The sequence below is a fragment of the Epilithonimonas mollis genome (genome assembly GCF_900142325.1).
Classification (GTDB): Bacteria; Bacteroidota; Bacteroidia; order Flavobacteriales; family Weeksellaceae; genus Epilithonimonas; species Epilithonimonas mollis.
In genome coordinates this window covers 749730-807400 of record NZ_FRAM01000001.1, presented here as the reverse complement: position 1 = coordinate 807400, position 57671 = coordinate 749730, and the positions used below count along the sequence as shown (strand labels likewise).

The 57671-nt window shown below is 38.8% G+C and carries 49 protein-coding genes (2 of these 49 cut by a window edge); 18 read left to right on the top strand and 31 right to left on the bottom strand.

Going from position 1 to position 57671, the window contains the following annotated elements:
• Positions 1–1188: the 3' portion of a M12 family metallo-peptidase gene (locus BUA97_RS03610; RefSeq protein ID WP_084081242.1), read on the top strand. Its footprint begins 951 nt before the window's first position; the window shows 1188 of its 2139 coding nt (coding positions 952–2139); its start codon lies off the left edge, out of view; the stop codon is at positions 1186–1188.
• Positions 1189–1234: 46 nt separating this feature from the next.
• On the opposite strand, the gene BUA97_RS03605 is transcribed toward BUA97_RS03610, so the two are convergent.
• Positions 1235–2062 carry an SAM hydrolase/SAM-dependent halogenase family protein gene (locus tag BUA97_RS03605; protein WP_072996482.1) on the bottom strand — a complete coding sequence of 276 codons (828 nt, stop codon included), beginning with the start codon at positions 2060–2062 and terminating at the stop codon, positions 1235–1237.
• A 104-nt stretch (positions 2063–2166) separates the two neighbouring features.
• Between BUA97_RS03605 and BUA97_RS03600 the strand changes: the two genes are divergently transcribed.
• The 9 genes from BUA97_RS03600 (at position 2167) to hemL (ending at position 10789) form a co-directional block, all read left to right on the top strand.
• The gene (locus tag BUA97_RS03600) at positions 2167–3114 is read left to right on the top strand and encodes a PhoH family protein (protein ID WP_072996481.1); all 948 of its coding nucleotides are present in this window, start codon (positions 2167–2169) and stop codon (positions 3112–3114) included.
• A 54-nt stretch (positions 3115–3168) separates the two neighbouring features.
• Positions 3169–3660 carry a hypothetical protein gene (locus BUA97_RS03595; RefSeq protein WP_072996480.1) on the top strand — a complete coding sequence of 164 codons (492 nt, stop codon included), beginning with the start codon at positions 3169–3171 and terminating at the stop codon, positions 3658–3660.
• Between the two features lie 200 nt (positions 3661–3860).
• A complete protein-coding gene (locus tag BUA97_RS03590) occupies positions 3861–4418 on the top strand; it encodes a porin family protein (RefSeq protein ID WP_072996479.1) in 558 nt (185 codons plus the stop codon).
• Positions 4419–4541: 123 nt separating this feature from the next.
• Positions 4542–5393 (top strand): transketolase, encoded by an 852-nt coding sequence (locus BUA97_RS03585; RefSeq protein WP_072996478.1) that lies wholly within the window; start codon positions 4542–4544, stop codon positions 5391–5393.
• Positions 5394–5451: 58 nt separating this feature from the next.
• Positions 5452–6405, top strand: a complete 954-nt coding sequence (locus BUA97_RS03580) for a transketolase family protein (RefSeq protein WP_072996477.1) — start codon at positions 5452–5454, stop codon at positions 6403–6405.
• A gap of 301 nt (positions 6406–6706) precedes the next feature.
• Positions 6707–7384 carry a DUF6261 family protein gene (locus tag BUA97_RS03575; RefSeq protein ID WP_072996476.1) on the top strand — a complete coding sequence of 226 codons (678 nt, stop codon included), beginning with the start codon at positions 6707–6709 and terminating at the stop codon, positions 7382–7384.
• Positions 7385–7430: 46 nt separating this feature from the next.
• A complete protein-coding gene (locus BUA97_RS03570) occupies positions 7431–8357 on the top strand; it encodes a 1-aminocyclopropane-1-carboxylate deaminase/D-cysteine desulfhydrase (protein WP_072996475.1) in 927 nt (308 codons plus the stop codon).
• Between the two features lie 10 nt (positions 8358–8367).
• Positions 8368–9432 (top strand): glucosaminidase domain-containing protein, encoded by a 1065-nt coding sequence (locus BUA97_RS03565; RefSeq protein ID WP_072996474.1) that lies wholly within the window; start codon positions 8368–8370, stop codon positions 9430–9432.
• 76 nt (positions 9433–9508) lie between these two features.
• Positions 9509–10789, top strand: a complete 1281-nt coding sequence (gene hemL, locus BUA97_RS03560) for a glutamate-1-semialdehyde 2,1-aminomutase (RefSeq protein ID WP_072996473.1) — start codon at positions 9509–9511, stop codon at positions 10787–10789.
• A 237-nt stretch (positions 10790–11026) separates the two neighbouring features.
• On the opposite strand, the gene BUA97_RS03555 is transcribed toward hemL, so the two are convergent.
• The 11 genes from BUA97_RS03555 to BUA97_RS03500 form a co-directional block, all read right to left on the bottom strand.
• Complete coding sequence (locus tag BUA97_RS03555) at positions 11027–12004, bottom strand: GTP pyrophosphokinase (protein ID WP_072996472.1); 978 nt, start codon at positions 12002–12004, stop codon at positions 11027–11029.
• Positions 12005–12481: 477 nt separating this feature from the next.
• A complete protein-coding gene (locus BUA97_RS03550) occupies positions 12482–14812 on the bottom strand; it encodes a T9SS type A sorting domain-containing protein (protein ID WP_072996471.1) in 2331 nt (776 codons plus the stop codon).
• A gap of 108 nt (positions 14813–14920) precedes the next feature.
• A complete protein-coding gene (locus tag BUA97_RS03545) occupies positions 14921–16549 on the bottom strand; it encodes a tetratricopeptide repeat protein (RefSeq protein ID WP_072996470.1) in 1629 nt (542 codons plus the stop codon).
• A 157-nt stretch (positions 16550–16706) separates the two neighbouring features.
• Positions 16707–17396, bottom strand: coding sequence for a T9SS type A sorting domain-containing protein (locus BUA97_RS03540; RefSeq protein ID WP_072996469.1), 690 nt, complete (start codon positions 17394–17396; stop codon positions 16707–16709).
• Positions 17397–17418: 22 nt separating this feature from the next.
• A complete protein-coding gene (locus BUA97_RS03535) occupies positions 17419–18207 on the bottom strand; it encodes a hypothetical protein (RefSeq protein ID WP_072996468.1) in 789 nt (262 codons plus the stop codon).
• A gap of 323 nt (positions 18208–18530) precedes the next feature.
• Complete coding sequence (locus BUA97_RS03525; RefSeq protein WP_072996466.1) at positions 18531–19163, bottom strand: hypothetical protein; 633 nt, start codon at positions 19161–19163, stop codon at positions 18531–18533.
• A gap of 539 nt (positions 19164–19702) precedes the next feature.
• Entirely contained in the window at positions 19703–20188 is a 486-nt protein-coding gene (locus BUA97_RS03520) for a hypothetical protein (protein ID WP_072997196.1), read from the bottom strand.
• A gap of 222 nt (positions 20189–20410) precedes the next feature.
• The gene (locus BUA97_RS03515) at positions 20411–21313 is read right to left on the bottom strand and encodes an alpha/beta fold hydrolase (protein WP_072996465.1); all 903 of its coding nucleotides are present in this window, start codon (positions 21311–21313) and stop codon (positions 20411–20413) included.
• Positions 21314–21488: 175 nt separating this feature from the next.
• On the bottom strand, positions 21489–22319 hold the full coding sequence (locus tag BUA97_RS03510) for a helix-turn-helix domain-containing protein (protein ID WP_072996464.1): 831 nt from the start codon (positions 22317–22319) through the stop codon (positions 21489–21491).
• A 54-nt stretch (positions 22320–22373) separates the two neighbouring features.
• Positions 22374–22688 carry a nuclear transport factor 2 family protein gene (locus tag BUA97_RS03505; RefSeq protein WP_072996463.1) on the bottom strand — a complete coding sequence of 105 codons (315 nt, stop codon included), beginning with the start codon at positions 22686–22688 and terminating at the stop codon, positions 22374–22376.
• A gap of 21 nt (positions 22689–22709) precedes the next feature.
• The gene (locus BUA97_RS03500; RefSeq protein ID WP_072996462.1) at positions 22710–23504 is read right to left on the bottom strand and encodes an SDR family oxidoreductase; all 795 of its coding nucleotides are present in this window, start codon (positions 23502–23504) and stop codon (positions 22710–22712) included.
• A gap of 125 nt (positions 23505–23629) precedes the next feature.
• Between BUA97_RS03500 and BUA97_RS03495 the strand changes: the two genes are divergently transcribed.
• On the top strand, positions 23630–23992 hold the full coding sequence (locus tag BUA97_RS03495; protein ID WP_072996461.1) for a winged helix-turn-helix transcriptional regulator: 363 nt from the start codon (positions 23630–23632) through the stop codon (positions 23990–23992).
• Positions 23993–24143: 151 nt separating this feature from the next.
• Here the strand turns inward: BUA97_RS03495 and namA are convergent, their stop codons facing one another.
• Positions 24144–25205, bottom strand: a complete 1062-nt coding sequence (gene namA / locus BUA97_RS03490) for an NADPH dehydrogenase NamA (RefSeq protein ID WP_072996460.1) — start codon at positions 25203–25205, stop codon at positions 24144–24146.
• Positions 25202–25675 carry a hypothetical protein gene (locus BUA97_RS03485; RefSeq protein ID WP_072996459.1) on the bottom strand — a complete coding sequence of 158 codons (474 nt, stop codon included), beginning with the start codon at positions 25673–25675 and terminating at the stop codon, positions 25202–25204. Before BUA97_RS03485 ends, namA begins: the two co-directional genes overlap by 4 nt.
• A gap of 18 nt (positions 25676–25693) precedes the next feature.
• On the opposite strand from BUA97_RS03485, the gene BUA97_RS17100 reads away from it, so the two are divergent.
• Entirely contained in the window at positions 25694–25840 is a 147-nt protein-coding gene (locus BUA97_RS17100) for a hypothetical protein (RefSeq protein WP_175546169.1), read from the top strand.
• Positions 25841–25929: 89 nt separating this feature from the next.
• On the opposite strand, the gene BUA97_RS03480 is transcribed toward BUA97_RS17100, so the two are convergent.
• The 3 genes from BUA97_RS03480 to BUA97_RS03470 are packed head-to-tail and all read right to left on the bottom strand — an operon-like array spanning position 25930 to position 29072.
• Positions 25930–26385, bottom strand: a complete 456-nt coding sequence (locus tag BUA97_RS03480) for a DUF1569 domain-containing protein (protein WP_072996458.1) — start codon at positions 26383–26385, stop codon at positions 25930–25932.
• Between the two features lie 3 nt (positions 26386–26388).
• Positions 26389–27510 carry a tetratricopeptide repeat protein gene (locus tag BUA97_RS03475; RefSeq protein WP_072996457.1) on the bottom strand — a complete coding sequence of 374 codons (1122 nt, stop codon included), beginning with the start codon at positions 27508–27510 and terminating at the stop codon, positions 26389–26391.
• Positions 27507–29072 (bottom strand): helix-turn-helix transcriptional regulator, encoded by a 1566-nt coding sequence (locus BUA97_RS03470; RefSeq protein ID WP_072996456.1) that lies wholly within the window; start codon positions 29070–29072, stop codon positions 27507–27509. The genes BUA97_RS03475 and BUA97_RS03470 overlap by 4 nt, the downstream gene beginning before the upstream one ends.
• Before the next feature lie 254 nt (positions 29073–29326).
• On the opposite strand from BUA97_RS03470, the gene BUA97_RS03465 reads away from it, so the two are divergent.
• The 3 genes from BUA97_RS03465 (at position 29327) to yidC (ending at position 35246) form a co-directional block, all read left to right on the top strand.
• Complete coding sequence (locus BUA97_RS03465) at positions 29327–31324, top strand: GEVED domain-containing protein (RefSeq protein WP_072996455.1); 1998 nt, start codon at positions 29327–29329, stop codon at positions 31322–31324.
• A gap of 392 nt (positions 31325–31716) precedes the next feature.
• A complete protein-coding gene (locus BUA97_RS03460) occupies positions 31717–33330 on the top strand; it encodes a CTP synthase (RefSeq protein ID WP_072996454.1) in 1614 nt (537 codons plus the stop codon).
• Between the two features lie 131 nt (positions 33331–33461).
• Positions 33462–35246, top strand: coding sequence for a membrane protein insertase YidC (gene yidC, locus BUA97_RS03455; RefSeq protein ID WP_072996453.1), 1785 nt, complete (start codon positions 33462–33464; stop codon positions 35244–35246).
• A 76-nt stretch (positions 35247–35322) separates the two neighbouring features.
• Here the strand turns inward: yidC and BUA97_RS03450 are convergent, their stop codons facing one another.
• From BUA97_RS03450 to rlmN, 9 genes are all read right to left on the bottom strand, one after another.
• On the bottom strand, positions 35323–36294 hold the full coding sequence (locus tag BUA97_RS03450; RefSeq protein ID WP_072996452.1) for a 2-hydroxyacid dehydrogenase: 972 nt from the start codon (positions 36292–36294) through the stop codon (positions 35323–35325).
• A gap of 220 nt (positions 36295–36514) precedes the next feature.
• Positions 36515–37195 (bottom strand): DedA family protein, encoded by a 681-nt coding sequence (locus BUA97_RS03445; RefSeq protein ID WP_072996451.1) that lies wholly within the window; start codon positions 37193–37195, stop codon positions 36515–36517.
• 97 nt (positions 37196–37292) lie between these two features.
• Positions 37293–38477, bottom strand: coding sequence for a DUF418 domain-containing protein (locus tag BUA97_RS03440; protein ID WP_072996450.1), 1185 nt, complete (start codon positions 38475–38477; stop codon positions 37293–37295).
• A gap of 41 nt (positions 38478–38518) precedes the next feature.
• A complete protein-coding gene (locus BUA97_RS03435) occupies positions 38519–39802 on the bottom strand; it encodes a replication-associated recombination protein A (protein WP_139258215.1) in 1284 nt (427 codons plus the stop codon).
• A 77-nt stretch (positions 39803–39879) separates the two neighbouring features.
• Positions 39880–40857 carry a polyprenyl synthetase family protein gene (locus tag BUA97_RS03430; RefSeq protein ID WP_072996448.1) on the bottom strand — a complete coding sequence of 326 codons (978 nt, stop codon included), beginning with the start codon at positions 40855–40857 and terminating at the stop codon, positions 39880–39882.
• A 175-nt stretch (positions 40858–41032) separates the two neighbouring features.
• The gene (locus tag BUA97_RS03425) at positions 41033–41911 is read right to left on the bottom strand and encodes a hypothetical protein (protein ID WP_072996447.1); all 879 of its coding nucleotides are present in this window, start codon (positions 41909–41911) and stop codon (positions 41033–41035) included.
• Positions 41912–41954: 43 nt separating this feature from the next.
• Positions 41955–42878 (bottom strand): sterol desaturase family protein, encoded by a 924-nt coding sequence (locus BUA97_RS03420; protein WP_072996446.1) that lies wholly within the window; start codon positions 42876–42878, stop codon positions 41955–41957.
• Between the two features lie 43 nt (positions 42879–42921).
• The gene (locus BUA97_RS03415; protein WP_072996445.1) at positions 42922–43641 is read right to left on the bottom strand and encodes a YoaK family protein; all 720 of its coding nucleotides are present in this window, start codon (positions 43639–43641) and stop codon (positions 42922–42924) included.
• Between the two features lie 7 nt (positions 43642–43648).
• Positions 43649–44680 (bottom strand): 23S rRNA (adenine(2503)-C(2))-methyltransferase RlmN, encoded by a 1032-nt coding sequence (gene rlmN / locus BUA97_RS03410; RefSeq protein ID WP_072996444.1) that lies wholly within the window; start codon positions 44678–44680, stop codon positions 43649–43651.
• Positions 44681–44998: 318 nt separating this feature from the next.
• Here rlmN and BUA97_RS03405 point away from each other — a divergent pair, with 318 nt between their 5' ends.
• Positions 44999–47257, top strand: coding sequence for a GAF domain-containing protein (locus BUA97_RS03405; RefSeq protein ID WP_139258213.1), 2259 nt, complete (start codon positions 44999–45001; stop codon positions 47255–47257).
• Here BUA97_RS03405 and BUA97_RS03400 read toward each other — a convergent pair.
• Complete coding sequence (locus BUA97_RS03400; protein WP_072996442.1) at positions 47254–47643, bottom strand: DoxX family protein; 390 nt, start codon at positions 47641–47643, stop codon at positions 47254–47256. The genes BUA97_RS03405 and BUA97_RS03400 overlap by 4 nt on opposite strands.
• Positions 47644–47966: 323 nt before the next feature.
• On the opposite strand from BUA97_RS03400, the gene BUA97_RS03395 reads away from it, so the two are divergent.
• Complete coding sequence (locus tag BUA97_RS03395) at positions 47967–49436, top strand: DUF3644 domain-containing protein (protein ID WP_072996441.1); 1470 nt, start codon at positions 47967–47969, stop codon at positions 49434–49436.
• Positions 49437–49627: 191 nt separating this feature from the next.
• Here the strand turns inward: BUA97_RS03395 and BUA97_RS03390 are convergent, their stop codons facing one another.
• Entirely contained in the window at positions 49628–50386 is a 759-nt protein-coding gene (locus BUA97_RS03390; protein WP_072996440.1) for a Rossmann-fold NAD(P)-binding domain-containing protein, read from the bottom strand.
• A gap of 40 nt (positions 50387–50426) precedes the next feature.
• A complete protein-coding gene (locus BUA97_RS03385; RefSeq protein WP_072996439.1) occupies positions 50427–51107 on the bottom strand; it encodes a peptidoglycan DD-metalloendopeptidase family protein in 681 nt (226 codons plus the stop codon).
• Between the two features lie 317 nt (positions 51108–51424).
• Between BUA97_RS03385 and BUA97_RS03380 the strand changes: the two genes are divergently transcribed.
• Positions 51425–51844 (top strand): endonuclease domain-containing protein, encoded by a 420-nt coding sequence (locus BUA97_RS03380; RefSeq protein WP_084081241.1) that lies wholly within the window; start codon positions 51425–51427, stop codon positions 51842–51844.
• Positions 51845–51933: 89 nt separating this feature from the next.
• Here the strand turns inward: BUA97_RS03380 and BUA97_RS03375 are convergent, their stop codons facing one another.
• Together BUA97_RS03375 and BUA97_RS03365 are read right to left on the bottom strand one after the other, a co-directional pair.
• Entirely contained in the window at positions 51934–53922 is a 1989-nt protein-coding gene (locus tag BUA97_RS03375) for a urocanate hydratase (protein ID WP_072996438.1), read from the bottom strand.
• A gap of 512 nt (positions 53923–54434) precedes the next feature.
• A protein-coding gene (locus BUA97_RS03365) for a T9SS type B sorting domain-containing protein (RefSeq protein ID WP_072996436.1) crosses the window boundary here: on the bottom strand, positions 54435–57671 show its 3' portion. 960 nt of this gene lie beyond the right edge of the window; only the last 3237 of its 4197 coding nucleotides appear in the window; the start codon falls outside the window, past its right edge; it ends in the stop codon at positions 54435–54437.

The window sequence follows — 57671 nt, the reverse complement described above, 5'->3', positions numbered from 1 at the left end:
AAATACTCTTACTGTGGTGTTAATAACCAGAACATATCCGTTCCGACTTATTCCTGGAATATTGAGGCGATGACGCATGAACTGGGTCATAATCTCGGGTCTCCGCATACCCATGCCTGTGCATGGAATGGCAACAATACAGCTATCGATGGCTGTGGGCCGGCATCAGGAAATGATGAGGGTTGTAACGGACCATTGCCTACTTCTACAAAAGGAACTATTATGAGCTATTGTCATCTGGTTTCTTCAGTGGGCATTAGCTTCGCTAATGGATTTGGACCGCAGCCTGGAGATCTTATCAGGCAGACTATAGACTCAAAGGCGTGTATGAGTGGTGATTGTTCAAAATCGTGTGCTGTGACTGTAACAGGAATGACTATAAGTAATCTCGGAGAGAATACGGCAACAGTTACTATCACAGACAATACATCTTCCTCGTGGAAGTATAGAGTTTCTGCAATGGATGGTACAGTTATAAAATCAGGAATTTCTGATACCAAAGTAATCAACATTACCGGGCTTTCTTCCAATGTATTCTACAAAGTGGAAGTTGGCACAGATTGTTCTCCCCTTTACCAAAGATCTCAGGTTATCCTGACAGGAGACAGCTGGTGCGGCAAAACAATAACAGATACAGGTGGCGATAATGGTAATTATTCAAATAACGAAAACTGGACAAAAACATTTTATCCGAATGATCCAAGCCAGAAACTGAAAATCACATTCTCAGAATTTGATATAAGCGATGGTGATTACATTATTGTTAGAGATGGATTGTCAACAGGTATCCCTTTCCAGGGAACGATCAGTGGCAATACAATTCCACCTTCTTTTGAATCTACACATGCATCCGGGGCTCTTACCATAACTTTCAGATCTTCAACAGGCATGACCAAGCCTGGTTTCAAAGCCAGCTTCAGCTGTTCCGCACTTGCTGTCGATGATGTGGTGAATTCCAGGGATGTTGCATTATCCCCAAATCCTGTGAAAAACCAATTCACATTGAAGGGAATCAATAAAGTAGAATCTGTCGAGGTTTATGATATTTCCGGAAAACTTGTAAAACAGTTTGATAAGGAAAGTCTTGGTAAAAATACTTTTGAAGTTTCCAGATTGAAAACAGGAAATTATGTGGTCAAAGTCAAAACTGAGAACGAAAGTTTTACCAAAAAATTAATCAAAGAATAACTTATTCTCAATCTATAAAAACCGGTAAATAAAATTACCGGTTTTTTTATGAAAATTCTACATAGATCTTCTCGCCCGCGTTCATTCCGAACAGGGTAGAGGCGCCATTCAGTACACTACCTTTGTAGATGGTGATTTCCAGCAGGTCTGCATCGTTAAAAATTACTGAAGATTTACCGTGAAACTCCTGTTCTCTGTTCCAGTCGGTCACCACGTCCGTATATTGATCAAAAATTTTGGACAAAACAATATTTCTGAATTTTACCGTGAAATCATTATTAACAGAAGCGTGCTTTTCAAAAAATTTCCGGCTGATGTTAGACACCACGTTGCCAAAATTGTCCGTGTACATTACTTCTCCTACAATCATTTTCTCAGTCTCATTATATATAGCTTTTGGAAAAGAAATATCTTTTATTGTTTTGATTTTTCTGCCGATTACTTCCGGGAGTCCGCCTTTGTAAAGATGCATCGCAGCAGGAACAAAAATATCGGTGGAAGGAAAAGAAACTGTATCGTCAAACCGGTTGTTAAGTGTGATCTCGTAGATGGCCTCAGGTTTTATATCAAAGAACATCAGATTGATGATACCGTTGTCTGCCGAAATGAAATAATGGCCATCGATTTTCGTGATGATATTCTTCCTTGATTTATGATGAAAGCTGTCCACAGAGATGATATGAATGCTTCCTTCCGGGAAGAATTTGTAAGCGTTGCGAACGATGTAGGCGGTTTGCAGCAGGTTGTAAGCCATGATGTTGTGTGTGATGTCCACAACCTTTACTTCCTCGCTCCAGCTGAGTATTTTTCCTTTGATGCTTGCAACCCTGTGATCCACAAGTCCATAATCTGAAGTAAGCGTGATGACTGACATGTTCCTTTGATTTAGTTGCAAATTTAATATAATTCAATTTTTAAAACGGTCATATCATATCAAATCTATTCATATATTTGTTAGACTAACTCCTAATATTATATATGTTCGAAATAAATTATGAACTCGAAGGCATCGACACCAAAACGTTTTATGGTGTCCAGAATCAAAATTTCAACCTCATAAAATCCAGCTTCCCAACGCTGAAGATCACAGGCAGAGATAACTTTATCTTCGCAATGGGCAACCGCGAAACGCTTGATCTCCTCAAGCAAAAACTGGATGATATCTCAGCCTACATATCCAAACATAATTCAATTGACGTTAAACATCTGGAATCTTTATTAAAACTCAAAGATGATTCTGAAAAACAGCTGGTATTCGATCAGGATATCATCGTCAAAGGCGTCAATGGAAAAGCCATCAAAGCTAAGACCACCAATCTGAAAAAATTGGTAAAGGTTTCTGAAAAGAAAGATATGGTATTCGCAATCGGTCCCGCAGGAACCGGGAAAACCTACACCAGTGTTGCTTTGGCAGTCAGAGCTTTGCGCGATAAGGAAGTAAAAAGGATTATTCTGACGAGACCTGCGGTAGAAGCAGGAGAAAGCCTCGGTTTTCTTCCCGGCGATCTTAAGGAAAAGCTTGATCCGTATTTGCAGCCCTTATATGACGCATTGCGTGATATGATTCCGCATGAGAAGCTGGAAGGATTCATGGAGAAAAAAATCATTGAAGTGGCACCATTGGCATTTATGCGTGGAAGAACTCTGGATGAAGCTTTCGTGATCCTGGATGAAGCTCAGAATACCACACATTCCCAAATGAAAATGTTTCTCACCAGAATGGGGATGAATGCCAAATTCATTATTACAGGTGATCCCAGCCAGGTTGACCTGCCGCCGAAACAACAGTCCGGGCTCAAAGAATCTATGCAAATTCTAAAAGACATCGATGAGATCGGTTTTGTCCACCTGACGGAAGAAGATGTGGTGAGACATCCTGTGGTTAAGAAAATTATTGTGGCTTATAATACAAGCGAGAAAAAATAAATACATTTGGTACGAAACTTGGTAACACTTTTTTCTGAATTAAATTTTTAAACTATGAAAAAGTTACTTATGATCGCAGCTATGGCTGTATTCGGGTTTTCAAACGCCCAGGAAGGTTTCAAAATAGGAGCTCACATAGGTATTCCTGTAGGTGATGCCGGCGATGTTTCTTCTTTTACATTAGGTTTGGATGGTGCTTATATGTGGAATGTTGCACCAAGCTTTGATCTGGGTGTAGCTACTGGATACTCCCACTTTTTTGGTAAAAGTTTTGATGTTCCCGGAGGCTCCATAAAAGCTGATGATTTTGGATTTATCCCTTTAGCAGTTGCAGGTAAATACAGATTTTCCGGTTCTCCTGTTTCACTTGGTCTTGACTTGGGTTATGGATTTGCAACCAAAAATAATATGGATGGTGGTTTTTATTTCCAGCCAAAAGTTGCCTATAATTTTTCTCAGGGAGAACTATACTTGGGTTACCAGGGTGTAAGCAATGATTATTCGGTAGGTGCTGTCAGCTTAGGTTATAATTTCTTTCTGAAATAAAGAAAATTAATTATAAAAATATTTAATATCTCCGGTACTTTTGTATCGGAGACTTTTTTTTATTAAATAAGACAGGCAATGTTAAATAATTGATACCTTTTCAGTCATAAAACCAAAATTTATTTGGCAGTTTAAAAATTATTATTAATTTAGCAATGTTTTAAGTTAATTTAACAATAAATAACATTTAAATTATAACTATGAAGAAATTAATTTTATTAGCTGCTGTTGCAGTATTTGGATTGTCTAATGCACAAACTTTTGGTTTGAAAGCGGGCGCAAACGTTTCGAGTGTTTCTAACCTTGATGATAGCAAATCTAAATTCGGATTTTATGCAGGTGCTTTTGTTAATGTTCCATTGTCAGAAAGCTTCAACCTTCAGCCAGAAGTCCTTTACAATGCGAAGGGAGCAAAGAGTGATGGCCCAGGAGATGTTAAATTGAATTTAGATTACATTTCTGTTCCTGTTATGTTTCAGTACAAGGCAACACCTCAGTTTTATCTGGAAGCAGGACCTGAGTTTGCCTTTTTAGTAAGTGCAAAATATAAGTTTGATGGTGAATCAGAAGATGCAAAAGACTTTATAAAAGGATTTGATTTAGGTATCGGTCTAGGTGCTGGATATGATTTCACATCAAACTTTGGGGCTAATATCAGATATGTAGCCGGTGTTACGGATATTGCTAAAGAAAATGAAGGTGATGCTGCCAGAAATGGTGTTTTCCAATTCGGCCTTACTTACAAGTTCGGAAAATAATTCTTACTGTAATGAATATTTAAAACCGCCAATCGGCGGTTTTTTTTATGATGTTTTTTAAATTCAGAATTTTCAGACCTCATCAAAAAATCGTATTTTCGCAAGAAAGCAAATCTAAGTATAATGAGCAAATCAATAGAAGAGCTGAAAAGCCTTTCAACGCAGATCAGAAGAGATATTCTGAGAATGGTTCACGATGTAAACAGTGGTCATCCCGGAGGTTCTCTTGGTTGTACAGAATATTTCGTAGCACTTTACGGAGAAATCCTGAATTACAAGTTACCTTTCACCATGGAAGGCAAAAATGAAGACCTTTTCTTCCTGTCAAACGGACACATTTCTCCTGTGTTTTACAGCACATTGGCAAGATTCGGATTCTTTCCGGTAGCAGAACTGGCAACTTTCAGAAAACTGAACTCAAGATTACAGGGTCACCCGACCACGCACGAAGGTTTACCGGGAATCCGAGTGGCTTCTGGTTCGCTGGGTCAGGGTCTTTCTGTGGCTTTGGGCGCTGCTCAGGGTAAAAAATTAGACGGAGACAATTCCTTAGTTTACACCCTGCACGGTGATGGAGAACTCCAGGAGGGACAAAACTGGGAAGCATTCATGTATGCCTCTGCGAAGAAAGTGGATAACATTATTTCTACTATAGATTATAACGGAAGACAGATTGATGGCGATACAGACGATGTATTGTCTTTGGGTGATCTGCATGCCAAATTAGAAGCATTTGGATGGTTGGTTCTTGAAGAGAAAAAAGGAAATGACCTGGAGTCAGTTATCGCGATTCTTAACAAAGCAAAATCCGAGACAGGAAAAGGAAAACCAGTAGTTATTCTTCTTCATACAGAGATGGGAAGCGGTGTAGATTTTATGGTTGGCAGCCACGCTTGGCACGGAAAAGCTCCGAATGATGACCAGTTGGCCACAGCTTTCAAACAATTATATCTAGAAGCACCAGCGGATTATTAATGATAAATTATCGACTATCATTTATCAATTATAATATTCACCCATCAATTATAACAAAATGAAATATACATACACAGAAAAAAAAGATACACGTTCCGGTTTTGGAGCCGGTCTGGCAGAGTTAGCGGACACCAATCCAAATGTGGTAGCACTTTGCGCCGATTTAATCGGATCACTTAAAATGGAGAAATTCATAGAAAAAGCACCCGAAAGATTTTTCCAGACAGGGATAGCCGAAGCTAATATGATGGGCTTGGCGGCAGGTCTTACCATCAACGGGAAAATCCCTTTTGCAGGGACTTTCGCCAACTTTGCAACATCCAGAGTCTATGACCAGATTCGTCAGTCGATTGCTTATTCCAACAAAAATGTAAAAATCGCAGCTTCCCACGCAGGGGTAACTTTGGGAGAGGATGGCGCAACGCATCAGGTTTTGGAAGACATAGGAATGATGAAAATGTTACCGGGAATGACAGTGATCAATCCTTGCGATTATAACCAGACCAAAGCGGCAACTTTAGCAGCCGCAGCACACGAAGGTCCTGTTTACCTGAGATTCGGGCGTCCTGTGGTGCCTGTTTTCATCCCGGAAGATATGCCTTTCGAGATTGGAAAAGGAATTCTTTTGCAGGAAGGAACTGATGTTACGATCGTAGCAACCGGACATTTGGTTTGGGAATCCTTATTAGCAGCAGACGAGCTGGAGAAAGAAGGTATTTCTGTAGAGATCATCAACATCCATACGATCAAACCTTTGGACGAAGAGATTATCCTGAAATCTGTTGAGAAAACTGGCAAAATAGTTTCTGCTGAAGAGCACAATTATCTTGGAGGTCTTGGCGAATCAGTTGCGGGAATGCTTTCCAGAAGAAGACCAACACCTCAGGAATTTGTAGCCGTTCACGATACATTCGGGGAATCGGGAACGCCGGCAGAACTGATGAAAAAATATGAAATCGATGCCGATGCTGTGGTAAAAGCAGTGAAAAGAATCATCGAGAGAACAAAATGATTTTAATCAATTATATTGTAAAGAATCCACCATTATTGGTGGATTTTTTGGTTTAATGACTCATTCTAAATGTAATCTGACCTGCTGGACTAAAACAGCATTCTGCGAAGGTCAAAACTGACCTGAGGAACTTAAACAGAAATCTGTGAAGGTCTAATTTCATCTGCTGAACTCAAACGGAGATCTGTGAAGGTCTGATCTGACTTGGCAAATCAAAACAGACTGGTGTATCAATGAAAAATAGATGGTTTTAAATCATCTGTTTTTTTTATTTTTAATGAATTAATAAAAAACACATTCAATGAAAATCACATTATCAGAATTGTCGACCAAAGATTTGGCAACACTAACACAGAGAATCATCAGCACAGCAGATTCAGGTAAATATCCGGTGATCGTTTTGCATCCGCTTTTAGCAGAAATCAAAGCAGAATATGCTGATTACGATAAGGCTTATGGGAAAGCAACTTTCAATGGAAAAGGAAAAATGGTTGCTGATGCGGATGCTGAGAGAGATACTGCATTCCGAAACCTCAAAAAATTTCTGGATGGCTACAAAGATATGCCGCGATTACCCAATCATCAGATGGCGAATGAGCTTTTTCAGATTATCAGAAAGTACGGTCTGTCGCTGGATAAGATGAGTTATTCTTCACAGACCGCCCAAATGAAAAAGCTGCTGGAAGAACTGGAGCAGCCCGAGAATCAGCAGAAAATCCTCGCACTTTTTCTCAAGACTACAATCGATGATATGAAGGCACAACAGAGCATTTTTGAGGAATTATTCGCTGCCCAGGCAACTGCCAATGCAGAACTCAGGCTCACGAAAAGTGCCTCCGCTACACGAAGAGCATTGGAAAAAGTGCTGAAGTCTTTTCTGAATCTCCTCACTGCGATGAATAATGTGGCAGAATGGCAGCTGCTTTATGCGGAGATGAATAGGCTGGTAATAGCAGCGAAGAATTCTGAGCTTAATTAATCGTTATAAAAGACGGTTATTCGTTCTCAATTTTTTATTTTTGATGATGCTCCAGATTCCCGACCATAAAATCCCAATCACAGAATTGAAATCCGGTTTCGATGTCCGGATTTTCATCAAAAGAGAAGATTTGATTCATCCAGCCATTTCGGGAAACAAGTTCTGGAAACTCTTCCTCAATGTCAATCAATATCTGGGAACAGAACCCCAAAAGCCTTTATTAATCACTTTTGGCGGTGCATTTTCCAATCATATTGCATCGGTTGCTGCATTTGGGAAACAATTTAATATCCCGACAATTGGAATTATCCGGGGCAATGAACTGGAAAATAATTGGCAGGACAATCCCACACTTTCCGAAGCTTCCCAAAACGGTATGCAATTCTTCTTTGTTTCAAGGGAAGATTATCAAAACAAGGAAAAATTAACACAGGAATTTTCTGTAAAATTTCCCAATTCATTGATAATTCCGGAAGGCGGAAGTAATGAATCGGCAGTTGAAGGTGTCCGGTATATGCTGGGAAATGACACCAAAGATTTTGATTATCTTTGCACAGCTGTTGGAACAGGCGGAACAATTGCCGGGATTTCCAGGTTTGCGGAAGAACATCAAAACGTGATCGGAATCAAAGTTGTTAAGGATGATTCGCTGGAAAAAATAGTCCAGGAATGGAGCAGACGGAGCAATTTTGAACTGATAGACTCCAGTGAAAACCGATACGGAAAAATATCTGATGAGAATGTCCGTTTTATAAATTGGTTTCATCAGGAATATCAGATCCCGCTGGATCCAATCTATACAGGAAAAATGATGCAGAGAGTTTTTGATTTGGCGGAGAAAGGTTACTTTCCGGAAGGTTCAAAAATCCTGACATTCCACACCGGCGGATTACAGGGAATCAAGGGTGCGAACCAGTTTTTGAAAAATAAGAACAGAGTTTTGGTGGATGAAAAAATAGGATCAAAATTTTAAAATATAAAAAATGAAAAAATTATTGGGGATTGGCTTTGTTTGTATTTTAGGATTTGCAAAAGCACAGACCTGGAAGACAGAAGACCAATACATCCAGAAGTTTGCACCGTATGCGGTGGAAGAAATGGAGAAATATAAAATCCCGGCGAGCATCACACTTGCTCAGGGACTTTTGGAAACCGGCGGCGGACAAAGCCGATTGGCGCTGGAAGGAAAAAATCATTTCGGGATCAAATGTAAGGAAGACTGGACGGGCAGAACAATGAAGCATACGGACGACGCACCAAACGAATGCTTCCGTGTTTACGAAGACCCGAAGCAATCTTATGAAGACCATTCGGTTTTTTTGGCAACGCGTAAATATTACACCAAACTTTTTGACCTCGACCCAAAAGATTACAAAGCCTGGGCACACGGTCTTAAAAAAGCAGGTTATGCAACCAACCCGAGGTATGCCTATATCCTGATTGACAAAATCGAGCGTTATAAGCTGTATGAATTTGATAATACTTCTAAAGATGAAGTTTATTACGCCATATTGAAATTGTACCCAAGCCTGAATAGCGATGCGGTTTTTATGGCGCAGCTGAGCCAGGAAAAACAAAACGAAAAAGTGTCGCCGCCAACCATTAAGGTGGATTATACGCAAGGTTCCTACGCTAAACAACAAAGCAAAGTTTCCGAATTGGTGGATGCTAAAAGTAAGGCTGAGCTACTGAAAAATATCCTCGTAAAAAATCATCCGAACGGCGATCTGAAATTCTTTGTGATGCCTGTGGATGCGGATATGTCTGATATTGCGAAGAAATTTGGAATCAGTGAAAAACGTCTGATGAAATACAACGAACTGGAGGACTCCAAACTGGCGAAGAATGAGATCATTTTCCTGGAAGGCAAAAATTCATCAGGAAATAAGGAAACTTACAAAGCCGGAATCGGCGAAACAATGCACGATATTGCCCAAAAATTCGGAATCAAAATGAAGAAACTCTATTCCAAAAACAGAATGGAATCGGGCGAAGAACCGAGAGCGGGACAAACGATTTATCTGCAAAGTAAGAAACCGAGAAGCTAATTAGTTTATAGTTTATGGTGTTTTGTTTTTAGCTTATCTAAACACAAAATACTAAATACCAAATACAAAACAAAAAATGTTATACCAAAGAAGTTCAGCGCTTTTTGAAGAAGCGTACCAATATATTCCGGGCGGTGTTAATTCGCCGGTCCGTGCCTTCAAATCTGTTGGAGGTGTTCCGATTTTTATGAAGTCTGCCAAAGGTGCTTACCTTACAGATGAGGATGACAGAACCTACATCGATTATATCAATTCCTGGGGACCAGCAATTCTCGGACACACACATCCCGAGGTTTTGGAAGCTCTTAAATTACAGGCTGAGAAAGGCTTTTCTTTTGGGGCTCCGACAGAATTGGAAACTGAGATTGCGAAATTTATCGTAGAAAATGTGCCGAATGTAGACCAGATCCGAATGGTTTCTTCCGGAACCGAAGCTTGTATGAGTGCGATTCGTTTGGCGAGAGGTTACACGGAAAGAGAAAAAATCATCAAGTTCGAAGGTTGTTATCACGGGCATTCGGATTCTTTTCTGATTCAGGCGGGAAGTGGAATGGCGACTTTCGGAAGTCCGAATTCTCCGGGCGTTACGCAAGGTACAGCAAAAGATACTTTGCTCGCCGAATACAATAATATCGAACAGGTTGAAGAACTTTTCAAGAATAATCCTGAGCAGATTGCGGCGATTATCGTAGAACCGATTGCTGGAAATATGGGTTGTATCTTACCGGAAAATCAGTTCCTTCAAAACCTTAGAAAATTGTGTGATGAGCACGGAACTTTATTGATTTTCGATGAGGTAATGACCGGTTTTCGTTTGGCATTTGGCGGTGCGCAGGAAGCTCTCGGCGTGAAAGCGGATTTGGTAACTTATGGAAAAGTCATTGGCGGCGGTTTGCCGGTTGGTGCTTTTGCCGGGCCCAACGAAATTATGAACTGGCTTTCGCCAAGAGGACGCGTTTATCAGGCCGGAACTTTGAGTGGAAATCCTTTGGCTATGAGAGCCGGACTCAAAACGTTGCAATTGATAAAAGAAGATGCTGATTTCTATAAAAAATTAGACAAAGCGACTGAAACTCTGGATTTCGAAATCGGGAAAATATTAAACGAGAAAAGCATTCGACACCGCATCAACCGAAAGGGAAGTATGATGTCGATTTTCTTTGATGTGACGTCTGCGAGTAACTTTAATGAAGTGAATAACTCCAACATCGGTTTGTTCAATAATGTGTTTCATCAGGTTTTGGAACAGGGGATTTATCTGCCGCCAAGTGGCTATGAGACCTGGTTTATTTCATCCGCCATTGGCGATACAGAGATTGATAAAACGCTGGAAGCTTTCAGGAAGTTTCAGTATTAGAGAAAAGAAATCAATAGGAACGGGCTTTAGCCCGTTTTTTTATGGTTGTCAATCTGGCTTTAGCCAAAATAACTATGGATAAATTTTGGCTAAAGCCGATTTCTATTTTAATTTCTATCATCGGGCTAAAGCCCGACGCCATTGATTTCGATAGGAGAAGTTTTTGTGATTGATTAATTTTCATTAAAGTCACGGATTGCAAATCCGCGACATCGGGATTAATTAATATCTAAATCTTTAATTCTTTTTATTTTTCTCTCTAATCTTAACATACTTCTCTAGATCTTCAAAACGCATTATATTTCTAATTAAGCCAGCAAATGAATAGAACACACCAATATCAGCTCTAGGGTTAACTGTACTTTTCTCAAGTGCTTCTTTTTCAGCAATAATAACTTCATCTTTTCTTCTAACAATCAAAGCTTCTAATTCTTCTGACGTATCAATTCCAAATTCTAGAATCTCTCTCAATAGTTCACTGTAAGGTTCATCATCCTTTCTATTTTTGATAGGTAAATTTTTATCTAAAACTATTCTTAATGTATCAACATTCAGCTTTTCGGATTTATTGTAGTCAGTTTTGATTTCCTCATTATATTTTTCCCGTTCATTTAATAAACGTTCGTATTCTAAATCAACCATTTCCAATAAAGCAGAAACCCTTCCAATAGATCTAAGTATTTCTCTAGGTGCACTAGTTTTATCCTTATACTGAAGAATATTTGATGTTTCAGCCCAATGATGTTGTGATAAAGTTCTAATTTGAATTTCTCCTGTATATTTTCCAAGATTTTTGTACAGGGGAACTTTTAACCATTCATCTTTAATTTTAATTATCAAATGTTTTGAGGAATAACCAAATTGATCCGCGGAAAGCTTTTCATCAGTATTGTACTCCTTTAATATGTCGAAATTGTCATCAATAAGTCTTACTATTGATTCAACATCCCTCTTAAAAAGCATTAAAATTCTAAAACCAATTAGATCTTGAAGCTCAAGTATACTTTTCTTCATTGTAAATCGTCCACTTTCTTGTTTTTCCGAGAGCGAAGCGAATGCTTTGATTCGTGATTGTATTGGAATAGCTAATTTAATATCATTTTCATTTATCAAAACTGAAATCTGATCTATTACAGCTTTCTCGAATTTTTCAAATTCCTTAATGTGATCCTCGTATTCAATTTTCGCATCATTTATATCTACTTTCTTTGCCATAGTTATTTGTTTTTTTTTTTCGAATGTATGAAAGTTTATTTATTCTATCTATACTTTTTTAATTTTTAAATTAATTATATATATATGCTGAGTTTTTATGATTTAATTTTCTTTATTCATATTTTAATCAATCCAATCGCAAAATAACCGGTAATTGCACAGCAAAACAATACAAATCCACATAAACAAAGACGTTTGCCAAAAGATTTAAACAATTATCCTTATTTCGTCTTTTAACCGCACTTAAATCCAAACTATTATTTCCTAAAAATAATCAAATAAAAACACACACCAAAACTTTTAATTCTCACCAAAAATTCCATCCAACCACGTCCATCATCTAAGCCGACGCATCTAAAATGGTCACAACAGGTACCATCACCACTTCCGACTATACTGAAAAGTTTCAGAATTAGATAAAACAAAAAATAGCCTTAACAAAATCTGTTAAGGCTATTTTCCTGATATGAAGAAATTTTATTTTCTGATGATTTTCTTCGAAACAGATTTTCCGTTTTCCAGTGTTACATTCATCATGTAAACGCCTTTTGGAAGATTCGACAGGTCGATCGTTTTCGATGTTGATTTCAGTACGGTTTTTCCTGTGAGATCTGTAATCGCTGCTTCTTTGACTTTGTCGCTGGCGATGTTGATGTAATCCGAAGTTGGATTTGGATAAATGATCAGATCTACCTTTGACAGAGAAGTATTATTGGTTCCCAAAGTTTCCAGACTGATCTGATATTTTGTCAATCCCAGATCTGATGTGCTGAAGTAGATATCCGCTTTGTCATCATCCAGAAAATCGATGGCAGAAGATTCTGAGAAAAGATGTCCCAGATTTTCAGGCGAAATTTCGCTCCAGTTTTGTCCGGAATCTTTAGAATAAACAATCCTAACCTGAGATGGTGGATAGGCATATCCGTCTCCGCTGCCGTTCATATAGTTAGACGTTGCCACAATGACACCGTCTTTATAGCTTGAAAATTCTGCTTTGTTGATAACATTGCCACTATAGATTTGAGTCCACTTCACACCGGCATCATTGGAAATGAAAATACCTTGTGTGGTAGACAAAAGCAATTGGTCTTTGTTGAAAGGATTTTTACTGATGTCATAAATGAAATCGGCGTTGCTTTCCAGTATTTCCAATCCGCTTTCCGATGGTGTCCAGTTTTGTCCGCCGTCTGCAGTTCTGTAAACATTATTGTTTTGAGAAATAACTACTTTGTTCTCATTGGTTTCATCAATGCTGATTCCGAAAACTGGTCCGAATGATGGCAGTGTCACTTCTTGACTTGTGATTCCGCTCATATCGGAGAAATCAAATTTCCTTACAGACTCATCGAAAGCAACCCAGGAATGATTGGTGTTCGATTTGGATGTAGCGACTCTCATGATATTCAATCCATAATCGCTGTAACCTGTGGAATAATTGGCACCGTGGTCGTTGCTTACAGCAAATGTAGAACCCATAAAATTACTTGAAGTGACATAAACTCTTCCTGCAACCAACGGATCAGCGTAGAGACCGGTGCTTTTGAAATTCGGAAAGAAATTAATAGCCATCAATCCAATTCCCGTTTCTTGCCCGGTCTGGAAATCCTGATGGATGAAGCCTCTTCTCAATCCATAATACAAATGCTTCTGCGAATTTTTGTGAAAGGTGACTCTGTCGGTGTTGTTAGCAAACGGATTTTTGAATCTTGACAATGTAATTCCGCCATCCAAAGAATGGAAGGGGTAATAATTGGAACTGATGATCACCTCATTACTATTCGAAGGATTATAAGTCGCATTCAGGCCGTAATAATATTTGTTTTCCAGATCATTGTTCGGATAAACATAATTCGTCCAGGTGCTTCCGCCATCTTTTGAGATCACGATTTCATTTTCCTCCAAAACCATTATTTCATTCGTGTTTTTTGGATTGATGACAATCTTCTGAATACTGTTGGTAGAAAGTTCTGTCCACGTAATCGGGACAATATTCCAGGTATTGCCACCGTCTGTGGATCTATAAAGATTTTCGGTTTGGGTTTCTGTAAGATAAAATGTTCCCAGAAACATTTTTTGAGGATTTGCAGGGTCAAATGTTATTGCGGAATAATTCTGTCCTGCGATTTTTTCTGTCCAGCTGTTTCCGGAATTATCAGATACATATAATCCGCCGTTTACCTCTCCCGGAGAAAATCCTCTTGCTAAAAATAATTTCTCGGGATTGGTCGGGTGGATGGCTACATTATTAATGTGAACGCCATCATTCGCCGAACTTGTATAAACTTTTTGCCAATCGCTTCCGCCGTTTTTACTATAAAAAACATCTGTCACAAGACCGAAATTGTACATATATGTCGTGTGCAAAAGAATATTCTCGTAGCTGTTTCCTGTAATAGAGTAGGACATGATCAGGTTACCGGACTGATTTCCGTTGGGAGAATCGATTCTTTTAATGACATTGCCATTGGCTGGGTCAATGATAATCACCTGATTGTAAGCGGTGCCTTCTGATGTTAAAATAAAACTCAGATATTTCTGGTCAGAGGTCCATTTCAGTTCTTTTATCGTCCCAAAACTCAGGTTAATCGGGAATGAATAAAGCACTTTCCAGTTTTTCCCGTTATCAGAACTTTTCACAATGTGATTGGTCACCGTGTTGGCGTACAAAACGTCTTGCTTGGTTTGGTCATAAGTTACATCAAAGATTTGCCCATAATCTGGCGAAGTTAAAAATGACAACTGTGCTGCCAACTTTGTAGAAAGACCGGAACAGATTGCCAATAAAAATAAAGTCAATATTTTCTTCATATTCAAAAATTTTATTGATGTAAAATTGATGATAAATCAAAAAAAATGCATCAATAATGGCGTGACATTGCGTGACATCCCTGCATTTTCTGCGTGACACAGTTTTAGTTAAATCGCTGAAATATAATCGTATAAATTTATTTTGTCAGGAAGATTCAGTTTTTTGCTGATTCTTTCCTTTCTTTTTCTGCAGGATTCCGGACTGATGTTGAGAATCGATGCAATTTCTTTATGACTGAGATTCATATAAACATAACAGATGAATCTGATTTCGGAAGAACTCAGATCCGGATGTCTTTCTTTGAGTGTGGCGATGAAATTCTGATTGACGCCTTCAAAATGTTTGAAAAAACTCTCCCACTGATTATTACTCTTAAGCTGAATTTTCAAATCCTTGATAGAATTGACCAGTTTTGTATTATTAGAAATCTCAGGTTGGTTGACGATTGCCTCAATGATCTCTTCCACCACATCATTTCTGCTGGAAATGGTCAAAGCCTGCGAAGTGAGTTGTCGGTTTTGCTGTTCGATTTCGTTTTTGAGACGTTCTTTTTCTAATAAAGACAAAGTTTCCTGTTCTTTCAATTGTTGCGTCAGAATCAGGTTGTCACTTTGTTTTTTCTCAAATTCCAGCTGCGTTATTTTTTTCTGTTGTCTGTATTTAATCGAGTTATTGTAAAGGAAAAGCAAAACCAGCAAAATGATGATAACAGCAGAAGCGATAATGATGTAGAAAATTTTTCTTTCATCTTTCAAGCGTTGCTGGCTTTCTTTGAGTTCGAATTGGTAATTCTGCATCTCGAACTTGATTTTGCCATTATTGAACAGCGCCGAATTATTAATTCTCGAAATCGAATCATTTGTAATAATGACAGAATCTTTATACTTCAGAGACTCGTCATAATTCTTAGTTTCCGCGTTGATCTTTGAAAGATAATTGTAAACTTCCTCTCTGTTATTAATGTTTGGCGAAAGTTTCCTGGCCTGTAAAGCCAAAGATTTTGCCTGGGCAAAATCGCCCTTTTGCTCATTAATCTGTGCTTTTATCAAAAGAATAAACACCAGATTTTCGGTTTGCTTATCGGCTTCCAGTTTAGGAATCAGATTATCGATAATAGCTTCAGATTCGTTAATTTTTTTCTTGAGATAAAGATTTTCCGCCAAAGACATTTTGTTCATTACATTGACTTTCGGGTCATCTTTTGTCAGAATTTCCGCTTCCTGAATATATTTGTAGGCTTCATTGATTTTTTTCAATTTATTCAGAACTAAACCAAGATTCACCGCATAAGCGCCCGCTTTATCATTTCGGTCATTTTCTTTCGCAGTTTGATAGGCTTTGAGGAAATATTCGTAGGCTTTTTGATTATTTTTTTCCTGAAAATAAAGAATTGCAATGTTATTGACCACGGTCATCACATGCTTTTTCTCAGGCATATTGGTTGCGATGTCATAAGCTTCGAGATAATATTTCAGAGCTTCGCCAAAGTCTGTCATCAGATAATAATTGAGACCGATATTGTTGGTCGCACGGAAATTGGATTTGTCCCATTTCTTTTGCTCGGAAACAGACTTTACCCGAATCAGCATCTCCAGAGACTTCGTATGTTCTTTCCTGAACATCTTCTGGATGGCAGAATCGATGATGACCTCACATTCTTTTTCTGACTGCCCGGATATTGCTGAAGGCAGAACAAAAAGTATAATTATTGGGATTGTTTTCAGAAACAGTTTCATCTTCTCGTCAAATCGATAACGAAATATAGATATAATTAATCGTAAAAGCAAGAAGATGAGACTGTGAACGATATAATTCAAAGTCTTCGACTACGCTCAGACTGACATTTTCAGTATCTGAGTTGTCACGCTGAGCGAAGTCGAAGTGCTTTCTTTATTATTGTTTGATCAATTTCTGAATCGCTGAACTTCCGTTCGGGAATTTTATTTTCAGAATATAAATGCCTTTTGAAAGAGTTGAAATATTGATTGTTGATTCTTTGGATTCTGAAACTCTTTTTCCGGATTGATCCAGAAGCTCAACCGAATTAATTTGTTGTTTACTTGTAATATGGATAAAATCTTTAGCAGGATTAGGATAGATCTTCACATTGTTTTTAGAGAGATTACTTTCATTGGTTGCGAGATTCTGGGATATGAATAGATAGGCAGAACCTGCATCATTGAGTTCATTTTCCTCATTATTGTCCCAATTATCTCTTGATGCACCCACAATGATTTCGTTATCGTTCATCGCAATGCTCCAGCCGTAAAAATCTTCTGCAACGTCGTTCTCAGGTTTCAGTTCTTGGTCAAGTTCCCATTGGTTCTGGCTGTTCTTTTTGTAAAGCAGCGCTCTTCCGGGTTCAGCACCATAAAGATGCGGACTGCTGATCAGGAGCCTGTCATTTTTCAGTTCACACATCCATGCAAAATAAGTATGTTCGGAAGATTCATAACTTGGGATTTTCTGAGATTCTTCCCAGTTTCCATTATCATTCAGTTTGAAAATATAAGCCATCGATGGATTGCTCGTTCCGGATTCTGTGTAAGCGCCCACAACCAACTCATTACCAAAAACACTCACCGAATTTCCAAAATAAGAATTCTCAACATTGTCTGATGACGTTAAGCTCTGATGACGTTAAGCTCTGATGAAAGATCCATTCTCCGGAATTATTCTTTTTATAAATATAAATTTTCCCTGTACTGTTGCTGACACCACTTGCACCAACCACAAGATAATCACCATACAGACTGACGCCAATTCCAAAATTTCCAAAATCCACACTTTCCGGCGAAGTTATTTTTTGTTTTTCCAGCCAGTCCGTACCGCTTTTCTCATACATATAAACAGTGCCATTCCAACTGCTGTATCCTGGAGCACCAGCAGCAATCGTGTTGCCGTCAACAGCAATGGAAGTCGGATTAACGCCTAACAGCGCATCATTATCATAATCGGACGCAGTTAGTTTCTTCCTGAAATTCCATTGATTGTCAGAACCTAAATCATAAACGTACAAAGCGCCTGCCCGGATGGTATTTTCAATATCCGCTCTTCCCGCAGAAATCACAAGAAAATCGTTTCCAAACTTTATACTTCCTCCGAATTCCGCCATTTCAAAGCCGTCCGGAGCCATGATTTTTTGATTGAAATTCCAGCTGCTTCCGTCTTTCTGATGAATGTAGACGGCGCCTTTTGCAACGGCTTCTCTGGAAGCGCCAACCGCCAGAAACTGGCTGTTGATCGCAACCGATGTTCCAAACTCCGCGCGGCTTTCTCTTGTAGAAGCGGTGATTTTTTTGGATTGATATTGTCCAAAAACCAATGTCAGACCTAAAACAGCAATTGATGAAATGCCTCTGTTTAAAATTCCCGATAATAGATACTTTTCCATATATAATTTTTTGTAGAGTGAAGGTATATATTAGAAACCCGAAAACTTTAACCTGAGGCGTGACATTGTGTGACAACTACTGTCCATTTCTGTGAAAACGAAAAAAAACTTCCCATTTTGGAAAGTTTTTTCAGCGGTTTTAAAAAATTGGTGGGTTATGATTTCTCAAATTTTTCCAACTTAGTATTGAATTTGTCCAGTTCTTCACGGATTGCAAATCTGCGATACCTGGGAAGTTTTTTGTTATAATCTTTAACTTCGCACAAAAGTTCACCGAAGAACTTCAGCCCCGCTTTTGGCAAACCCTTGTTGTGCGTAGTTTTTTAATTTGTAATTTCATTTCTGTATTCAGTAATTAAAGATAAAAGATCTTTACCAACTAAAAACATATTAAATGAATAATCCACTTTTTTAGAAATGTCTAGATTTTCAATATTCCCTACAGATATTGAAACAATCCCGTTGTCGACTTTATTGTTAAAAGAGAAATGTTCGGAAGAAAAATGAATATGTCCGCTAAGTTTTTTGTATAATGATTCAAATTGGGGGAATATTTTGTCAATTTTATTCACCAAATAGTTATCTGTCATTTTGTTACCATCTCTATCTTTAAGGTTTCTAATATGTTCTCCTTTTAGTACTTTTTCATAAAATTCGCTAGAATTGCTGTATAAACTTAAAGCATAAAGTCTTAAGCAGTTGTCTATCTGAAGTCTCATTAATGAAACAGCCGACTGATAATTATTACTTTCAGCTAATGTCACAAATCCTCTATTTAAAGAAATCGCTCTATTTGCAATGGACATTATGTAGTGATTAATTTCACTTATTCCATCTTCAATTTCATAAATCTTTTTAATCTCGAGGATAAATAATTTCTCTAGAAGAAGAATGTTCTTAAACGTATGATTTAAGTTATCTTCAGTTACATCCTTATTCAGTTTTTGTTTATCCATATAGTCTGTAAAATTACGCACAACATCTGGCTCCACGCCTCGCGCAAATCCAGTTAATATCTTCCCTAAAAATAATCAAATAAAAACATACAACAAACTTTAATTCACAATAAAAACCCTCCCGACACGTCACCCAACCTATCCGGACACGTCCCGGACCTATCCGGATACGTTCTACGAACATCCGGACACGTCCCACAAACATCCGGCGGGGTTCTTTACCCTTCCCACGGGGTTATGGATGCCTCCCGATACGTCCCACAACCTATCCCGATACGTCAAAGACACCACCCGGGAGGTGAAAGACCCATCCCGACACGTCCGGAACGTATCCGGAGCAGTCCACAACCTCGCCGGACCACTGAACAACGTCTCCATAGGGTTGAAAGACGTCTCCGGACCTGTAACCAACGTATCGGGACAGGTTAGACAACGCCAACCGACTATTGCCAAACCTGTCCGAAGACTTGAATGATGTGGGAGATGCATAAAAAAATACCCCTCCGAATGATTCGAAGGGGCTTTTGATTATTTCTGTTCTACTTTGTCTCTTCCGGCGGTGCGGTAGAAGTGCCGTTTTTCACAAAGAACTGCTTCAGGTCTTTGTATTTGTCTTCAAACCCCGGTGCAGAACTTCCCGCTTTGTACGTGGTGTAGGAATAATCCACCAAAGCCGACTGATAGTTGTCGTAGTCATGCAGGGTTTTGGCATTGTTCAGCCTGGTGATGATGCTTTCCAGCCTGCTGATCAGTGCTTCCATCAGGTTTCTGGATCTGTGGTCATTGTTGTATTCTTCCCAGTCGACTTCGGGCGAGCTCAGGTTGTTCTGGCTCTGGTTGTAGTCGTAGACCTTGTTCACAAAAAGCTTGTTTTGCTCGTTGATACTGCCGTAGCGTTTGCGGTCTTCGGGTGAAAGGTTGACTGTGATTTCAGCAAGTGCTGTTTCCAGTGCCGCGATGGCATCCTGTGCGGCAGTGATCTTTGCACTGCTCAAATGTGTGGAGTTCAAATTGGTTAATCCCATCATTTTTGATTTTAAAAGTTAATATATATACGAGTGTTAAAATCGTGTGTTTTATGGTGGCGAAGATAAATAAAATTTTGATACTACAAGATTTTTTTTAACCTGATCTGATTTACAAATGGAAATAATGCACTTTATGCTGCTGTATCATGAATTTTTAATAAGCATAAAAACACCTTGATACATTTTATCAAGGTGTTTTATATTTATTATTATGATCTTTTATTTCGCAAATTTTTCCAACTCAGTATTGAATTTGTCCACTTCTTCCAGGAATAACGCGTGGCCGCTGTTTTCGAATCGGATTAACTGAGAGTTTTTGATGCCTTTGTGCAAATCTTCTGCCCAGACGAAAGGACAGCTTTTATCCTGCACACCGTGGAAAATAGCCACCGGAATGTTGATTTTTGAAAGCTGGGATCTCAGATCCAGATCTCTCAGAGACCTGATGGATTCTGTAGTGGCATAGGGCGATGCATCCAGGCTGATTCTCTCGATCCATCGTTCCGTATTTTTGGAAATATTGCCTTCTTTGGCTTGGAAAGCAGCGCCCAGACCGGCTGCCAGATTTTGTCGGTCAGTCATTGTTGCTTTGATCAGATTGTTGGCTGCATCGGCAGGAACACCATTCGGAAAACCGTCTCTTTGGCTCCATGAAGGTGCTGCTGCGCCGAACAGTGCAAGTTTTGCAACGTGGGCAGAATTGTATTTGGTCACATAATGAAGCACGACTGCGCCACCCATAGAAAAGCCGCCGAGTGTAGCATTTTCAATCTTTAATTTGTCAAGAACGACTTTGATATCATCAGAAAACACATCGAAATCATATCTTCCGTAAGGTTTGTCGGATTTTCCAAAACCACGAAGTGTAATGCCAATCACACGGAATCCCTTTCTGGACAGGTATTGGTATTGGTACTCATACATTTCGTCGCTCAAAGGCCATCCGTGGATCAGGACAATAGGTTGGCCTTCGCCCAGGTCGGTCACATGCAGTCTGACACCTTTTTCGACTTCGATGTATTCTGCCCTTCCGGCAGAAGCGGGCGTTCTTTGAGTCTGAGCCATAAAATTACCGGCAAAAAGAGACACTAACATTACGATTACTAAAGCTGAATTTTTCATTGTTTTAAAATTTTAATTTGTTATGGTTTGTTTGATGATGCAAAGTTCTGCCAAAAAGCATCTCATATCAATGGACGCCTTTCGCCTTGAATTGTACTTTTTCCCCCAGACCATTAAAAATGGAAAAAGCGTGACCGGGAATCACGCTTTTTGTTAATATTTAATTCAATACCAATCAGAATTGTTTCCGGAAGGAAGTCGGAGAAACGCCTGTGTTCTTCGTGAAAAATCGTACGAAATAAGCATCGTCATCGTAATTCAGGCTGTAGGCAATTTCTTTGACGCTCATTGTCGTATGCGCCAGAAGCCGTTTGCTTTCGAGGATAATTCGGTTTTTAATAATGTCGTTCGGGGTTTCTTTGCTCAGTAAGCTGATTTTTTTGCTGAGGCTTTTTGGGGTGATGAAAAGCATCTCTGCATAATCGGCTACCGTGTGATGGGTTTTATAGTTTTCCTCCACAAGCTTGCTGAATTTCCTCAGAAAATGGACATCCGTCTGTTTTTCATCTTCCGACAATTGATGTTTCTCTTTCCAGATTCTTGTCGATTTTAGAATGATCAGTTTGAGATAAATCCGGAGCATTTCTTCTGTATTTGCATCTTCATTGCTCATCTCAGATTGTATGTCTTCAATGATCGATCTGATGCCGGCAGCCTGATCTTCGTTAAGCTCAATAAAGGGCACTTCGAATACATTATTGTATAAAATACCATCGCAGGCCACTTCCTGATCGTGGATCTCGATACAGTAAAAATCCCGGTTAAAATGCAGAAGCACTTCTTTATTTTCCGCACTGTTCAGAAATTGGATCTTCACTTTCGGATTGATGAACAGCAGTGCATCCTTTTCTAAACTGAAGGTGTTAAAATCAACCTTTACCGCAGTATTTCTCGGCAAAAAAAGAATCTTGATATTTTCTGCGATAGACAACAGTGTACTTTCCCCGATTTCATCATCTATAGAACGTAACTGGCCAAACTGTTTGTATGAAAATTCTTTGAGCATTGTATCCGGATGATTGCTGTTAATCAGACAAATTTAGTCAAAGTCCCGTTAACATTAAACAATTTTCAAAGTCTGAATCAGTCCGTCCTCGAATTCATAATGATACTTCATCATAATCGGGCTCCCGGGAAAATTCCCCGAAACTTCAGCGGTCAAAATCTGTTCTGCTTCCGAATATTCCATAGGTTTCATTGTGGCGTGGTAGTCCTTGTTGGCTTTGTCTATCCATTGTTCGATTTCTTTTCTGCCTGTGTGTGTTTTGCCTTCGTCAAAAACTAGGGCTGTATCTGTAAAACACTGGGCGTAAGCTGTGCTGTCAAACTCGTTTTGTGTTTTTACTAATTGTTCTACTACTTTTGGTAAGTTCATAATATTTATTTTTAAAAGTTGTTAAATCGTTGGAATAGTTCCGCCATCGATGACGAAGTTGGTTCCTGTTAAATAATTGGCTCTCGGTGAAACTAAGAATCCAACCAGCTCGGCTACTTCTTCGGATTCGGCAGGTCGCCCAAACGGGATTCCGCCCAACGCGTCCATCACGCCCTGTTGCGTATCTTCTACGGTACTGTTCGCGTTTCTAGCGATTTCGCCCAGCCAGGCTTTTGAGGAAGATGTGTTAATCCATCCGGGAGAAACAGTCAGTACACGAACGCCTTTTGGCGTCACTTCGTTGGATAAGCTTTTACTGTAATTGATTAATCCGGCTTTTGCAGCTGCATAAGGCAAAGTGGAATCATACAAAGGCAGTTTACCCTGGATCGAGGCAATGTGTATGATGATACCGGTTTTTTTCTCAATCATTTGCGGTAAAAATCCTCTGTCCAATCTTACAGGAGCCAGCAAATTGGCTTGTAAAGTTGATTCCCAATCTTCATCACTTAAAGCCACAAAACCTCCGGCTGGCGTCACCGATGAACCTAGATTATTCACCAGAATATCCAGCCTTCCGTAAGTCGTTAGCACTTCGCTGATTACTTTTTGAGAATCTTCTGCTTTGCTCAGATCTGAGGCGATAAAATGAAGCTTACTGTTTTCTTGTTCAGGTGCATTTCGAGCTGTAATAATAACAGTTGCTCCAGCTTGTAGAAGTCGTTCTGCAATGGCTCTTCCAGCGCCTTTTGTTCCGCCTGTTACCAAGGCGATCTTGCCGGATAACTCATTATTGAAATTAAATTGTTGTTCCATTTGTTTTAATTATTTAGGCAAATTTCAGACTTATGTACGCATCTCACAATTACTGAAATACGATTCCTATAGGGACAAATTTTTCCCCTATTGCACGATTTGGAACATAGGATTAAATTTGTCTTATGTATGAGCGAAAAATAATTCCGAATCTGAACTGTGGTTTAGATTTGATTGGTGAAGTGCTTTATGGAAAATGGAAAATCCGTCTGCTGTTTTTTATCCATCAGGGACATCAGCGCCCAAGTGAATTGCAAAGGAAAATTCCGGATGCGACAAGGAGAGTTTTGAATATTCAGTTGAAGGAACTGGAAGACCACGGATTGGTGACCAAAGAGATATTTCCTGTTGTTCCGCCAAAAGTGGAGTACAGCCTTACGGATTTGGGAAAAACATTGATTCCTGTGATTTCAGCCATAGGAGAATGGGGCGATGCGAATGAAAAGCATCTGCGCGAAGTTATTTTGAAGAGACTGAATATTGAATAAAAAAACTTTCCCCAAAAAGGAAAGTTTTATCAACAGTATGTTAAAAGTCAGTTTAGGAAAATTGCTGTGGTTTTTTTATTTTATACCTTGGTGACTCCAAATGATAAACCAAATTCATTTAAGACCGTCCTTTTTTGTGAGGATGGTTTTTTTATTTTGCAGGTTTCGCTCTCAAATATTGATGCGGATAAAAATTATCTTCATCATTTTCCCAAGCCGACTGAACAGCAAAATAAGGATTTCTCAAGATTTCTCTGGCTAAGAAAATCAAATCACCTTGTCCGTTTTGCAGGATTTCTTCTGCCTGTTCAGCAGTGGTGATAAGCCCAACAGCGCCAGTTTTGATGTTTGCCTTTTGCTTCACATCTTCTGCCAACGGAACCTGATAGCCTGGACTCAAAGGAATAGTAACACCGTTGATATTGCCACCACTTGAAACATCTACCAAATCTACATTTTTAGCTTTCAAAGCTTTGGAAAGTTCTACGCTGTCGGAGATTTCCCAACCGTTTTCTGCATATTCGGTTCCGGAAATTCTTACAAATAATGCTTGGTTTTCTGTAATTTCTGAGTTGACAGCATCCACAATTTCCATTAAAAATCTGGCTCTGTTTTCAGGATTTCCGCCGTATTCGTCCGTTCTTGTGTTGGAAAGTGGTGATAAGAATTGGTGAATGAGATAGCCGTGTGCTGCGTGAATTTCTAAAACATCAAATCCAGCTTCGATTGATCTTTTTGCTGCTTTTCGGAAATCTTCGACTAATTCTTTTATTTCTTCAACAGTTAAAACGTGAGGGATTCTTTCGGAATGATGAAAAGGAATTGGGCTTGGTGCAATGGTTTCCCAGCCTTCTTCCAAACTCATCTGTCGGTTGGTTGCTGCGGAAATAGAACCTTTTCTGCCAGCGTGTGCCAGTTGAATCCCGATTTTGCTTTCTGAATTCTGATGAACAAAATCAACAATTTTTTTAAGTTCAGCAGCTTGTTCATCGGTCCAGATTCCGAGACATTTGTCGCTGATTCTCCCTTTTGGTTCTACGGCTGTTGCTTCGGTGATGATGAGTCCGACGCCGCCTTGGGCGCGACTGCCATAATGAACAAAGTGGAAGTCATTCGCAACGCCTTCTTCTGCGGAGTACATACACATTGGTGACATTACGATTCGGTTTTTCAGTTCTACATTTCTGAATGTTATGGGTGTGAAAAGCTTCATTTTTTTAAATTATATATTTTATTGCTGTTGTCAAAGTAAACAGGGAATTTCAAAGATTTTTCATAGTTTTCCCAATTTCCCTCAAAACCTATAACCGCTAATTTTCCCAAACTTAATGAAAGCATATCGCCAGAAAAAGTTCCGCTGTGTTTGCCTGTTCCTTCTTCAGAGAACTTGAAATTGTAAATTTTCAAATTGCCTTTAGGAGAATTTTTCGTTCTTTCAATATTGAGAGTAATTGTTCCGCTGAAATTGGCTTTCGTTCCTTCGACATCAGAATAGCCTTTTACATTATAAGTTTCAAGTGAATTATTTTGTAATGAGACAGAATCAAAAACTACTTTTATTTTTGTTTTTTTATCAATGTCTCCTAAATAAAAATCATTGTTGTTCTTTATGAGATTTTCAGTTTGCGCATTAGTAAAAATGCTCGCAAAAATCATGATTAAAAGGAAGAAATATTTTTTCATAACTGTCAATTTAAAACGATGAATCACTCGCAACCCGACTTGAACGGAAATTCTTTTTCGCGTATCGAAAAAGTTCTGTTTAAACAGAAATCGCCTGCAAAAAAGATTGACTTCGTCGAACCACTTCGTCAGGTTTGGGAGTGGAAGGCGGATAAAGCTGCCTAAATAAAAATATTTATTTTCTCGCAAATTTTATTGATTGAGCAGATAAATAAATCTGTCAAAATTTGCTAAATCAGCGTGCGATATTATTCCTAAACCCCAAACTGCTGCAAATGATGATCCAGATGTTTTGACATCATATTATTCCATTCGGTAGCAGAAAGTTTGCCGAAGTTAAAACTTTCCTTCCCTTCAAAAGCGTCTGCTCCCAACTGCTGCGTTTTTTGAATGAAACCAATAATTCGTTTTTTTTCTTCTTCAAAACTTTTGTTGTCAGTAATGACAAACATCGCAGCAGTCGGGGAGTTGTGTTTGTAAGGTGTTTCGCTGACCACTTTTGACTTAACAAACTTTTTCAAAATCCATTTGGTAAGTAAGCCCGGTTTTTTATGTTTTTCCTGTTCGTAAATCAGTTCGTAGGTCACGTTGCAGTGCGCCAGCATTTTGTCCACTGACATCACGCCCCATTTTGGGAAAGAGTCTTCCGTGAGTGCGTTGATTCTCCTGATGAAATGGCTTGTGTCCGCCTGGTCGAATATATTCTTCATAGTTTATGTCGTGATTTTATTGATTTGATTAAGTTTTTCTATTAATAATTGGTTGCGCTTTTTGTGGCTTATAAAATTAATCAGAAAACCAATAAAAACTGCTGAAGAAATAGCAATGATGATAAATAAAATGATGTTCAGCCTGCTTTTCTGTTCCTCGATTTTCTGATTGTTTTCCAGATTCAGTGCATCTATGCTTTTATTGAGAGAGGCAAGTTCGCTCTGTTCCCTGGCAAATTTGGTTTCGATATACAGTCTGTTGTACACTTCATAATTGTTCCAATCTTGAAGTGCGAGATAATTGTCAGAAAAACCTTTGTAAATACCTTCGCTCAGGACCAAATCGCCGACTTTTTTGGACAGATTGACCGATTTTTTCAAAAGTTCTATCGCTTCCTGATGTTTTCCCAAAACGGTGTAATTCTCGGACAAACCTTTATAGGCAAAAGCTTCCAGACTTTCCGCATGCGCCGATTGGGCAACCTCGGCAGATTGTCTGAAATATTTCTCAGCTTCATTGTATTTTTTGAGATAGAAATAGCTGTAACCGACGTTGTAAAGTATCACGCTTGTGTTGGCGATAGAGTTTTCATAATTGCCGACTTGTTTGATGTAGCGTAATGCAATGAAGAATTTTTCCAGAGCCAACTCGTTATTATCTTGGTTTTTATACACCAAACCTCGTACAGCGGAATTCATTCCTGTATATAAGGTCTTGAATTTTCCATCGGGCAAAGTCTGACAAAGTTTATAATATTCGTCCAGAGATTCTATTGTTTTGCTGTACAATCCCATATTTTGGTATTGCAACGCAATAGAATTCAGTATTTTTATTTTTTGTTCCGGATTTGAAATCGATTTGCTGAGTTCTTTCATTTTCAGGACGCAATCCAAAGATTTATCAAAATCCCTTTTCGACATATAAACTCTGGAAAGTAACTGATAAAGCTTAATCTGATTGTCGATATTCTTTTCATTTTTAAGCATTTGATGAACCAGCTTCAATGCGTTGTCTGGGTTTTCATACACGTAAGAAAATGCTTTTTTGTACACTTGTTCATTGTACTGGGATTTATAAATTCCGGTAAATATGAATAAGATTAATATGATGATGAAGCGTTTCATTTGTTCTGAGTCAATTGCTGAATGTATGTGTTAGGAGAAATCCCGGTTACAGATTTGAAAACCGTTGTGAATGTGCTGTGAGAAGAAAAACCAGCTTTCTGCGCCAGATAACTCACTTTATAATTAAGATAGGCTGGGTCAGTTTTCAAAAGGTAAGCGATATAATTGATTCTGAGTTCGTTGATGTAATTGTTGTAATTTTTTTCTTTGTATTTGTTGATGATTTCGGATAGATATTTGGTATTGGTATCCAGTTGTCCCGCGAGAACGGCGAGCGACATATCGCGATTCAGGAAGTTTTCGGACTTCTCAAATTCCTCGAGCCGGGCTAAAATATCCGCTTCTTTTTCCTTAGAAATCACCAATGGTTTTTTAGAAATGTCAGAATCCGGTTTTTCTGTTTTCGGTTCAATGACCGTTTTACTTTCCTCGATTTTCCTGATATATTCCTGCTGTTTGGTGTAGAAATCGATTCTTTTTTGAATGGATTTTGTTCTTCTTTTTTCGTTGATGCTGATGATGCTGATGGTTATAACTACAATCAGACAAACCAAGGAAACCAACCAAATCGTCCGTGAAAAATCTTTGTCAGAATCTTCAATACGCTTATTTTCATACTGGTCATTCAGGCGAATCAGATTCCTGATGGCTTCTTTTTTATTCTGGTCGAGTTTATCCGTTTGCTCCTTATATATGGAGTAATATTTCTGATACAATTCTTCATTTTTCATCGCCAGATAGTTCTTGGAAAGATCATCATAGATTCTGTATCTCAAAGCATTATAAGGCTTATCTTCAATTAATTCCAAAGCCTGATTCAGGTTTTCAGTAGATTGGATATAATCTTTTTTCAGGAAATTAATCCTTCCTGAATTATCCAGATTGAAAGCTGTAAGAAAAACATATTGTGGCGTTTTCTCCAGCTTCTGCTGAATGTCTTTCACCAAATCCTCAGCCTTATCAATTTGATTTTGAGAAATGTGAATAAACGTCTGGTAAATCTGATTTTCTATCGAAATGATAAAATCCTCGTCCGTGTTTTTTAATTGGGATTGGCTTTGCTTAAGGTTTTCTTCGGCTTCTTTCCACCGTTTCTGGACCATCAGATTCGAAGCATTCAGTTGATAGATGTACGCCAAAAGATTTTCCGGATAACGCAGAGACCTTATTTTAGCAGCTTTATCGACAAGATTCTGCGAGATCCTTATCGATTGCTTATAAAGTCTGAGCGATTGATATTGTTGGGCAAAGGCATAATCGGCATATAAGGAATTGTTATCTTTTCTTTTGTCATTCAGATTCTTGATGGATTGGTCGATGGATTTTGCATAATCGCCTTTGAAGTTATACGCTCTGGAAAGAATGATCTGAACCCGTTGTCTGATGAGTTCTGACTCCTTATTTTCATCGATATTCTGTAGGATCTGGAAAGCATTATCAGGATTTTCATAAAGACTTTTATAGGCTTTGTCAAGAAGTTGCAAAGTTTCTGGATTGCTTTGAGCTGATGTCATAATGACGCCAGAAAAGACCACCAAACACAAAAAAAATACCCTGAACATACTACAAAAATAGTTTTTTTATTTGTGAATTGTACGATTTTTAACAATTCTTTGAGGATTAATCAATCATAAGGCAATGTTTTTAATTAATTGATATTAAGTTGTTTGTGATTTCTGTGCTTTAGAAATTCACGAATTAGAAAAGCCAAACTTTAGGAATTGAGCTTATTAAGACATAAAATTGTAAAGAAGTTTTTAGGACAAAGACTTTAATGGTTAAGAGAAGAATAACTATCAATATTATTTAAATTATTATGAAAAAAGTTTACTTGCTTTTATTAGGGATTATCACATTGTCGGAAATCCATGCCCAGCAAATAGAGCTGAAGGTGATTGAAGGAATGGGCTCACGTCTATACGACATCAATGACAATGGAATGGCCATTCATTCCGGCGCCTACTTTGATTTTGCAACCGGTGTTACAACACCAACAGAAGGCGAACAAAACACCAACCGAATCAATAATGCTGGCGACGTAGCCGGACTGATGGCTTACACAAGTTCCGAAGGTGAAGAACTGGGACAGGCGGCATATAAGAAAAACGGAACATGGACGGCAATTGGCTATTTCACGGGTGATGTGCCAGGCAACAGCTGGTTTAGTTCTGCCAATGCCATCTCCGGAAACAGTAAATATGTAACAGGGCAAATATCCACGAGTGTTGAAAACAGCTACGCCTACATCTATAATACAGAAGCGGGAACCATCAAAAAACTGGACGGAGACGGCTCTTTTGAGTACGGAAGAGGCGAGGGTGTCAACAGTTCTGGCATAGTTGCAGGCTTTGTCAACAAATATTCTATCAACGGAAGTACTTATTGGATTCCGGTTTATTATACACCGGATGGCGTTGTGCATTACATCGGAGATTTGGGATATGGCGAGGCGGCTGATATCAATGATGCTGGCCAGGTAGTGGGAGAGAAGGATGGAAAGCCATTTTTATATGATATCAATACCAATGTTTACAAAGCGTTCAATATCCCTGCAGGATTCGATTCGGCGACATTCACATCCATCTCGGAAACAGGTGTGGCTGTTGGCTACGCAGGAGATGCAGGTAACAGAGAGGTGATCATCTATCATCCTTCATTAAGTTCCAATCCTGTCTTACTGAAGGATCTCCTGACGAGCCAAAACGTGACCATAACTACTTTCGATGGGAAACTGGGAACTGCCATGGGCATTTCGCCCGACGGAAACTACATCGCCGGATTTGATAATTCTATTCCGCCATTCTTCGCAGCAGGCTGGGCAGTTAACTTAAATAATCTTTTATTAAGTGGCAATGACTGTTCAATAACTTGCCCGGACAATATCGAAACTACTATTGAAAGCGCATCCCAGACATCAGCAGTTGTGACTTACTCATTACCGGTCACTTGTGGTACATCATCTTCCACAGGATTGCAGACCGTTTTGGTATCTGGTTACGAATCTGGTGCCCAGTTCCCGATTGGCGTGACCAATGTGGTCCACAACCTGGTAGATGCAGACGGTAAAATCGTTTATGTCTGCTCTTTCCAGGTGAAGGTGAATGATGTTTATTGTTCTACAACGCCACAATATGGTGTAGACGCAATTACCAAAGTTCAGTTTGCGGGGATTGATAATGTTTCAGAGGCTTATACTAATAGTGCCAATGAATATTTTCTGGACAAAGTAGGCGAAGTCTATCAGGGCAGCCAATATCCGATTGCAATAGAAGCTAATACCAACGGTGGCTATGACTATGCAACAGTTTTTATAGACTGGAATCAAAATGGCGTATTCACAGATGCAGGCGAAATATATGAGGTTGGGGCAGTAACTTCCGACGGAATGGATGGTGCACAGATCACAGGAAACATCACAGTTCCTTCTACCGCCACTGTAGGTAAAGCAAGAATGAGAGTGATGCTTAGCTGGGATGCCTCGGTGACCACTCCTTGCGACAATTCCGTCTACCAGTACGGACAGGCAGAAGATTATACCCTGGATGTCAAAGAATCGCTGGGCGTGAATGACATCGGCTCAAAATCCATCAGCTACTATCCAAACCCGGTGAAGGATATCCTGAATCTGGTAAGTGATAAAAATGTAACCAACGTGTCGGTTTATAACATCGAAGGGAAGCTGGTCAGAAACTTTGCAGGTTCTGGCGAATCCAGAGTGCGCTTGGATTTGTCAACATTAGTCACAGGAACTTATGTAGTGAAAGCAACAACCAGGGATAGTAAAACAACAACGTTTAAGGTCATAAAGAAATAAATCATTTCATCATAATTAGGAGCAAAACCCGCATCAGCATTGGTGCGGGTTTTCTTCATCAGTAATTTGGGCAGCTATTTCCGCCCTCCGTTCCCGCTATCCGCCGCTGACGGATGAGCTCCACTCAGGTCGGGCTGCGGGCAATTCGCTGTTCCGGTGATGCTTTATAATAGCGATACGCTGTACTGGAATTTAGGATGTCCCCGTACTAACATTAGTAAGCCCCGTTACTAACAGTTAGTAAGGCTCGTTACTAATAATTAGTAAGCCTTGATACCGGCATCAGAAATAGAACGGATGAACCGCCAGGCTATGCGTTAACAAAACCCTAATTGTTCCCCGAAAATTGTTTTTTAGGCCGAGATGCTTTAACTTTGCACAAACCTAATCTAATGAGTAAGAAAGACACGAAGTATATCTTCGTAACAGGAGGTGTTACTTCTTCACTGGGTAAAGGAATAGTCTCCGCTTCTTTGGGGCTTCTGCTGAAATCGAGAGGTTTCAAAGTTACCATCCAGAAACTGGACCCTTATATCAACATCGACCCCGGAACGCTAAACCCCTATGAACACGGTGAATGTTATGTGACGGAAGACGGTGCAGAAACAGACCTGGACCTCGGACACTACGAAAGATTCCTGGACTCTCCGACATCTCAGAACAATAACGTTACAACAGGAAGGATCTACCAGACTGTTATCGAAAAAGAGCGCAAAGGCGATTTTCTTGGGAAAACAGTGCAGGTGATTCCGCACATTACCAACGAAATCAAACGCAGAATAAAAATCCTTTCCAAAAAAGATTATGATATCATCATCACAGAGATCGGCGGTACAGTCGGCGATATAGAATCTTTGCCTTATATAGAAAGTGTCCGCCAGCTGCAGTGGGAGCTGGGAAAGAACAATTCCATGGTCATCCATTTGACATTGCTGCCTTATCTGTCATCCAGCGGAGAACTGAAAACAAAGCCATCCCAGCACTCTGTACGTCAGTTGATGGAAAGCGGTATCCAGGCAGATGTCCTGGTTTGCAGAACAGAACACACCATTCCCAAAGAGCTTCGTTCCAAACTGGCGCAGTTCTGTAATGTAGGACTGGAAAACGTGATCGAATGTATCGATATGGAAACGATCTACGAAGTGCCTCTGTACCTGCAGAAGCAGCATTTTGATGAGGTAGTTCTCAAAGAACTGAACTTACCGGCAGGGAAAGAGATTAACTTAAAAGACTGGAAGTCATTCCTGAAAAAATATAAAAACCCGAAACGCAGTGTGGAAATTGCTTTGGTTGGGAAATATGTATCGCTTCAGGATTCTTATAAATCGATTGCAGAAGCCTTTATCCACGCAGGTTCTGATATGGAAACCGAAGTCAGGGTAAGATGGGTTTACAGTGGTGATATCGAAGAAAAAGGTGCAGAAAAATTGTTGCAGGGCGTAGATGGTGTATTGGTGGCACCAGGCTTTGGTGACAGAGGCATCGAAGGGAAAATACAGGCGGCGAAATATGCAAGAGAGAATAAGATGCCGTTATTGGGCATCTGTTTGGGAATGCAGATTATGACTATTGAATTCGCAAGAAATGTCCTCGGTTTAGCCAAAGCCAACAGCATGGAGTTTGATACTTCTACACCGGATCCGGTGATTTCCCTGATGGAAGAACAGAAAAATGTTGTAGACAAAGGCGGGACAATGCGTCTTGGTGCCTGGAAGTGTGTTCTGAAAACAGGTTCCAGACTGGCAGAAGTTTATGGTGCCAAAACCATATCCGAACGTCACCGTCACAGATATGAGTTCAACAGTGATTATAAAAAAGACTTCGAAGATAAAGGCCTGATGCCGACAGGACTGAATCCCGAAACGGATTTGGTTGAGACCCTGGAACTGAAAGACCATCCGTTCTACATCGGAGTCCAGTATCATCCGGAATACAAAAGTACGGTTGCCACACCGCACCCTTTGTTCAAAGCGTTTATTAATGCTGCGGTTAAAAATAAAAAATAAACTGAAAGAATGGCTCAAAGTATTTCTCTGAGCCATTCGTCTTTATAACGGAATCTGAAAAATAAATCCTATTTTTGCAGACCAAATAAACAGATCTGAACTCCGGATCTCAAACTTTAAATATTCTATAGATGCAACAGAATAACGGATTAGACAAAAGCCAGCTTATTAGCTTTGCGGTTTTTTCTATGATTCTTATCGGTTTTATGTTTTATTTCCAAAACAGAAACGCCAAAGCCGAACAGGAACAACTGGCCGCACAAGCCAAAAAAACAGAACAGACTACCAAAGCAAAGCCTGTGACTGCTAACCTGAATGCTGCTGAGGTAACACCAACATCAGTTCAGAAAGTTAACCTTCAGAATGATGAGCTGGCTTTGGAATTCTCGAGCGTTGGCGGCCAGCTGAGCTCTGTTAAACTTAATAAATTCCAGGCGTTTGGCGGAAAGCCATTATATCTTTTTAATAATAACAATTCCAACTACGGATTCCAGTTTACGGATAAGTCAGGGAAAGTTTTCAATACAAAAGACCTGGTCTTTACGCCACAGGTTGCAGGAAACATGGTCACTCTTAATTCCAAAATAGGAAATGCGGTGATCCAGTTCATCTATACCCTGAAAGCAAAATATACAGTTGATTTCCAGGTGAAAACGCAGGGCTTGGCCAGTATGGTGAATGACGGAAAAGCCAATTTTGTTTGGAATTACAATGTAAGAGGCGCAGAAAAAGGACGCTCGCAGGAAGAGACCCATACCGAGTTTGCTTATGCGTTCAACAATTATAAAGATTACGATTACGACGCCCGTTCTGATATGGATGAGCCGGAAGAAACCCTGAACTGGATTGGTGTCAAGCAGCAATTCTTTTCAGCAGTAATCGAAGCTAAGAATGGTTTCACCAAATCAAAAGGAAATCAGGAAGCGATTCCGGAAGGCGAGTTTTTGAAGAAGTTCAATTATGATGGTCAGGTTACTTTGGCCGGCAATGAACTGAATCAGGATTTCACATGGTATTTTATGCCTTTGGATATGGACCTGCTGAAGTCTTATGACAAAAACTTTGATGAGATTCTTCCACTAGGCTGGTCATTCATTGGCTCGCTGAACCGCCATGTGTTTATGCCGATGTACAGCCTGATTTCCGGTTGGGGCATTGCTGCTGGATGGGCGATCTTCTGGATGACGATTATCGTAAAGCTGATTCTGTCGCCGGTGATGTTCAAGCAGCACAAGCTCAGTGCTATGATGAAAGTAATTCGTCCCGAGATTGATGAGGTGAATGCCAAGTTCAAGGATGCGGATCCGATGAAAAAACAGCAGGAAACCATGGCGGTCTATCGGAAAGCCGGTGTTAATCAGATGGCGGGTTGTTTGCCGGCTCTGGTTCAGATTCCGCTATTCTATGCCTTATTCCGTTTCTTCCCGAACATGATCGACCTCAGAGGTAAAAGCTTCTGGTTTGTTCCGGATCTGACTGCTTATGATGATGTCATCAGCTGGGGAACCAATATTCCATTGTTAGGAAACCACCTTAGCATATTTGCTTTGGCTTGTACGATTGTGATTCTGATTTATACCATCATGACTTCAGGGAACATCCAGCAGCCTCAGCAGGAAGGGATGCCAAATATGAAAGTGCTGATGTATATCTTCCCAGTTACTTTCCTTTTCTTCCTGAATAGCTCTGCATCTGGTCTTTCCTGGTACTATTTCGTATCGAATGCGATCAACATTGTGATTATCCTTGTGATTAAATATTTCATCCTGGATGAGAAGAAGATCCATGCACAGATACAGGCTAACAAGCAGAAAGAACCTAAGAAAGAAGGAAGTTTCCAAAAGAGAATGAGAGAGATGATGGAGAAAGCGCAGGAACAACAGAAAGCGCAGGAAGCTAGAAACAAAAAGAAATAAATAATAAAGCGGTAATTTTTACCGCTTTTTTTTATAAAGAATCTTCTGCTTTTTACTTAAGATTCTACAAAGACAATTATTGATAAATTTCAGGATTCACGCAATTAGGCATGGGCTGATTCTTTGAAAAAGCAACAATGTTTTCTGCCGCTATTTTTGACATTCCGTTTCTGGCTTCGGCAGTTGCGGAACCGATGTGAGGCAGAACGCAGACGTTCGGTAACTGAAGCAATGGATTGTTCTGCTCCATCGGTTCGGGATTTGTGACATCCAAACCAGCTCCCCAGATTTTACCGGATTTCAAAGCCTCAAGCAGATCTTCTTCATTTTGAAAACCACCTCTTGCTGTATTGATGAAAATCAAATTCGGTTTCATTTTTCCAAAGGTTTCCCTGTCAAAAATACCGGCTTGATCCGGCGTATAATTGGCATGAATGCTAATGATATCCGATTTTTGTATCAGTTCATCAAAAGAAACATATGTAGCGCCAAGGTCTTTTTCAGCCTGCTCATTATGACTTCTGTTATGATAGATGATCTTCATCCCGAACGCCTTTTTACATTTTTCTGCCATTTCGAAACCGATTCTTCCCAAACCTAATATTCCTAACGTTTTTCCATACAGTTCCTGCCCAAGTTCCTCCAATGCGTCGAAACCTTTCCAGTTTCCCGATTTTACCTTGTCTATGTTATAACTTGCTTTTCTTGAAACCATCTGCATCAATAAAAATGCGATGTCTGAGGTGGCTCTGCTCAGAACATCGGGTGTATTCCCAACAGGGATTTTCCGTCTGTTCGCTTCTGTAATATCAACTTGGTCAAACCCGACTGAAAATAATGAGATTGCTTTTATGTTGGAACAGGTATCGAAGAAGTTTTTGTCGAATTTGTTTTTCCCGACATTCAGGATGATATCTGCTTTTTTGCAGTTCTCCAGCCACTCTTCTTGGGTGGGGCTTTCATTTTCCGGCACAATGATGTCCAGCTGATTGGATTTCAGAATATCGATTCCGATTTGCGGAATTTTTTTGTTGAGGAATACTTTCATTTTGTTTAGATTTTATATTTATAATTTTAAATCAAAAATTACTCAGCGGGAATGCTGATACCGAATCTGCAGCCCGGCCTGAGTGTAGCTCTTTTTCTTTTTATTAAAAGAAAAAAGCGGGAACGGAGGACGGATAAAGCTGCCCAAATCCTGATGTTTTAAAATGCAAAAACCGGAAAATATTTCCGGTCTGTAGTTGTCATGATATTCTTATCAAAAATTATTCCTGCGTTGGTCTTTCTTTGTCTTTTGTAAAAAAGAATTTGATAATAATAGGCAAAGTTGTTACCAGAACTATGATCAGGATTATGATTTCCAGTTTTTTCTTGAGATCGATGCCGAACTGATCCATGAATAATTTATCCAGATAGTGTCCTGCAAAAATCATTGTAAATGACCATAGAATGGCCCCTACAACGTTGTAGAAAAAGAATTTCGGTTTGCTCATTTTTACAATTCCTGCGACAATCGGGGAGAAGGTTCTAACAATTGGTAAGAATCTTGAAAGGATCACTGCAACAGCACCATGTTCTTCGAAAAAATCATGGGCTTTGAAAAGGTACTTTTTTTTGAAAAGGAAGGTGTCCTTTCTTTCGTACAACAATGGTCCGCTTTTGTAACCAAACCAGTATCCGACTTCGTTTCCGATGATGGCTGCAATGGCGACAGCAGTTGCAAGGATGGTTGTATCCAGAAAATCGGAGCCTGTTGATCCGAAAGTTGTATCGATGATTTCCACAGCATATATTCCGGAAATGAACAGTAAACTGTCACCAGGCAAAAAGAAGCCAACAAATAGTCCGGTTTCTGCAAAAATAATAAATAATATCAGCCAAAAACCACCAAGCTTGATGTAAAATTCGGGGTTTAATAAGTCTTTCCAGCTTTCGAAATGTTCCATATTTATCTGTGAATCGCAAATATATTAAAACAAACCGAAAACACCGATAGAAAAGAATTTTTTAGGAATATTTAACTTTAATAATAACTATTGATATCTACTTGCTTTTTGAGAGTAACCGCCAAAGATTTTCTACCGGCCCTGTTTTAAAATATTTTAACCAGATATTGCTGTATATTACTTGGAAAATGTATATTAAAATTGCATAAAATGTTGTTTCTAAAAGTGTTGTTTTGCCAGATAATCCAAAAGCATATCCGTAAAAAAGAATCATACACAAAAGAGTTTGCATCAAATAATTGGTTAATCCTAATTTTCCAGTATTGCCAATCCAATCGAAAACAGCTGATTTTGTATTGCTAAAAAGTACTGAGAAAAAAATAAGATAACAAATTGTAATAAAAGGTGTGGTTATAAAAATCATCAATTTAAAAATCAATTCACGAAATTGGAAAGGTATTTCGGTCATAACTTTTATGCCAAGAATATCAAAATTGGTAATGGCTTTAATTAAAATCAGGATTGGGAAAATGATAAGGGCTGATTTCAGTAGTTTGTTTTTAAATTCAGGAATTCTATTGAAAACATCCATTTTTCCAGCAATCAATCCCAACAGAAACATACACAAATAATGGATGTTTGATGACAATCCATTTTCAACATTCATTACCCAAAGCATTGCAACACCTAGTTTTTGTAGACTGAAAACCGCCCCAATGGAACCGTGTTGCCAAGTCTGGACAACTTCCATAATGATAGGGTTTATCTCCAAAGTCTTGGGAGCTGCTGGATTTATAAAGGAAATTAAAATTTGTAATAGGAAAGAGAAAGTCATCAATCCTATAATCCATTTGACAATACTTCGGACAGATTTTTTGTTGAAATAAAGTAATGTGAATCCAAATATGCCATATTTGTGCAAAATGTCGCCAAACCAAAATACCAAACCGTGAACAAGCCCGATTAGCAATAGAATCCAGAGACGACGTTTGAATATTTTCCCGGCATCTAGACCTTGCCGAATATTTTTTTGATATAACAAATAGAATCCCAATCCAAATAGGAAACTATATATCGTGTAAAACTGACCATTGACGAATATGTGCAAAAGGAATTGTAAAGGAGCATAAATTTCAGGACTGTCCAATCCTAATTTATAAACTTGCTCAGGGGTAAGAAATGTAAAAAGGGCATAGGTCTGGATATTAAAAATCAATATTCCCAACAATGCGATGCTACGGATAATATCAATGGTTTTGATTCTGTTAATTGCTTGATTCATAGTTTGTTTTATGTTCTGCAAATTAACATAATAATTTTTAATTAAGAATCATATTTGTCTCCCCATTTATCTTTTAGCTGCTCACGGATTTTTTTCTCAGTAGAATTATTGGCGGGCTGATAAAATGCCGTTCCTTTGATCTTATCTGGTAGGAATTCCAGATCCACAAAGTTGCCTTCATAAGAATGCGCATATTGATAATCTTTGCCATAATCCAGGTTTTTCATCAGCTTGGTTGGTGCATTTCTGAGATGTAAAGGTACTGGCAGATCGCCGGTTTTTTTTACAAAAGCCATTGCTTCGTTTATTGCATTGTAAGTTGAATTGCTTTTTGGTGAAACGGCGAGATAGACTGCGGTTTCACTGAGGATAATTCTGGCTTCTGGATTTCCGATAACATTGATGGCCTGGAAACAGTTATTTGCCATAACAAGGGCGTTAGGATTTGCAAGTCCGATGTCTTCTGCTGCGAGAATCATCATTCTCCGGGCAATGAATTTGATGTCTTCACCACCGACTAGCATCCTGGCAAGCCAATAAACAGCACCATTCGGATCAGAACCTCGCATTGATTTGATGAAAGCAGAAATAATGTCGTAATGCTGCTCACCATTTTTATCATACAAAGCCATATTCTCCTGCAAAACAGAGAGAACATCTTTGTTGGAGATTTTATTTTTTTTAGCGGATTTGAATTGGTTCAAAACCAGTTCGATAGCATTAATGAGTTTCCTGGCATCTCCGCCGGAATATTGAATGAAAGCCTGTTTTTCTTCAAGCGAAAATTTGGTATTATTGATTTCATTATATTTTGAAAAAGCAATATCCGTCAGTTCTTCCAGCTTTTCAAAAGTCAGTGCTTTCAGAACATAAACCTGAGAACGGGACAGCAAGGCGGAAACTACTTCAAAACTTGGGTTTTCAGTCGTTGCACCAATCAGAATAATCCAGCCTTTCTCTACGGCGTGAAGCAAAGAATCTTGTTGAGATTTGTTAAACCTGTGAATCTCATCAATAAACAAAATCGGGCTTTTCCCGGAAAAGAGATTCTGTTTTTTAGCTTCGTCGATGATATCCCGAACATCTTTTACGCCTGCAGAAACGGCGGATAATTTGTAGAATTTTCTTCCCGAACTTTCCGATATGATTTCTGCTAAAGTCGTTTTCCCGGTTCCGGGTGGTCCCCAGAAAATCAGAGAATTGATGGTGTCATTCTCCAGCATTCTTTTGATAGTCCCGGTTTTACCGGTGAGATGTTCTTGTCCCAAAACGGCATCCAGGGTTTTTGGACGGAGAATTTCGGCAAGTGGCGAATTGTTCATAATTCAAAATTACGGAATTAAATTAAAAAACCCTTTCAGAGTTTGAGCTTTGAAAGGGTTAAATATCTATTAAAATTATTTTATAATTTCCTGTTAATCACATAATCCAGCATCAGTTTCAAAGATTCTTTGGCTTCGTTATCAGGAAATTCTGCCAAAATATCAAGCGCTTTTTGCTGGTAATCTTTCATTGTCTGGATGGCATAATCCATTCCGCCGGAAGATTTCACAAATTCTACCAACTCGCGCACTTTTTTAGAATCGTTGTTATAACGCTTTATCGTTGCGAAATATTTTTTGTGATTCTCAGGACTTGCATTCTTCAAAGTATAGATCAAAGGCAGAGTCATCTTCTGTTCCTTAATGTCAATTCCAACAGGTTTTCCAATGATATTGCTCGTCTGATAATCAAAAAGGTCATCCTTGATCTGGAAAGCCATTCCCGTATAAGTCCCGAATTCCTGCATTTTTTTCGCCGTTGCTTCATCAACATTGTTAGAAAGAACACCAACTTCACAGCACGCTGCAATCAACGTTGCCGTTTTCTGACGGATGATTTCGTAATAAACATCTTCGGTGATATCCAGTTTTCTGGCTTTTTCCAATTGCAGCAGTTCACCTTCAGACATTTCCCGGATAGTTCTTGCAATCACCGAAAGCAAATCAAAATCCTTGTTATCTGTAGAAAGCAGAACCGATTTAGAAAGCAGGTAATCACCGACCAAAACTGCGATCTTATTCTTCCAAAGGGCATTGATAGAAAAGAAATTCCTGCGTTTAAAACTCTCATCCACAACATCATCGTGAACCAAAGTTGCCGTATGGATCAGCTCTATCATACTTGCGCCACGGAAGGTCTTTTCATTCACATTTCCCACCAGCTTGGCACAGAGAAACACAAACATCGGGCGCATCTGTTTCCCTTTTGTAGTGACAATAAAACGCGTGACCTTATCCAGAAGCGCTACATTACTTTTCATTGATTCATAAAACTTCTGTTCAAAAAGTTTCATTTCGTCAGAAATCGGAGCTTTGATTAATTCTACTGTATTTGCCACTATTTATGATTAAAAGTTGATGTTTTTTGGAGCACGACGATTCATTTTTTTTTCACTTTTCCAACCCGCTTTCCGCTGCAATCTTTTTTTGCAAAAAAAGGATTTCCACTGCAATCGGGGCTATGTTCTGGGGTTGTCTGTCTATTGACCAAAAAAAACTATTCTACAAATATAATTATTCTAAATCTTTATAAGGAATAAAATAAAGACTTTGAGGTACTTTTTTAACTTTGATACTAAAGCGTTCTCCTGAAATATAAATGCCTTTTTCCGTTGCCGTGATTCCTTCGATCTGACCAATGTTGAAAGCCCTTCCCAAAGAAAACTTTTTCAATGGCTTATTGAAAAACAGATCTCCAGAACCATCTTTCTCAAAAATCATCATATAAACCGAAGCTTTTTTGGTATAACCAACAATGTATAATTTATCGTCCAAAAAAGAAGCATCTGTAACCACAAATCCAGTTTCAAAAGATTCCAGCTTCTGAGCAGGCTGGTTTTCTGTCAGATCTTTATCGATGACATAATGAGAAACTGTATTCGTAATCCATTCCTTTGTGAAAAGATGAATATTTCCATCAAGAAAAATCATCGCTTCTGTATCGAAATTATTACTGATGTTTTTCGGAGTAAAATCTATTTGTTCAGGATAAAAAAACTGAATGGTCTTAATAGAATCTGTCATCAAAGAATCATTTCTGAAGGGAATCCGATAAACCTTCAGATCTTTCCTCGTTCCCAGATTATTCCCGAATTCTCCTATGTAGAAATTTTCTCCATCATTGGTCATCGCTTCCCAGTCTATGTTCTTAAGACCGGTTTGAAAAGTCTTTTCGATCTGCGAGCTGCCTGGTTTTATTTCGAAAATTTCGCTCGTATTGCCGCTGTCATTGAATGAAAATAACCTTCCGTTAATATTGGTTAAACCAGAAGATTCTTCCAAAGAATCGCTTAGAACAGCAATTCTGTATTTTTTGAGATTCAGTTTTTCAGTTTTCTGTGAGAATCCCAAAAATGAGATCAATAAAAACTGAATGACAAATAATTTTTTCATTTGATAAATTTAAATCGAATGACTTGAAATATTAATTAAAAAATTAAGACTGATTTTCGGATTTCTTTTTCTTCGCCCAATATTCCTTCTGATATTGTTTAACGGTTTTTCCTGTACCATCGTGTCGCCAGCCGGGAGAATTAAAAAGATAATTGAATCGATCACTGATAGTCAGATTAGGCTGTTTCAGGTCTTTAAATATTTTTCGCCATTCATAGAGTAGGGTTGTCATTGGTCCATCATCCGGCATCTTCGGATAAATCCCGAATTTTACAGGAACATTCGGGTCTTCCGGTTCAAAAGTCCCGAATAACTTATCCCAAAAAATAAAAACCATTCCCATATTCCTGTCCAGATATTTGATATTGCAACCGTGATGAACCCGGTGATGAGAAGGTGTCACGAAAATATATTCCAGAAAGCCCATTTTTTTAATAGTCTGTGTATGAACCCAGGTTCCGTAAACCTGACCAACAGCGTAACAAACCATTATTGTCCAGGGATTGAACCCTAAAAAAGCCAATGGCGAGAAGAAAAGATAACGGTAAAGCGGTTGGAAAACCGGACTTCTGAATCCTGTTGTCAAATTAAAATATTCCGAATTATGATGCGTGATATGAACCGCCCAAAAAATTCTGGAACGATGGTCTGCCAAGTGATGAAAATAATAAGCTAAATCCGTTGCCAGAAAACATAAAACCCAATAATACCAGGTGGAAATATTGAAATCAAAAATTCGGAATTGGTAAAAGAAAAACATAACGGCCATTGCAAAAACCTTCATTACCAGATCTAATCCGAAGTTCATTAATGCAAGATAAATGTTCGTCGCCAGGTCTTTCCTGCTGTATAATTTGGCCTCCATGATGTGGCTGTATATCATCTCTGCAAGGATCACTGTGGCATGAAGCGGAATCGCCCAGACGTAAACACTTTCCAGTGCATTTTCACCAAAAATGAATTCCATTTTTATATTTTTTATGTAAAGATATTAACTAAATTATAAACTCTCAGAAATGCTTTCTTTTAGAAAGAAGAATTCTGATTTTTATAAAATCATAAGCGAGCCCGATAATAAGAATGAAACTTCCTAAAAGCAGGGTCCGGATTCCTAAATATTTATATAAAAATCCACCTACAATTCCGCCTAGGAAAAACATCAGTATAATGGTTAGCCGAAGCTTGATAGATTGAATCAGTCTGCTTTTGTGATCTTTGTCTTTATAAAAAAAGAGCTGCGAAATCTCAATTCCCATATCTGTAAAAAGCCCTGTAAGATGAGTTGTCCTGACAACAGAATGAGAAATACTTGTTACCAGAGAATTCTGCATTCCCATTGCAAAGAGAAGACACAATGCGATAATATTGGGATGAAGTTCCATCAAAGTATTTCCAAAAATGGCTATTAGAGAAAGTATTACAGCTTCTGTAACAGTGGGAATAATATAAACAAGATTTTCCCTGATTCTTAAATAGATCTCCACCACAAAATTGGAAAAAAATGCGCCTAAAAAGAAAAAGAAAATATATAAAGCAGTGTGAAAAGCCTGTGAAAATCTGAGCAAAAAAGCCTCATCTATAAAATAGGCAAAATGCCCGGTAACATTAGTAGTAAGCTTCGCAACCGACATAAAACCAACCACATTGACCAAACCTGCTACAAACGATAATAAGGAGGCAATTCCCAGGTTATGCTTATCTGTTCTGGTCTTTCCTTTATGACTGAACATTTTTTACTTATGTTGATTTGTTTGCTAATTGACCACAGGCAGCATCGATGTCGCTGCCACGGCTTTTTCTTACGACAATTGTGATTCCGGCTTTTTCGAGTTCACGGATGTATTTTTGCTCAGCTTCAATACTTCTGTGGTCGAATTTCCCTTCACCAATCGGATTGTACTGGATCAAATTCACTTTGCTCGGAACCTGTCGGCAGTATTTTAATAAAGCTTTGATATCTTCATCCCCATCGTTGATGCCTTTCCAGACACAATATTCAAACGTGACCGGAGACCCGGTTTTCTGATACCAATACTGTAGTGAATCCATAATGTCTGTCAAAGGAAATTTCTCAGAAAAAGGCATTATTTCGTTTCGTTTATGCTCGATTGCCGAGTGTAGCGAAAGTGCCAATTTTACCTTGATTTCTTCTTCTGCTAGCATTTTTATCATTTTCGGAATTCCGGATGTTGAAACCGTAATTCTTCTTGGTGACATTCCCAGGCCTTCCGGTTTTGTGATTTTATGAATGGCTTCGACAACGTTTTTGTAATTCATCATCGGTTCGCCCATCCCCATAAACACGATGTTTGTGAGCGGTCTGTCGAAATATTCTTTGCTTTGTCGGTCAATCAATGCAACTTGGTCTACGATTTCTGCAACTTCCAGATTCCGCATTCTTTTCAGTCTGGCTGTTGCGCAGAATTCGCAGTTCAAAGAACATCCGACCTGAGAAGAGACACAGGCTGTAGAACGGCTTTCAGTAGGAATCAACACTGATTCTACCATCAGTCCGTCATGCAGTTTAACCCCATTTTTAATTGTTCCGTCCGTCGATTTTTGTAACAAATCAACCGAAATTGGATTAATGAAAAAATCGCGGTTCAGATTTTCCCGAAGCTCCTTGGAAAGATTCGTCATCTCATCAAAAGAATGCAGATTCTTGCTCCATAGCCAGTCATAGACTTGCTTGGCCCGGAAAGTCTTGTCGCCAATTGAGCTGAAGTAATCTTTGAGCTGGTCGAGGGAAAGTGTGCGGATATCTTTCAAGGTATTCAGAAAATTTTTGCAAAGATACGTTTAATGTGACAATTTAAAAATCTGATAACAGAACGATAGATATATCTAATAATATTGATTTTTTTAATTTAAAAAATTAATTTTGAACCTAAGTTTTACATTGATAACGGATTACAATTATAATTCTTGATCTTATGAAGCAGAATTAAAGTATTACAAATTATAAATCGACTTTATTAATAGATTCATAATTATTACATTTGCATTGATTTTTACCCGATGAAGTTCCAAGCCTTTTACGATAGCCCATTTATACTGAATTTTTCCTTTGAAAAACTTATCCAGAAAATGGAAGCAGAAGCTTCTGACAACCCGGAATATGCCCTGTCGCATCAAAGGATTTTGAACAAAACCAAAGAATTTCCCGAACTTCTGAATGGCATTGCTAGTCTTGACTTTTTTGATAAAAATGAAACCTTGATGAAGGAACTGTTACGCGACCTTTTTCCGCCCATGCTGACAGAAAATGAGATCAAAGCAATCAGTTTTCCTTTTTACAATTTTTTTTTCAATCCCACCAAACGTTTCGAATCGATAATCAAAAAAGCGGGCAGCAATTTCGATATGATTATCAAAGATATGGATCCGCATCGTTTTTATGTGATGAGCTGCTGCATTATCCTGAATGAATTTTATAATATTCCGCTAAACTTTTCCATGCCATTTATATTTGATATCCCCAATGAAGATGGTGTTATGAAGCATTACAGATTTCTGACCAATGCTGATTTTATGGATGTCTATCCCCTGAAGGATGTCAAAAGATTAACGGAGCAAGAGATTTCTGAATTGCTTGATAATTTTGAAGACTATGCATTGTGGAAAGAAAAATTTCCGCCAAAAAGCTGGGAACTGAAAGGCTTTGCAGTGGTAAATTTCTTTGATGCAACAACAGAAATAGCCGTTTCCAATCTCAAAACCAAGTTGATCAATCTGGAAGATGACGAAAATCTGAAGCCGGAGTTGAACAAAATTTTCCGTTCGATTTTTCAGGTTCCTGATCTGGAAGTGGGCTTTACCTCCATAGATCATGATGAAAATAAATTTGTCCGAAGTCCTATAAATGGAGTTATAGAAAGTTTTATTCTCCTGGGGAATTCGCAGGATTGTAAAAATGAATTGCTTTGTGAGAAGAATTTCAATTCATTGGTAGAATCCAAAAAATTCTTCAGCATTTCTGATATAGAGCAGACTTACAAAGAATTCCCGGATAGCCAGATGGCGAAGCATTTTTACGAAGCCGGAATCAAAAGTGCGATCTTTGCACCAATCATGAAGGACAAAAAAATTCTAGGGATCATCGAATTGATTTCCAGAAAAAAAATGCTGAACAGCATCAATGCTCAAAAAATGGAAATCGTGATGCCCTATCTGGAAGATACGATGGACAGGCTTTATGATGGTATCGAGACGAGAATCCAGGCAATTATTCAGCGGGAATATACATCCATACATCCGAGTGTTTACTGGAAATTCCGGCAGGAGGCCGAACGCCATATTGGGTTTTACAGAGAAGAATTTGACTTGCCTTATCGACGCATAACTTTCGAAAATCTGACACCACTTTTTGGTCAAACGGATATCAGGAATTCTTCGGTTTCGAGAAATCTTGCGATTAAAAAAGATTTGGAACTCAATCTGACGCTGATTTCTGATGTTTTCAAGAATATGAATTATGACAATGATCTGGAATCCGTCAATCTGAAACTGATTCATTTTCAGGAATTGTTGATGAGAGATTTAAAAGCTGATACGGAAAGCCAGGTTCAGCATTTTATTCATCAGGAAGTTCATCCTTTGCTGGAGTCGAAAAAGCTTCAGAATGTCGATTATAATCAGATCATTACAGATTATCAAAAACAGCTGGATTCTAAAACCGACCTGATTTATGAGTTCAGAAAGAAATTCGATGACAGTCTGTCTTCCGTCAACAGTACTCTGGCAGACATCCTGGACAAGCGTCAGGAAGAGCAACAGCAGAGATTTCCGTTCTATTATGAGCGTTTCAAAACGGACGGCGTAGAGCATAATATGTACATCGGTTCATCCATCGAGCCCGATCTGACTTATGATCCGATTTTCCTCAGGAACTTAAGATTGTGGCAACTGCGCGTGATCTGCGAAAGTGAATTGCTTTATAATAAATACAAACAAACCCTGGATTATACTTTGGATGTGTCGTCTTTGATTTTGGTTTACAGCACGCCCATCAGCATCAGGTTCAGGATGGATGAGAAGCGTTTCGATGTCGATGGCAGCTACAATGCCCGCTACGAAATGATCAAAAAACGTATCGACAAATCTCTGGTTAAGAATTCTGACGAACGCATTACGCAAGCCGGAAAAATCAGCATTATCTATTCTCAGGACAAGGAACGTGAAGAATATCTGAAACTCATCAAAATCCTGCAGGACCAACATATACTTTCAACCATAGAAGAACTGGAAGTTGAAGATTTGCAGGGAATCAACGGTCTTCGGGCGTTGCGTGTTGCCGTGAATTATGAGGCGGAAGATGTGGATTATGAGTTTATCGAAAATATCTAACCCTTATCCGTTGATTTAATTGCCCAAAATAACAGCAAAGGTTGCATAAAGAGTCTTGCAAATCTCTTGTTGTCCGTGTCCAGTCCGAAGGCGTTTCTCCGCTCGTTGTACTGCGTATAATTTCCCGGAAAAACGGCTGTGAATAAGCCGGCGGCTACTTTGCCTACCAATGATTCGTACTTCTTGGGAGCAGCGATAATGGCCGCTCCCATTGCGATTTCCACGATGCCGGAGTACACTACGGTATCGTCTTTTTCCAATGGCACCCATTCCGGGACCTGGGCCTGGAATTCTTTTCTTGCAAAGGTCAAGTGTCCGATTCCTGCTGTAATGAGCATTGCGCCCAATCCGTATTTTGCGATGGTTTTGATTGTATTGGTTTCCATATTGAATATTTTATGGAAGCGGTTCAAGAATGATTCCAAAGGGTGTAATTGGGATGTTAAAATATTTTTAAGATGCTTTGTTCATACCAATATATTTTGACAGTTTGGCAGATGATTTTTGAGAGGCCATTTCCGTGAGGTCGCCGTGAGGTTTCCGTGAGCTAAGTGTGTTTTTGTCAGCTTTGGATTTTGAGTGGTTTTTGACAGTTTGGCAGAGTGATTTTTTTGAATTTATTTTGTTGGTTTACGGGAATCCGTAATTGTAAGTGGTTGAGGTTTTGTAGATTTGATAAATTTCATTAGAACTAATACTATAATCTGAGATGAGAAAAAGAAAATCGCCAATAGCAAAAAGTTTGTTAAATAATTCTGTGTCGGCAATGATTTCGACTATTGAGCTACATAACAAACCTGAAATTAAATATAGATATGAAACGGTAGTTATTTTGCTTTTAAATTCTTGGGAACTAGCTTTAAAAAGTTATCTATATAAAAATCATAAGAAAGACGTAAGGATTTTTGAAAAAGATGGGAGAACTAAACCATTTGAAAATTGCCTAAATATAACGGGACTGAAGCTTGGTAAAGATTTCAATCCAATCAAAGAAAACTTAGATGTTTTGTATAATTATAGAAACCAAGTAGCTCATTTTTATTTGGATGAAATTAACCCAATTTTATTCTCGTTAGTAAGTAAAAGTATTATTTTTTACAGCAAATTTATTAATGATAATTTTGGGATAGATTTAACTGAAACCTCGGATTTAATTTTATTACCAATTGGATTCAAGAGACCAATTTCTCCCATTGATTATATTTCAAACACATCAGTTAATAAAAATACCTCAAAAGAAGTTAAGGATTTTCTAAAAACGATTATTGTTGCGACCGAGAACTTGCATAATCAAGATATTGATGAGGCAATATTTGTTGAATTTAAAATGAATTTAACTAATGTTAGTAGAATAAAAAATGCTGACCTTATTGCAGGTATTGATAATAGTTCAAAAGCTACACTCACTATTAATACAAAACCAATTAATAAAATAAAAATAGGTTCTGACGGTCAACCACTTTTCCTAACAAACGATAAAAGTACCGCTAACGCTCTGTTAGTCCACGAGGAATTACAAGATAATATTTTTGAAGAAATCAATAATATCTTAGATGCTAATAGAATTCTAGGAAAAAACTCAAATAAATTTTTATTAGGAACATCAGTTTATTATAGAATATATTCGGAGAGGGATTATGTTAATTACACTATCTCTGATTTTGAAATGTTAGCAAAATATGGAGCTATCGATACATATTCTCCATTTATTTTTTGGCTCACTAAACTCCCTGCATTAAAGATAGCTGAGATATTCACACAACTAATTGAAAATCCAAAGCACCCAAATATCTCTAGTATAATTAAACTTAGTTTCATATTTCAAAACCGCATTCCAGATATTTTAAAAGAATATTTTGATAATAAGTATAAAGACTTTAAGCAAAAACCCCAATTTTGCTATACATTTAATGATATTTATAATTCTAAGCAGAAAAACCCATTCTTAAAAGCATTTAAAATTGCGTTTTCTAAGAAATTTTTCCAAAATAAAACTTTTAAGGAATGGAAGTCTGATGAGGTAATCCTGCATAAGAATTTATCTGATTTGTGTCTAAAAACTTTTATTGAAAATAGAAATGAAAATAAAGAAATTAGAGATTTAGATTTTATATTGTATAGTGATAAATTCACAAATATCGAAGAAATTGCTGAAGAACTCGAAAAGAAGCTTTTGTAAAGTTACAAGTTAAATTTATTTTGTAATTAACTTTCTCAAATAGATTCAAACTGTAAATCTTTTAATCCACTTCTTTTTCAAACAAACAATCAAAATCCAATTTTCCTCTTTTGTACCAGATTTGGAGGTGGCGTCTTTGTCTCTTACTGAAAACATATCCATCCTGAAAAGCGCTTAAACCAACTCGCTTCTCACAAATGAAAATACCTCGGATCAGGATACTGAAACTCAAAATCCAATTCCTGAATCAGTTTTGCGGGTGAGATGGTTCTGCCTTTGGTGGTGCGTTCGCCGGAGTAGGGAAGTCCTTTTTGGGCATTGATGACTTCTTCTTTGCTGGGATGGATGGGCGCCACGATATTATACACTTTGGATCGGGATTTTTGCTCCAGCATTTTCTCGATAGCGGAACAGATGTCGGCGTAATGGATATGGTTTACCAATTGATCGAGATTGGAGATGTTGTAGTTCTTAAGCAGTCTATGATCGCCCATCAGGCCAGCTAATCTCAGGATATTGGTTTGGGGAAATTGTTCCAGAATGAAGTTTTCGCTTTCCACCTCCTCATCCGGCAGGTCATCTTCTGTAAACTCCTTTTCGGTTTGCGGATAAACTCCCGTAGAGCTGGTGTAGAAGAGCTGACCTTTGTAATCGCCAAGGAAGCTGAGCAGGTTCTGGCGTTTATCATTCATCGGAATCTGTGCGCCCCGAAGTCCGGAAAACGGAACGCTGATGACGATGGCGTCCAAGTCTTTGGCAACTTCCCACGGTTTCATCTCCGCATCTAAAGTGTCCGGAAAACTTACCAAAGTGGCTTGGTAGCCTTTGGCGTTGAGGTCTTTTGCTTTGGCAGGTGTGGTAGTGGTAGTGAAGATGTGGTATCTGTCAGACAGTCTTGCTGCGATGCGGCTTCCGAGCCAGCCAAAGCCGATGATTCCTAGGTTTTGCATTGGATTGTTTTAAAGTTTAATTCTGAAAAATAATAGGTTGCTAATCAGTAATCTTCAGCAATATATTCGGGTCAGGGCAATTGTTTCGGTAATGCACCAGGTCTTTTTGACTGCTCACACCGGGATAATCACCTTTTTTATTCTCCAAATCTTTGATGATCTGGAAATGCAGATGCGGCGCATAGTCTCCATTGACAGGCGCTTTCCCGAGTTCCGCAATTTTTTCGCCTTTCTTTACGGGCTGACCTTCGGTTTTTCCATCGAGACTTTCCAGACTTAGATGGCCGTAAAGTATATAAAAAGTAAAATCCTCAACAGTATGTTGTATGATGATAGTGGGCCCGTAATCCCCGAGAAATGTATTGTTCTGAAAACTGTGAATGGTACCGTCCAAAGCACTCAACACTGAAGTTCCTGATTTAATCCATAGATCCAGACCGAGATGAATATTTCTTTCCTCCGTATTTTCTGCATTAAAATTTTCGCTTCTTTTATACAGGTTTCGTTTTTCCAGATAGCCACCAAATGCTACTTTAGCCTTGTTTTTTGAAAGATAATCTTCAATAAAATCTTCAAATTCTTCTGCATCTGTAAGATCAAGATCCAAAGTATCTGTACGCGGAGCAGAAAGATCAATCGCCACATAATCTTTGATGTCGATAGAAGCGTCAATAACCTTTACGTCGTTTTGTTTTTGGAGAATATTTTCTAATGTGTCCATTTTATTTATCAGAAGTCAAAGATAAAAAATGTGATTAGAAGTTTGTTATTAATTTGGTTACGCACGAAGAATGCCCTTTCAAAAGTGATTCATTCTGCATCACCACCCCGTCAATACGCCAGAGGCGTATTGCCACCCCTCCGAAAGAGAGGAATTTTTTACTTACAACATTTCGAAACTTAGCTTTTAAATTCGGGAGCGATGGAAATTCCCCTCCTTTGGAGGGGTGGCAGAAATTCGGAGAATTTATGACGGGGTGGTGTATGTATCTACAAGTTCACTGAAAAAAATGTAACTTAGTTCAAACATAAACACAAATGTCCGAAAAGCAGATACTCACCAATATTGATGGCATCATCATCTACCGCAATTTCGTTGAAAACCTTCCATACAATCCTCATCTTAAGCGATTAACAAGAGAAAAAAGAAAATTAGGGATTTTGTCAGAAGTCTTGTTCTGGAAACAGGTTCGAAACAGAACATTCCACAATATTGATTTTGACAGACAGAGAATTATCGGTAATTATATTGTTGATTTTTATGTGAAAACTTTGGGACTTGTGGTTGAGATTGATGGATCAAGTCACGACTTTAAACAAGAGTATGATTCGGGAAGGACTAAGTTTTTGGAAAGTCTGGGGCTGAAAGTTTTTCGGATTACTGATTTTGATGTGAAACAGAATCTATCCTTGGTAATGAAGGATCTTGAGGATTTTATTATTGAGAATTTTAGTTAGTAATCTTAAAATGAAAAAGGGTAGCTCATATATACCACCCCGTCAATTCGCCTTTAGCGAATCGCCACCCCTCCAGAGGAGGGGAATTTTCATCTTAATAGATTTTCATCCACAAAATTCGGCAGCGTTACTTTCAAATTTGGTTCGGCTTCCATTGCTCTTTTGATGGCGAAAACAGCACCTTCATTTCTTGCCCAGCTTCGTCGGGAAATTCCGTTGTTGACGTCCCAGAACAGCATAGATTTTAGTCTTCTGTCGGCATCATCACTTCCATCGAGCAACATCCCGAAACCACCGTTGATCACTTCGCCCCAGCCAACGCCGCCGCCATTGTGAATAGAAACCCAGGTCGCCCCACGGAAACTGTCACCAATCACATTGTGGATCGCCATATCTGCCGTAAATCTCGAACCGTCATAAATATTGGAAGTCTCTCTGTACGGCGAATCTGTCCCTGAAACATCGTGATGGTCTCTACCCAAAACCACTGCCCCGATTTCTCCGTTGGCAATGGCTTTGTTGAAGGCTTCTGCAATTTTCATTCTTCCTTCCGCATCGGCGTATAAAATTCTCGCCTGTGAACCCACGACCAGATTATTTTCCTGAGCACCTTTGATCCACTGGATATTGTCTTTCATTTGCTGTTGAATTTCGGCTGGCGAATTTTTAATCATTTCCTCCAAAACTTGGCAGGCAATCTCGTCTGTTTTCTGTAAATCTTCCGGTTTTCCGCTGGTACAAACCCATCGGAACGGTCCGAAACCATAATCGAAACACATCGGACCCATAATATCCTGAACGTAAGAAGGGAATTTGAATTCTCTTCCCAACGTAGGATGATCTGACATTACATCGGCTCCGGCTCTTGATGCTTCCAGTAAAAAAGCATTGCCATAATCAAAGAAGTAAGTTCCTTTTTCTGTATGTTTGTTGATGGCTGAAGCGTGTCTTCTCAGGGTTTCCTGAACTTTTTCTCTGAATAATTCAGGGTTTTCTGCCATCATCGTATTGGATTCCTCGAAGGTTTGTCCGACCGGATAATAACCGCCAGCCCAGGGATTGTGGAGCGAAGTCTGGTCTGATCCGATATCGATTCTTAAATTTTCTTCATCAAATTTCTCCCAGATATCAACGATATTTCCAAGGTAAGCCAGAGAAACCGCCTCTTTATTTTCCTGAGCTGTTCTAACTCTTGCCACCAATTCATCCAGATTTTCGTGGATCTCATTGACCCACTTCTGATCGTGACGGATTTTGGTAATCTTTGGGTTCACTTCTGCAATCACGGTTACGCAACCTGCAATATTTCCTGCTTTTGGCTGAGCTCCGGACATTCCGCCTAAACCTGATGTTACAAACAATCCGCCTTTTGGTTCTTTATTGATTTTTCTGAACGCATTCAAAACCGTAATCGTCGTTCCGTGAACAATTCCCTGCGGACCGATGTACATATAAGATCCAGCCGTCATTTGTCCGTACTGAGTCACACCCAAAGCATTGAATTTCTCCCAATCATCCGGTTTAGAATAATTCGGGATCATCATTCCGTTGGTTACCACTACTCTCGGTGCATCTTTGTGCGAAGGAAACAATCCCATCGGATGACCGGAATACATTGTTAAAGTTTGTTCGTCCGTCATTTCCGACAAATATTTCATTGTCAGAAGATATTGCGCCCAGTTGGAGAAAACCGCTCCATTTCCACCATAAGTAATCAATTCGTGCGGATGCTGCGCCACTGCATAATCCAGATTGTTCTGAATCATCAGCATAATCGCTTTTGCCTGCTCCGATTTTCCCGGATATTCTGCAATGTCTCTCGCTTTCATCTCATAATCCGGACGGAATCGATACATATAGATTCTTCCATATTTTTCCAGCTCTTCCTTAAATTCCGGTAATAATTCTGCATGGAATTTCGGTTCAAAATAACGTAAGGCGTTTTTCAGAGCAAGTTTTTTCTCTTCATCCGTTAAGATTTCTTTACGTTTCGGAGCGTGATTGATGGTTGGGTCGTATGGTTTTGGCTGAGGTAATTCGGTAGGGATTCCCTGTTGTATCTGTTCTTGGAAACTCATTTTATAGTTGATGGTTGTTTGTTATTGGTTGTTGGATTTTTTGTGGTTTTAAAGATATTCAAAATGAAAATTATAAGACCAATTATTGTTAATGGAATTAGAATTCTATTTTCGGGATTAATACAAAGCAAAATGTAGTTAATAGTCAAGATGCTAAAAGACAGGATAGAGTAGATAAATTCTGTATATCTTCGAATTAGAAAAACAATAAAATAACTCAAAATGTATATTGGATAAGTAAAAATGAAAGCAGAAGAATTATAAATTGGATTTCTAAGAACAGCATTAATATCAATTCCTCGAAAGCTTATCGTTCTGTTAATGTCGTAAGTTCCGACTGCGCCTTTTGTTGATAAACAATAAAAAATAATTAATAACAAAACTGGAAAAAGTAATACAACAAATAAATATTCTGTAAAAAGCTTTCTCATATTGCAGTTTCAATTTCAATTTTTAAAGATATCCAAAATGAAAAACATTAACAAAAGCTTTCATTAAAAACCTGCACAATATTAGTTCAAACGGTTCTTCAGAACAATCCAGCCCGTAAACTGCTGACCATCTGGTAATGTGATGATGTACCAGTATGAGGTCGTAGGAATTTCTCGACCCCGAATCTTGCCGTTCCAAACAATCTCGGTATTGCTGCTCTGTTCAAAAACCAAGACCTGGAAACGGTCATATATTTTGACATTAGTAGGTTTGCCACCGAATACATGAAGATTCCTGACGATCCATTGATCATTGTATCCATCGCCGTTGGGCGTGATGACATTCGGGATGTTGAGGATGACACCTTGCTGTTTCACGATACAATCTTCGCCTTCATACTTTACGTAAAAAGTCTGGATTCCTACTGGCAGATTAGTATAAATATTTTCAGGCTGCCAAGTAACACCATCCATCGAATATAAGACAGGTTTGGAACCTGATGTGAATATGGTGTAAGTATTACCATTGGCTTCCAGGCGTTCTATGACTGGGACGTCATAATATGTGAGCTCAAAAGTATCAGTGTAGGAACATCCGTTGTCAGCTGTTACTGTAAGTTTATAAGTGCCAATTTCTCCGATGTCAGAAATGCTGGATGTATTGTTTCCGATGACCTGACCTGCAGGATTTGTCCAGACATAGCTTTTAATGGTAAAACCCGGAACAGATACGGTGTAATCCAGCTTGTCGCCCGGACATATATACTGTGTAGGAATATCGAATTCTGGTGCCGGTTTTATCGACAGATGAATCTCTGCCTTGTCAGGACAAAGTCCCGGAGCAACCACTCTAACATAAATGATATTGGATCCGGTCATTGAACTGAATGAATAATCCGTCGGATTGGTGATAGGATTGGTTCCGGCATTAAGATCGGGCAGGGAAGGATAATATAAGAAGCTTGCTCCGGCTCCGGGATATATCTGACTTTCGACCTGGCTTAGATTGGCAATTCCCGAATCTCCATCCTTGCAGACCACCAGTTGATAAGGAACTGTATTCTGGATATTGATTTTATTGGCTTGAACCAGATCGATGCTCGCAATATCATTACAGCCAGGTATGTTTTGCACTTTCACCCAGACCTGTCTTGGAAAAGGAGTTGAGATATAATTTTGCGGGTCAGTAATAGCATTTGTTTCTCTCTGTGCATCGGTTAAAGTTGGATAGAATGTGAAAGTGTTGATAGGATTGGAAATATCGACCATCTGGCTGGTGAAATTCATCAGGTTGACTTCGTAATTTCCATCCAGATTTTCATCACAGATTCTAATGGTTGAATTGATGGCCTTCGGTGGAAGATAGGTGTTTAGTTTGATAGACGCCGTAGAATAGCAACCCAATGTTTTGGACTCAAATCTGGCCCATACTTCCACGGTTGAGATATTAGTTGTAAAGGTATTGCCCAGCTGATTTGCAGGATTGCCAATGTTGGCCTGTGCAGCTGTTCTATAATATGAGACCTGCATATCAGACAAAGGTTGTACATTTTCTGAAGCGTTGAATAACTGCGGGATAGCGTCATTCAGCTGGAATGTTTCATTCAGGTTAAAATCAAGGTCGCATTTATTCAAAACCGCACTTTTCACAACTACAGGAGGTAAAAAAGACATCTTGATATTGATCTGCGCGGCAGAAAAACAGTTGTTGCTATTATACTTTACCCTGGCATACACTGTAGCGTTACCCGGCACAGGAAAACGGTCGGGGCTATTGATAATGTCAGAAAAAACATGGGTCACAGCATTGTAAGATCTGTAATAAGTATAGGTAACGTCTGATCCAGAGTAAATCTGAGGCTGTGCTAGTTGCAGGTTGTATATTTCTGTGCCGTCGTTATTATTGTCACAGATATTATTGATATTGATATTTACGGCAGAATTAACGACTGGAGTAGAGGTTAGACCTATATTAAGAGGATAGATCTCCGAACAGCCGTAAGAGGTGATTTTTACAAATATCTGTTTTGTGCCATTAACTGTTGTACTGGTGATTCGGCGTAAACCGCTTTGCGCATCTTGCAATGTATCGTAGAATTGTGTAGTGGCAGTTTGAGTTCCTATAATTGCGGGTGTAAATTGTGCCAGCTGTACAAGCTCGGTATTGTCATTGTCAAAATCACATGCCATTACGGTGGAATTAAAAATAATAGGATGAACCAGGCGGATATTGATAGGCCTTACCGTATAGCAATCAATAGACTGCTCAAATCTTACATAAAAAGTTTTTGTAACAAAATTTCCATCTTCCGTGATGATTTGATTTGTAGGAATAGGATTGATGGATGTAGAAGCATCCTGCATGTTAGAATAGTATGATATGATCGGTACGCTTGAAGGAGATATCAGCATATCTGAAGACAAAGTTAGAAGATCGACGCTGATATCATCTGTCCCATTGAAACAGATATAGACATCCTTCTTTTTAACTTCAACTTTTGTGAAGGTCACATCCATATTTACCTCCGCTATGGCAAAGCAGCCATTTGGTATTTCGACTCGGATGTATACCTTGTATTGACCATCTTTAATTGTTTTTAAGGTTGATCCTGTTCCGGAAAATGCTGCAGCATAGGTCTGGTAAGCTTTAAAGACGACACCCGGATCATTGGAAACAAGAGGACCAATGATCACATCAAAACTGAAGGGTTCTGTATTGTCATCATTAATGTCGCACATACTAAAAGAAAAATTAATTGGCGAATTCAAGTTGACCCCAGGTTTAAACTTAAATTTCAATGGTCCTAAAACATATGTACAACCGGTTGTGCTGACCTTCAGCCAGACGATGGTGGAAGTTGTAATATCAATATTGGTTACAGGACTGATATTGTTTTCTGCATCTGACTCTGAAAGATAATAAGAAATATCAGTTGTTCCGGATGGAAATAGTTCTTTATTGATCAAACTGAGATTATAATTTTTTTCTATACCATCATTGTTGGTGTCACAAATTTCTACCGTGTCTTTTATCAGATTCTTCGAGAGGAAGTTTAATGTCAAGACCGCAATTCTGTAACAGGTAGGAATGCTAGGGTTCTGAATTCTTACATAAAAGATCTTGTTTGCGGTAAGTGTATAGTTTGCAGGTATTGCATTTTGTCCACTTTGAGCGTCTGCTCTGCTTTCATGATAGGTAAAAGTGAAATTGGTAGGATTCTGCGATGTTATATTAGGTTTGAAATCGTCAAGATCAATATTTTGGGAAGTGGTTCCACAATAGCTCTGGGTATAATTTTTAGCTACAGGATATGTGGG

Bases quoted from the DNA above. Each gene is read 5' to 3' on its own strand.
- BUA97_RS03425 (WP_072996447.1), bottom strand. From the start codon at position 41,911: ATGAAAAAATTATTTGTCATTCAGTTTTTATTGATCTCATTTTTGGGA.
- BUA97_RS03550 (WP_072996471.1), bottom strand. From the start codon at position 14,812: ATGAAGAAAATATTGACTTTATTTTTATTGGCAATCTGTTCCGGTCTT.
- BUA97_RS03395 (WP_072996441.1), top strand. From the start codon at position 47,967: ATGAGAAAAAGAAAATCGCCAATAGCAAAAAGTTTGTTAAATAATTCT.
- BUA97_RS03480 (WP_072996458.1), bottom strand. From the start codon at position 26,385: ATGAAGAATATATTCGACCAGGCGGACACAAGCCATTTCATCAGGAGA.
- BUA97_RS03440 (WP_072996450.1), bottom strand. From the start codon at position 38,477: ATGAATCAAGCAATTAACAGAATCAAAACCATTGATATTATCCGTAGC.
- BUA97_RS03590 (WP_072996479.1), top strand. From the start codon at position 3,861: ATGAAGAAATTAATTTTATTAGCTGCTGTTGCAGTATTTGGATTGTCT.
- BUA97_RS03535 (WP_072996468.1), bottom strand. From the start codon at position 18,207: ATGGAAAAGTATCTATTATCGGGAATTTTAAACAGAGGCATTTCATCA.
- BUA97_RS03475 (WP_072996457.1), bottom strand. From the start codon at position 27,510: ATGAAACGCTTCATCATCATATTAATCTTATTCATATTTACCGGAATT.
- BUA97_RS03565 (WP_072996474.1), top strand. From the start codon at position 8,368: ATGAAAAAATTATTGGGGATTGGCTTTGTTTGTATTTTAGGATTTGCA.
- BUA97_RS03390 (WP_072996440.1), bottom strand. From the start codon at position 50,386: ATGCAAAACCTAGGAATCATCGGCTTTGGCTGGCTCGGAAGCCGCATC.
- BUA97_RS03605 (WP_072996482.1), bottom strand. From the start codon at position 2,062: ATGTCAGTCATCACGCTTACTTCAGATTATGGACTTGTGGATCACAGG.
- BUA97_RS03505 (WP_072996463.1), bottom strand. From the start codon at position 22,688: ATGAACTTACCAAAAGTAGTAGAACAATTAGTAAAAACACAAAACGAG.
- BUA97_RS03405 (WP_139258213.1), top strand. From the start codon at position 44,999: ATGGAAGCAGAAGCTTCTGACAACCCGGAATATGCCCTGTCGCATCAA.
- BUA97_RS03385 (WP_072996439.1), bottom strand. From the start codon at position 51,107: ATGGACACATTAGAAAATATTCTCCAAAAACAAAACGACGTAAAGGTT.
- BUA97_RS03500 (WP_072996462.1), bottom strand. From the start codon at position 23,504: ATGGAACAACAATTTAATTTCAATAATGAGTTATCCGGCAAGATCGCC.
- BUA97_RS03585 (WP_072996478.1), top strand. From the start codon at position 4,542: ATGAGCAAATCAATAGAAGAGCTGAAAAGCCTTTCAACGCAGATCAGA.
- BUA97_RS03520 (WP_072997196.1), bottom strand. From the start codon at position 20,188: ATGGGATTAACCAATTTGAACTCCACACATTTGAGCAGTGCAAAGATC.
- BUA97_RS17100 (WP_175546169.1), top strand. From the start codon at position 25,694: ATGAATCACTCGCAACCCGACTTGAACGGAAATTCTTTTTCGCGTATC.
- BUA97_RS03485 (WP_072996459.1), bottom strand. From the start codon at position 25,675: ATGAAAAAATATTTCTTCCTTTTAATCATGATTTTTGCGAGCATTTTT.
- BUA97_RS03470 (WP_072996456.1), bottom strand. From the start codon at position 29,072: ATGTTCAGGGTATTTTTTTTGTGTTTGGTGGTCTTTTCTGGCGTCATT.
- BUA97_RS03580 (WP_072996477.1), top strand. From the start codon at position 5,452: ATGAAATATACATACACAGAAAAAAAAGATACACGTTCCGGTTTTGGA.
- BUA97_RS03415 (WP_072996445.1), bottom strand. From the start codon at position 43,641: ATGTTCAGTCATAAAGGAAAGACCAGAACAGATAAGCATAACCTGGGA.
- BUA97_RS03545 (WP_072996470.1), bottom strand. From the start codon at position 16,549: ATGAAACTGTTTCTGAAAACAATCCCAATAATTATACTTTTTGTTCTG.
- BUA97_RS03375 (WP_072996438.1), bottom strand. From the start codon at position 53,922: ATGAGTTTCCAAGAACAGATACAACAGGGAATCCCTACCGAATTACCT.
- BUA97_RS03555 (WP_072996472.1), bottom strand. From the start codon at position 12,004: ATGGCAAAGAAAGTAGATATAAATGATGCGAAAATTGAATACGAGGAT.
- BUA97_RS03400 (WP_072996442.1), bottom strand. From the start codon at position 47,643: ATGGAAACCAATACAATCAAAACCATCGCAAAATACGGATTGGGCGCA.
- BUA97_RS03460 (WP_072996454.1), top strand. From the start codon at position 31,717: ATGAGTAAGAAAGACACGAAGTATATCTTCGTAACAGGAGGTGTTACT.
- BUA97_RS03525 (WP_072996466.1), bottom strand. From the start codon at position 19,163: ATGGATAAACAAAAACTGAATAAGGATGTAACTGAAGATAACTTAAAT.
- BUA97_RS03495 (WP_072996461.1), top strand. From the start codon at position 23,630: ATGTATGAGCGAAAAATAATTCCGAATCTGAACTGTGGTTTAGATTTG.
- BUA97_RS03510 (WP_072996464.1), bottom strand. From the start codon at position 22,319: ATGCTCAAAGAATTTTCATACAAACAGTTTGGCCAGTTACGTTCTATA.
- namA (WP_072996460.1), bottom strand. From the start codon at position 25,205: ATGAAGCTTTTCACACCCATAACATTCAGAAATGTAGAACTGAAAAAC.
- BUA97_RS03575 (WP_072996476.1), top strand. From the start codon at position 6,707: ATGAAAATCACATTATCAGAATTGTCGACCAAAGATTTGGCAACACTA.
- BUA97_RS03450 (WP_072996452.1), bottom strand. From the start codon at position 36,294: ATGAAAGTATTCCTCAACAAAAAAATTCCGCAAATCGGAATCGATATT.
- hemL (WP_072996473.1), top strand. From the start codon at position 9,509: ATGTTATACCAAAGAAGTTCAGCGCTTTTTGAAGAAGCGTACCAATAT.
- BUA97_RS03515 (WP_072996465.1), bottom strand. From the start codon at position 21,313: ATGAAAAATTCAGCTTTAGTAATCGTAATGTTAGTGTCTCTTTTTGCC.
- BUA97_RS03420 (WP_072996446.1), bottom strand. From the start codon at position 42,878: ATGGAATTCATTTTTGGTGAAAATGCACTGGAAAGTGTTTACGTCTGG.
- BUA97_RS03600 (WP_072996481.1), top strand. From the start codon at position 2,167: ATGTTCGAAATAAATTATGAACTCGAAGGCATCGACACCAAAACGTTT.
- BUA97_RS03595 (WP_072996480.1), top strand. From the start codon at position 3,169: ATGAAAAAGTTACTTATGATCGCAGCTATGGCTGTATTCGGGTTTTCA.
- yidC (WP_072996453.1), top strand. From the start codon at position 33,462: ATGCAACAGAATAACGGATTAGACAAAAGCCAGCTTATTAGCTTTGCG.
- BUA97_RS03570 (WP_072996475.1), top strand. From the start codon at position 7,431: ATGCTCCAGATTCCCGACCATAAAATCCCAATCACAGAATTGAAATCC.
- BUA97_RS03465 (WP_072996455.1), top strand. From the start codon at position 29,327: ATGAAAAAAGTTTACTTGCTTTTATTAGGGATTATCACATTGTCGGAA.
- BUA97_RS03380 (WP_084081241.1), top strand. From the start codon at position 51,425: ATGTCCGAAAAGCAGATACTCACCAATATTGATGGCATCATCATCTAC.
- BUA97_RS03445 (WP_072996451.1), bottom strand. From the start codon at position 37,195: ATGGAACATTTCGAAAGCTGGAAAGACTTATTAAACCCCGAATTTTAC.